Raw genomic sequence first — 56,308 nt, forward strand, 5'->3', positions numbered from 1 at the left:
GCTCGAAGCATTTTCCCGGACTGTGGATTTTGAAGTCTTCCGCCCTGACCTGGAGAAGGCTCTGGCGTATTCTGACGGCAGCAAAGGCGGACGACCGCCATTTGATCCTGTGCTGATGTTCAAAATTCTGGTGATCCAGACGCTCAACAATTTGTCTGATGAGCGGACGGAATATCTGATCAACGATCGCCTCTCCTTTATGCGTTTCCTTGGTCTGGGACTTTCAGATCGGGTGCCGGATGCCAAAACGGTCTGGCTGTTTCGCGAGCGTCTGACCCAGGCGGGTGCGATCGATGGGCTGTTCAACCGCTTTGACGCAACCCTGCGTAACGCTGGTTATTTGCCGATGTCAGGCCAGATCCTGGATGCCACGCTGGTAGCGGCTCCGAAGCTGCGGAACACCAATGCAGAGAAAGCGGATCTGCGAGCAGGCCGTATTCCTGAAGACTGGCAGGACAAACCCGCAAAGCTGTCGCACAAGGATCGTCATGCGCGCTGGACACTGAAGTTCACGAAGGCGAAGCGGCAGGATGATGGAACCATGCCATCCAGCGATCTCGCCATCCCGTTCTTTGGCTATAAACCGCATGTTTCCATCGATCGGAAATACCGGTTCATCCGGAAATGGAAAACAACGCATGCCGCTGCCAGTGATGGCGCGCGATTGAGAGAGGGGCTTCTGGATAAAACCAATACGGCCTCAAGTGTCTGGGCCGACACGGCCTATCGCTCAAAAGCCAACGAAGACTTCATGGAAAAGCAGGGCTTTGTCTCCAAGGTTCATCGCAAAAAGCCGCATCTCAAGCCTATGCCCCGGCATATCCAGAAATCAAATGCTGGAAAGTCGGTCATCCGGTCACGTGTCGAGCATGTCTTTGCCGATCAGAAGTCACAGACGGGGCTGTTTGTCCGGACTGTCGGTATTAGTCGAGCCACCATGAGGATCGGGCTCGCCAATATCGTCTACAATATGCGCCGCCTCCTCTTCCTCGAAAGATTGAACGCGAGCGCATAGCCATCCAGCGAGAGACAACTCCCAATCTGCTCAAAACGCAGACTGGACGCCATCGTAAAAACCGTCAATCAAATCGCCAAAACCCAGAAATTACCGGCCAAGCACATCAATCAGGGGTTCTTCGATCCCTCCAGGTTCTGTCTTATGCGGAACTGCAGCAAAGGCGGTTGTCCCCCGTTCCGTCTCACCCGCAGAGTGAAAGTGACCATCCAGGATCATCAATGCTGGCTCGTTGAACCCAAAATCAGCGCATAAGAGCTTCAATCAACGACTCTTTGAGTCTTCCAGTTGTACTTTGGAAGAAAAAGGCAATTAGGCACGGCCTTCCAGGGGGGGTAAAAATCTCTCAAATACGTCAGTAGGAAATGGAAGCGTCGCAACTGGATTGAGACCATGATCGGAAGTTTCAAGAACTGGAGACGTCTTGCAATTCGCATCTGACAGATTCCTAACCGTTTTCTGCTCAATCATCTACTTAGTTGCAGAAAGCATATTATGTCTGTGAAGTCTGAATTTAAAAAAACTTTTAAAAAGGGTAGTGTATTGATTGTTTTTTTAAATGTTATTCCACGGAAATTGATAAATAAAATCTCCGTGGAGTCCGTTGTTTGGTTTAATTCCAAATGTGTGCGTAAATTCCAGTGGCTTCAATGCAGACGTGGGTAACGCAAATAAAATATATAAATAAAAATATTGATGATAAATTTGAGTATAATTTTTTTTGCTTTGGAAGGAGTAATGTGGTGCCTATTATTATTAATGCGGCACTTAAAAAGAAATAACGACCTTGCAATCCGCTAACGGTATTTTCTCCCAGGTGGGTGAACCCTACATAAAAGGCGAGAAGAACAAATAAAGAGTACAGGAACCCTATACTAATAAGGATCATTGCCGGACGACGGCCATGAAAAGAACGCTGATCGACCAGCGCTAACACAATGATTAGAGATGCGGCTAAAAGCCCTGTTCCTTCTCCGACCTTAAAGAATAGAGGTTCTGGTCCGCCACCAAAGCGGCCCCATGCATCTTCCCACCACCAGTGTGAACCAACACGATAGGTTTTGCCGATTTCATGTATGAATGCTCCGGGATGAGATAGCATCGTATGGATCTGGACTTTTGGGTCTCCTCCTGTGTTCCAATAGTGTGCAGGATCAAAAGGATATATTCCGTTCCAAACTATTGCGGAGAAAATACTTAGTCCTACGACTGTAGAGCAAAAATAAATATATTTTTTGGGTGTTGCAAAGCTATCTTTTGGTACTATGAGGCACCCAAGGCTGAGAAGGCTGCATGTTAATTTGAAAAGACCAAGTGGAATAGAAAGTATGATAATAGCTCGAAGCCAGACCTGTCTCTGTTCCAAAGGGATTATTCGGGTTCTCAGACAGCATGCCAGAAACAGAAGTGCACCTAGATTGGTGACGGGATCTGCGCTGTAAGTAGTTGCCAAGTGTAACGCTGTCGGTGTTGACATTAGGGCTAGAACGGAAAGACGCCCTGTGGGAAGTATTGATATAACAATAGAAAGAATAAAAATATATCCGAAAAGATTTCCAAGGCGTCCGGCGTAGTATCTAGTATCAACATTGCTATGAAAAATATTCGCTATTACCATTCCGGTGGCAGACGGAATGTACATTAATGGCGAGTAGGATGCTGTAGAAGGAAACTGTACAACTTCACGTTTTTTGTGATCATTATTTAAATTTGAGGCAATTTGATTTGCTGTATTTACGTTAGAAGGTTGATGGCGGTCTCTGTTTGCGTTGAAGTAACGTACCCATGTCAGGATATTTCCGTCGAGGCCGCCTCCGAACATATGACTAGGATAGCGTTGTGCAAATAGGTCACCTTGTGCAACCTGCTGTGCACGATAGAAGTGGAATTCTTCATCAATTCCACTTACGGGCGTGACTCGGTATATTAGAAAAAGACATATTATAGAAATGCAAAAAATATATAAAATTTCTATCGGTCGAAGTGACTTTTTTATAAAAGATATCATTGAATATACTTTCGTTATATTTCTGTAGAGTGCAAGGTAACAATTTTGATCGCATAAGACAGATAAGCGAGCCGCTTCATTTCTTGACGGCCATGCTTGATGCCGTTCATGACAATGCCACAAAGCACGCAAAGTGCAGACAACAGAACCAAACCAGTTGCAAGAACCGCAGATGGTAGGCGAGGAACCAAGCCTGTTTGAGCGTAATCAATAACAACGGGGGCGCCAACCAGAAGGCCAATCAGGAAGAACAGAAGGCCAGACGAGAAAAAGAAAAGAATGGGCTTTTCTCTTTGAACGAGGGTGAGGATCGTAAAGAGAATACGAAAGCCGTCCTGGTAGGTATTCAGTTTGGATGTGGAGCCCACTGGTCGCTCGACATAAACTGTCGGTTCTTCGGAAATCGGCATGTCCAGTTCAAGAGCGTGGACACTGAACTCGGTTTCGATTTCAAAACCCGAAGACATAACTGGGAAGGATTTTACGAAACGGCGGGAGAAGACACGATAGCCGGAAAGTAAATCTGTGGTCCGTCTTCCGAAGATCGACATAACCAGACCTGTCAGCATTTTGTTGCCGAGAACATGCCCAGGACGATAGGCGGCAGTGCGGTCTGTTACACGGACGCCGTTTACCATATCCAGTCCTTCGCTGGACGCTTTTGCAACCATGCGGGGAGCTGCCGCTGCCTCATAGGTGGCATCGCCGTCCACCAGAACATAATAATCTGCCTCAATATCAGAGAACATGCGTCTTACGACATGCCCTTTTCCCTGCATCGTTTCTGAGCGCACCGTTGCGCCTGCTCTTTGGGCGGCTTCGACTGTATTGTCCGATGAGTTATTATCGTAGACGTAGATTTCCGCCTGCGGCAGGGATGCTTTGAATTCTGATACAACCTGAGTGATTGCTACTTCTTCGTTATAACACGGGATCAGAACAGCAATTTTCAAATCACTCATAATGATGTCCTTATGGGATGAGGCAGGAAAGTATGTATTGATGAAGAGGGTGCGTCTGATCGACCATCTAGCAAAGAGATACTCTGCATAAGCGAAAGCGGAAAATTCAGAAAGATATGCCGTGTAAGGAAAAGATGAAAGCAAGCACAGGGTTTCGGTATTCAGGATGCGTACAAGACATTAATTTCCAAAAAATTCGTTCTCAGAGCATTTTGCGTGCCAGCTATTGAGCGTTGATGAAATTTGCGAGGACGGCAGGATAAAGCCGATGTTCCTGTTCCAAAACCCTGCTTGCCAGACGATCGGGCGTATCATCGGACTGCACTGTGATCTTGGCCCGTCCAAGAATAGGCCCTTCATCAACGCCAGGCGTTACAAGATGAACTGTGCAGCCGTGTTCTTTTACACCCGCAGCTATGGCCGCTTCATGGGTATGTAGGCCGGGGAAGGCGGGGAGGAGGCTAGGGTGAATGTTCAGCATCCGACCCTCCCACATATTCACCAAAAATGGTGTCAGAACGCGCATATATCCCGCAAGACACACAATCTTGGCACCTGAAGCACGGATGGCGGCATCGACCTTGTGTTCATGCGCCTCCCGATCTTTGCCGAATAACTTATGGTCAATTGCAATCGTCTGAAGGCCCGCTGCTCGCGCGATTTCAAGGCCCGCTGCATCTGGCCGATTGCTAAGAACCAGCGCGATGCGGGCGGGATAATCGGGCCGTTCGCAAGCTTCGATCAGGGCACGCATGTTACTGCCACGGCCGCTGATCAGAATGGCAATCGGCGTTTTCTGAATCATGAAAAGGAAACCGGTGCTGTCACGGCATAGTTTTTATCCGAGCGAACAACTTCGCCAATCAGGAAGGCACTCTCTCCACGGGCTTCGAGTTCCGTCAGAACGCGTTCTGGTTCGGACGTGACAAGAACCATACCAATGCCACAGTTGAAGACGCGTAGCATTTCATCGGCCGCGACGTTGCCTACCTTGGCCATCCAGCGGAACACGGCTGGGACAGTCCAGGACGCGCCATCAATGCGAACACCCAGGCCTTCTGGCAGGACGCGCGGCAGGTTCCCCGGGAGCCCCCCACCCGTAATATGGGCGCATCCATGCAGCAGACCCTTGGCGTGAAGGTCCAGAACGGTGCGGACGTAGAGGCGTGTCGGTGTCAGCAGGGCTTCTGCGAGTGTATGTCCTTCTGCAAAAGGTGCTGGAGCATTCCAGCCCAGGCCAGAGCGTCGAACGATTTCCCGAACCAGTGAGAAGCCGTTGGAATGAACACCGGAAGAAGGGAGGCCAATCAGTGCATCACCTTCGCGGATACCTGCGGGAAGGAGGCTATCGCGTTCTGCGGCGCCCACACTGAAGCCCGCCAGATCGTAATGTCCTGGAGCATACATGCCCGGCATTTCTGCGGTTTCACCGCCGACCAGCGCACAGCCGGACTCTGCACATCCGTGTGCGATACCTTTCACGACGGTAGCAGCGTCTTCAACAGACAGCTTGCCGGTCGCGAGATAATCGAGAAAGAAGAGGGGCGTTGCGCCCTGCACGACCAGATCGTTCACGCACATGGCGACAAGGTCCACACCGACCTCATCATGCTTCCCGGCCTCGATCGCCACCATCAGCTTGGTGCCGACCCCATCTGTACAACTCACGAGGACCGGGTCCGTGAAACCAGCCGCTTTCAGATCAAACAATGCCCCGAAACCACCAAGACCGCCCATCGTTCCAGGGCGGTTCGTTGCCTTGGCAGCCGGCTTGATCGCATCGACCAAAGCGTCGCCTGCGGCAATGTCCACGCCAGCCTGTGCATAGCTGGCGCCCTGAGGGGTGTCGGGCTGATCGGTCATCGTGAAAGCTTCCCGCTGGTTGACGTGACGCCGTTCTAGAGCATCCTGCGCACGGGCGGAACGCTATTTGAGAGCGGAACGACATGGAAAAAGGGTTTGCATGACAAAACAGGACGGACAGACCGGGCCTTTTGGAGGGGATGGAGGTCTTCAGATGGCCTTTCCTCTGCGCAGACCTGTGGCTTTCACAGCTGATCGTTTCATTACGAGTCCGTCCAATGCCGCTGCAAGAGCATGGCTGTCTCGCAAAGCTTGGCCGGATGGTCGGCTATGGCTCTGGGGGCCTGCCGGGACGGGGAAGACGCATCTTCTATCCGTCTGGGCTCAGGAATATGACGCTACCGTTCTGGATGCGCGTCTGTTTTCGCATTCTTCTTCTGGTGGACGTATCCGTGTGCAGGGCAATCTTGCGATTGATAATGCCGATTCGCCTGGGGACGAGGCTACACTGCTTCATCTTCTCAACGATGCCTTGGCGCAGGGTGATCGCGTTCTGATGGTAGGACGTCTACCTCCGTCACGCAGCCATTTCGCTCTTGCGGATCTGGCCAGTCGTCTCCGCGCCACTGCGACGACGGCGACTGGTGAGCCGGAGGATGACCTGCGCGCCACACTGCTGCTCTCGCTTCTGGCGCATCGGCAGCTTGTGGTGTCGCAATCTGTGACGGATTGGCTGTGGCGACATCTTCCGCGCACGGGAAGTGCTCTTGTCTCTGCTGTTGAGCGTCTCGATGACGCGGCGCTGGCGCGGGGGACGGCTATCACACGGGCATTGGCACGAGAAATGCTTCCCGATCTTCTGATGTCAGAGCATTCTGGCGAGTGACACAAAACCGACGTTTGACACGCTTCTTCCGAGTCCCGATCCTGATGGGGATTTTGGTTCAAGCTTCCCGGAAGAGACCATCGTGACGACTGAAGACAAGAAACCGGCTCCCCGCCGCCGCACATCCCGCCAGCCGCGTGAGGGCAGCATGACTGCGGCTGTAAGTCGTGCCAGGCGGAGGCGGATGGTCGTCCCGACAGCCAAGGACTATGCGGATATGCCAACGTCTCCTGAGCGGTTTATCAATCGTGAACTGTCCTGGCTCGATTTCAACCAGCGTGTCATTGAAGAAGCGGAAAGCCCGCGAAATCCTTTGCTGGAACGGGTTCGCTTCCTGTCTATCAGTGCCAGTAATCTTGATGAATTTTATTCCGTCCGTGTTGCGGGTCTGGTCGGGCAGGTTCGGGAAGGGATGGTCGTGCGCAGCCCCGATGGGGCTACACCCGCGCAACAACTTACTGCGGTGCGGCAAAAAGCGCGCTTTCTTCTGGAAGAGCAGCAGCGGGTCTGGCGCCAGCTTGAAGCTGAACTGAAAGAGGCCGGGATCTCTATCCTGCCAACGGAAGGTCTCGATGAGGCTGATCTCGCGCAGCTTGCCACGCTGTTTCAGGAGCGTGTCTTTCCGGTTCTGACGCCACTCGCCGTTGATCCGTCTCATCCATTGCCGTTCATTCCCAATATGGGGCTGGCGCTCGTCATGCGCCTGAAAGACCCGGCAACGGCAAAGCATGTCATGGATGGCCTGATCCTGTTGCCAGCACAGGTTCCGCGCTTCCTGCGTCTGCCTTCAAAGGTCGGCGCGAGTGGGGATGCATCCGGTGAGATCCGCTTTGTATTGCTGGAAGATCTGGTCCAGCTTTTTGCGGATCGCCTTTTTCCTGGTCTGTCCATCGGTGCGGCAGGGGTTCTGCGGATCATCCGTGATACGGATGTGGAATTCGAAGACGAAGCGGAAGATCTGGTTCGCTCTTACGAGACGGCCTTGAAGCAGCGTCGTCGTGGGGTTGGTATTCATCTGGCACTCGACCATAAACTGCCAGAAACACTTGGTCGCGAGATGGGTGAAGAACTGGGCGTCGGCGATGAGGACGTTGTTGTTCTTCCCAGCTTCGTAGGCGTTGTCGATCTCAAGCAACTTATTGTCGATGATCGTCCGGATCTTGTGTTCCCGCCCTACACGCCGCGCTTTCCGGAACGCATTCTGGATTATGACGGGGATTGCTTCGCAGCGATCCGCGCCAAGGATATCGTGGTCCATCATCCGTTTGAGAGTTTCGACGTCGTGGTGCAGTTCCTGCGTCAGGCTGCGCTGGACCCGAATGTTCTGGCCATCAAGCAGACCCTGTATCGCACCTCCCGCGACAGCCCCATCGTTCAGGCCCTGATTGAGGCGGCTGAAGCTGGCAAGTCTGTCACGGCCATGGTCGAACTGCGCGCACGGTTTGACGAAGAAGCCAATATTCGTCTGTCCCGCGCTCTGGAAGCGGCAGGCGTGCAAGTCGTGTTCGGTTTTGCGCATTTAAAAACGCATGCGAAACTCAGCCTTGTGGTCCGCCGCGAAGGCGGAACGCTGAGGTCCTATGCTCACTTCGGAACGGGCAATTACCATCCGATCACAGCGCGGATTTACACGGATCTGTCCTTCTTTACCTGTGACCCAAAGCTGGCGTCCGACTCAGCCAAGCTGTTCAATTATATGACCGGCTATGCCACGCCGGAGAAAATGGATGCCCTCGCATTCTCTCCGATCACGATCCGGCCAACGATTGAGCAACTGATCCGGGATGAAATCGCGCATGCCAAGGCGGGTCGTCCGGCCCGCATCTGGTTGAAGATGAACAGCCTCGTCGATGCGGAACTTATTGATCTGCTTTACGAAGCCTCACAGGCTGGCGTGAAGATCGTCGGGATCATCCGTGGGATCTGCTGTCTCCGTCCGGGCGTTCCTGGGCTTTCGGAAAACATCGACATCAAATCCATCGTCGGGCGTTTTCTGGAGCACGCACGGGTGTTTGCCTTCGGAAATGGCCATCGCATGCCGTCTCACAAGGCAAAAGTTTTCATTTCTTCGGCGGACTGGATGGTGCGGAACATGGATTGGAGGGTAGAAGCAATGGTGCCCATTACCAATCCAACCGTTCATGCCCAGATTCTCGGCCAGATCATGACGATGAACATCAAGGACAACCTCCAAAGCTGGACGCTGTTGAAAGACGGTCGCTGGCATCGGGTGTCTCCGGGTGCGCATCCATTCTCTGCCCATGAATACTTCATGAACAATCCATCCCTGTCCGGCCGGGGTTCGGCCGCGCGGGAGAAAGCTCTTCCGGAGGCCCATCGCCCACGCGAGCGGCCTGACCGGATTCTGGAAGACTGAACCACATGTCATTATCTGCACAGCGTTCCGCCATCGTTGATCTCGGGTCCAATTCAGTCAGGCTCGTGGTTTTTGAAGGCGTTGCGCGCAACCCGCTCCCCATCTTCAATGAGAAAGTTACGCTCAAGCTGGGGCGCGGTCTGGATGCAACGGGACGCCTGAATGACGAAGGCGTAACGCTGGCGATGGACGTGCTGGGACGTTTCCATACGGTAGCCCGTGCCATGGGAGCGGAGCCTTTTGAGGTTCTGGCCACCGCGGCGGTGCGGGATGCGTCCAATGGTCCGGATTTCGTATCGGCCATCCGTGCACGGATGCCGGGTGTGCCCATTCGTGTTCTGGAAGGGACTGAAGAGGCGGATTATGCCGCCCGGGGCGTGCTGTGCGGACTGCCGGAAGCGAACGGTCTCGTAGCGGATATCGGCGGTGGCTCGCTCGAACTGATCCATGTTGCCGATGGTCAGTATTACGAAGCCCTGACGACTAAATTAGGTGTGATCCGTCTTCAGGATCGGGCCAAAGGTAGTATTGAAAGCGCAGCGGAGATTGCATCTGAATTGCTTCGGGAGGTTAACTGGCTTCCGGGCATGACGGGTCGTCCGCTGTATCTGGTGGGTGGGGCTTTCCGTGCGCTGGCTCGGTTGCAGATTGCCCGTACGCAGTATCCGCTCAATCTGGTTCATCTTTTCACGCTGTCCGAAGGAGAAGCGCGGGAGATGTCGGATTGGGTGATCGGGGCTTCCAAGCGAACTCTTGAAAAACTTCCGAATGCACCTCGTAAACGTCTTGGGGATGCGCCTTTCGCCGCCGTTGTTCTGAAATGCCTGATGGAGCGCGTGCGTCCGTCCAAGGTTGTCTTCAGTGTCGATGGTCTGCGGGAAGGCTGGTACATGAAGCATGTGGCCTCGTCCGTTGCTGGCGATGACCCGATGACGGCTTTGGCTGAGGAGATGGCCGGGCGTCTTGCGCGCAGTGTTACACTGTCCAATGCCCTGACTGGATGGACAGCACCGCTGTTCCGCGACGAAACACCATGGCAGCGCCGTTTGCGCCAGCTTGCCTGTACGCTGTCGGATATCGGATCTTACGATCATCCTGAGTATCGTGCCGAACAGACTTATCAGCGCGTGATGCATTGCCATGGGGTTGGATTTGAACATGCGGCCCGCGCCTTTATCGGACTGACTCTTGCGGTTCGTTATGAAGTGGCGATGGATGCGTCCCTGATCGAACCTTCTCGCCAGCTTCTGTCCCGTTCGGAAATCGACCGGGCTGTGAGGCTGGGTCTGGCTCTCCGTCTGGCCTATACACTCTGCGCCGGGACGACTGTGCTGTTGGAGGAATGTCGCCTGCTGGTGGAAGACCAGCAGCTTGTCCTGATTTTGGGGGCACGCAGCGTGCGCGCTGCGGGCAGTGCAGTCCGCCGACGTTTTGAAAGACTGGCAGCAGTCATGCAGTTAGAGTGTCAGGTAAGGGAAGAATGAGTTTGAGGATGAAGTTTGGCGCTGGAGCCGCTCTGGGTCTGATGGCAGCCGTTACGATCAGCGGCGGGCTGGTGGCCTGTGGAAAGGTGCCGGGGCATGACCGTAACAAGCTTTGGGAACTGGTAGGTAGTCGATGCGCCAAGGATGCAGAGCATCACCCGTGCGCAGTTTATGACCCTCAGGACGGTTATGCTTTGCTCAAGGACCTGTACGGTCACGGCCAGTATCTTCTGATCCCGACAAAGAAGGTTCCTGGGATTGAGGACGCATCGCTGCTTCAGCCGGAAACACCAAACTACTTCGCAGAAGCCTGGGCCGAACGGCAGCGTGTTCCGGCAGGATATGGTTTTCCAGTCCCGGATGAGCATTTGTCTCTCGCCATCAACTCCCGTGATGGCCGGACGCAGGACCAGCTCCACATTCATATTGATTGCCTGACGCCTTACGTTCGCGCTGAAATCGACAAGAACATGATCGGTGAAGCCTGGACGCCTGTTTCGCTCTATGGCCATCCGTATCGCGCACGGCTGGTACAGACACTTGATCCGTCGCCGTTCCGTCTTGTGGGCGATGCGGGAGATATGGCCGATCACACGATTGTGGTGACGCCGGGACATCACGGTGGTTTCGTTATTCTGGATGACGTCGCTCACGCTCTGGATCTGGCTTCAGGTGAGGAAGTTCAAGACCATAAGTGCAAAATCGATGACCCGAAGCACAAGGCCATGCATATGGACGGCATGGAGCCCGGCATGCACATGAACGGGATGATGTAACACTTCATCTTGTTCTGATGCTCCGGGGCTGGCATGGTTCGATGATCCTCGAACCACCTGTTATTTCCGGAGATTGCCCGTGAACTGGCCTTTGCTGGCTCTGGCCGTGGGCGCATTCGCCATCGGTACAACCGAATTTACCCCGATGGGCCTTCTGCCTGTTATCGCGCAGGGCCTACAGGTTACCGTACCGAAGGCGGGTGGCCTTGTGACGGCCTATGCCGTGGGCGTCATGGTTGGCGCCCCCTTCATTACGCTTCTTCTGGCAAGACTGCGCCGTAAATCTGCCCTGACATTGCTCATGGGGATTTATGTGGCCGGCAACCTGCTCTCTGCGGTGGCTGGAAGCTACGAACTCCTGTTTGCTTCCCGCGTACTCACCAGTCTGGCCCATGGGGCCTTCTTCGGCCTCGGAGCTGTTGAAGCGTCTGCCGTTGTCGCGCCGGAGCGTCGGGCCAGTGCAGTGGCTACCATGTTCATGGGTCTGACGATTGCCAATATCATTGGCGTCCCGGCGGCGACCTGGCTTGGCATGAATTTCGGATGGCACATGGCTTTTGGGGTGACCGCTATTCTCGGTCTTCTGACAATGGTTGCCGTACAATGGGCGCTTCCAGCGCGTGAGGCAGGGCCCGTTCCAGACGTTGCCAGTGAACTCAAGGCTCTTCTGCGTATCAATGTGCTGTTGGCTCTGACAACAACGGCGATCGGGGCAGGGGCCATGTTTGTGCTTTACACCTATATCGCGCCAATCCTTCAGCACATCACGCATGCCAGCCCTCTGGTGATTACGATTGCTCTGATGTTGACGGGCGTGGGCTTCTCGATCGGTAATGCGATTGGCGGTCGAAGTGCAGATCGCTCGCTGGATGGAAGCCTTCTGATGTTCTTCCCCATTCTGGGAGCCGTCATGCTGCTCTTTCCCTGGGCTGCTCAGACGGTGCCGGGCGCGCTGATTGCCACGCTTGTCTGGGGTGCGGCGACGTTCGCATTAATGCCCGCTCTTCAGATGCGTGTCATGCAGGCTGCTCATGATGCACCTGCTCTGGCCTCTTCGGTAAATATCGGTGCCTTCAATCTTGGAAACGCGATTGGTGCCGCTTTTGGCGGAATCGCGCTCTCCATGGGCTTGGGTTATGCGGGTGTTTCCGTTATCGGAACAGCTCTGGCTCTCGTGGGGGTCGGTCTTGTTCTCTTTTCGCGAAAGGTGGCTCCGCCATGACCCGTTCCTTTCTGCTCGCCACCGGGCTTCTTTTCAGTGCGGCTCTGACGCCACTTGCCGCTTACGCCGAGCAGCCTGCAAATGTCGGTGATGCCATTATGGCGGCCAGCGCCTATCATGACAGCGGCGATTACCAGCATGATTTTGATACGGTGATTGCTCAAGCCCGTCATTGGGTCTTCGAGCGTGCGCCTAAGGTGCACAAGCCTGCGATCGTTCTTGATATTGACGAAACGACCCTGTCCAACTGGGATGAAATCCGGGCGGATAATTTCGGCTATATTGCCAATGGCCCTTGCGATGCGCTGCCCAAAGGGCCATGTGGCGCCATTGCCTGGGAAAAGAGCGGCCGTGCGCCAGCTTTTGCCTCGACGCTGGCTTTGATTAATGAAGCCGAGAAGAACCATGTTGCGGTCTTCTTCATCACGGGCCGTCATGAAGACGAACGTGAGGCGACCGCTCGCAATCTTCATCTGGCTGGGATCAAGCACTGGGACGGACTGGATCTACGTCCCATGATCTCACATGGCTACGCCGCGCATTACAAGGCTCCGGCCCGTGCGGCGATTGAGGCTAAGGGTTACACTATTATCGCCAGCATCGGAGATCAGCCTTCCGATCTCGCTGATGGTCATGCCGAGAAGGGCTTCCTTCTGCCCAACCCGTTCTATCGCGTGCCGTAAGGCAAGCTTGTTTCTGATATGAAAAAGGCGCTCAGATGAATGACCTGAGCGCCTTTTTTGTGGCTTTAAAACGACTTCAGTAGTCGTTCCAGATAATCCAGCTCACTTTGAGGCCGGGTACGGTCCGACGCCCGGCGGCGAAGTTCGCGTTCAATGTCTCTGGCCCGATCCCGCGCATTCCGATCCGGGATGTGCGCGTCGGAATCCTTGCCGTTCTGACCTTCGCCCAGTTTCCGGCCCAGCGGGTCCTGATCCTTGCGGTCTTCATCCCCATCATCGTCATCACCGGCGTCGGGCTGGTCTCCGCCATCGCCCTGCTGCCCGGCTGCACCATGTTGTTGCTGGCCGGAACCGCCGCTTCCCATGGACGGAATGAAGCTCAGACTTCCGCCTTTGCCCTGACCCGAGCCGCCAGATTTCTGGTTCTGCCGCATCTGTTTTCCGGCTTCGGACAGATCGGCCAGCACTTTTTGCTCCGCCGTCGCAGCTTCATCATCATGACGGTCTGCCAGAGCTTTTCGGGCGTCCTGCATGTCCGCCTTGGCCTTGTCGAACGCCGTTGCAGGTTTACCGGTAAGATCCTTGACGCGACGGCCAAGAATATTGTCGATGCGTTCCAGAGCGCGTTGGAAGGCATGGTCCGTACGGCGCTCGGGAGACTGGGACGCAACAGTGGCTGGGTCGGTCGGAGCAGCGGGTTTGGCTGGGGTGGCCTGTTCCATATCGGGCGGAGGCTGCATCCCCAACTGACGCATAAGGTCGGCCGTAGACATCTGGCTGATATCCTCATGACCGTCCTGCTGATCGGGGGGGAGAGCGGCCTTGCGAGCAGCGGACAGGCGGGCCTGTGCGTGATCCAGAAGCATCGTTTCCCGATGGACCAGATCATGCAGGGCGGCGCGCTGGGCGCGGGCTTCTTCCTGCGCCTTCATCTGGGCGGCAAGGGCTTTCAGATCTTCCGGCGTGGCCTGACGCATATGTTCGGCCATATCTTCCATCTGCTGGAGCTTGCGGAGGGCTTCGTCACCATGCCCCTGGGAGGCATCGTTCTGAAGGCGCTGCATCTGGTCGGACCATGGGTCAGCCGAACTGGTACCGGACTGAGGCATCATGATGCCGCTTTGCGCCGCCTTCTGGAACAGGAGTTGCATTCGGCGATTCAAGGCGTCCTTGAGATCTTTCGTCCGGCGCTGAAGTTCTTCCTGTTCGGCAAGGGAATGTCCCTTTTCGCCCAGTTCCCGCATGTGATCGAGCTGTTGCTGGACGCTCTGTTGGGCCGCGCGCACGGCTGCAGCGGCGTCTGCAATCTCGGGACCATCCCGCCGCAGGTCATCCAGATACAGAGCGAGTGCCCAGAGTTGCCCCGGAACCTGTTCGGCTGAACCTTCCGGCGCATCGTGCTGGAGGGATGCGATATCGAGACCCAGCGGGGCCAGAACCGGGTGAACGGTTGTGGTTTGGGTCAGGAGTTTCAGTTCGTCTGCGGCCTGCTGAGGGCGTTCCTGCCCAAGCATCAGGCGACGACGCAGAGACACGATGGCGCGCGCCAGCGGGTCCGTGAACTTGCGTGCGCCCAGATGGAAACGAATGGGATCGCTCAGGCTCTCACGGCCCGAAACGCTCGTGGCATGTAGCCGTCCTTCAACGTCCATTCCTGCAAACGGGTCGGACGACAGGTCTGGTCGTGCCTCACCTTTGGCATCCTTGGGATGACCATCCAGAGGAATGGGAACGCGAAGCATCCGGCCCTTCGAAATTCCCGGCAGTCTGATTTCAGCGTCCAGAGACGCGACGCCATAAGACTGCTTCACATGCCACGGAAGGCTGGTCCGCCAGTCATCCTTCTGTGGCGCTGGCTTTCCGTCCCATGACACCACGGGCGGAAGGTCAGGCTCGACAGTCACACGCCAGAACCCAAGCGTCCGGCCTCGGGAGGAGAGTGTGATGGTGCCTGTCTGCTGAAGCGTTGCCTTCTCGCTCCAGCTTTTCTCATCGAGCCGGTCATGGCTGAGAGATGTGGCTCCACGGAGAACAGGGCGTCCATTGGCGCCTGTAATCGTCGCGTTCAGGATGGCGCCTTGCGGCACCGTTACCGGTTTTGCCTGCTGCGTCTGGGAGAGGAAAACGGGAGCCCCGGGCGCATAGGATGGACGATCGATCCATGCCTGAACCGATGGCAGGGGAACGCTGTCATCATCCACGCCGGGCACAAAGCCTGAATGCAGGCGGGAAAGGGAGTGAGGCCCGCTCAGCGCTACAGCCGCGGCAAGCGCAACCGTGACAGAGGCAAGACCCAGCTTCTCACCGGTCGTTGTCTCCGGTTTCGGAAACCCGACCTTCAAAGGACCAAGAGATGCGACAACGCGGTGAACATGCTGTGCCCAAATGGCGGCCTGCTCCCCATTGCCTGCATAAGCCGGACGGTCGGCAAGCGTTAGAAGCGGCTGATACGCCAGATGGGAGTCACGCTCAATCCGGCGATCAACCTGCGCTTCCGTAGGCTGTGGGATGGATCGCAGCCCCTTGACGCCGAGCCAGAGTGCCGTTCCCAGAACGAGCAGTTCAAAGAGGGTATGAAGCCAGTCCGGCAAAGACTGGGGAATACGGGCCAGACTGGCCAGACCATAAAATGCCGCAAGAAGCAGCGACCAGCGCAGGGCTGGCCAGGCACGTTCCCACCACAGAACGCGCCTGGCGCGACGGCGAAGGGAAACGAGGCGGGCTGTTGCGGCAATCGGATCAGCCATGGGCGGGCAGGAGCCAGTCCGGAACGGTTTCTGCAGCGATCAGGTCTTCGACGGTCTGGCGCTGGCGGATAATTTCCCAGCGACCATTATCGACCAGAACCTGAGCGGCAAATGGCCGGGAATTATAGGTCGAACTCATGACGGATCCGTAGGCTCCCGTATCCAGAAGGGCAACAAGATCTCCGCGCTTGAGAGACGCAGGCAGGATGCGATCCTTCGCGAAGATATCACTGCTTTCGCAGACAGGCCCCACCACATCCCACGGCTTGAGTGCGTCACTGAACGCGGCCGGGGCGACGGGAAGGATTCCATGCCAGGAATCATAAAGCGCCGGACGGGCCAGATCGTTCATGGCGGCATCAATCACGACGAAATCCGGATTGCCTGCTTTGGTTTCTATCACGCGGGACAGAAGAATCCCTGTCGGCGCGGAAAGCCAGCGGCCCGGCTCGATGCTGAGCGCGACATCAAGATCACCTAGGGTTTCAGCAATGACGCCAGCCAGCATTTCCGGGGGAGGGGCGACTTCATCCTTGTAGCGGATACCCAAACCACCACCGCAGTCGATGGTTTCGACCGTGTGACCGGCAGCGCGAATTTCACGAACCATATCCGCAAGGCGGCTATAGCCTTGGCGGAAAGGTTCAGCCGTTAGCATCTGGCTGCCAAGATGTACCGCCAGACCGATAAGCTGCACATGATCGAGCGTGGCGGCTTCGGCATAGAGTTCGACGGCGCGACGATGTTCGATGCCGAATTTGTCGCCAGCGCGGCCGGTGCTGATCTTGTCATGCGTCTGTGCATCGACGTCCGGGTTCACGCGCAGGGCCGCACGGGCCACCTTGCCGCAGGCACGGGCGATCTCGTTCAGGCGATGGAGTTCTTCCACGCTCTCCACATTGATCTGACGAATTTCGCGTTCCACGGCTGCACGAAGTTCCAGATCTGATTTACCAACACCGGAAAAGACAATTCCATCGGGGGCGATGCCGGCGTGTAGTGCACGGGTCATTTCGCCGCCACTGACGATGTCCACGCCGTAGCCGCAGTCCCGCAGAATGGTCAGGGTTGCCTGATGATCCTGCGATTTCATGGCAAAGTGGAAGTGAACCGGCAGGTTGCGTGCTTCGAACGCGGCTTTGAGAGCATTGGCACGACGGCGCAGCGTACCAGCCCCCGTGATCCAGCAGGGCGTACCAGCAACAGCAGCGATGACATGCAGGGGCACGCCTTCAAAAAGAAGACCGTCGCGCGCATTGACCTCCAGAGGAGGGCGGCTTGTCAGAAGGTCATTGAAGGAGGGGGCGGAAGAGGGAGCGTTCATGATGGTTCTACCGTATCGTGGACGCTTGGATGTTCCAAGCCGTTCACACAGGCGCTAATGTCGGAATTATGATGGAAGAACTGATCTCCCGGGCCCTTGATGCCCGTTCCCGTGCTTACGCGCCATATTCCCGCTTTCAGGTGGGGGCGGCTCTGCGATGTGATGGTGTCGTCTATTCGGGCTGTAATGTAGAGAATGCAGCTTATCCGTTGGGAACCTGCGCAGAAGGCGGGGCCATTTCCGCAATGGTTCTTGGCGGCGGTACACGTATTGAGGAAATTGTGATTGTTGGTGGTGGCGACCAGCCGTGTACACCGTGTGGAGGGTGCCGACAGAAACTTCGTGAGTTCGGTCAGCCAGATCTGAAGGTGCATATGATTTCTACAAAAGGTGAGATTCTCTTGACCCGGACACTTGCCGAGTTGCTGCCTGACGCGTTCGGGCCGGACAATCTGGGATGAAACTCCGCTCCTGCCTGCTGGTCGGTGTTCTGGAACTTTTCGGGCTGTGTTGGGCGGCTGGCGCTTTTGCGCAAGTGTCGCCAACGCTTCCGGGGCTGGGAGACGGCGCGCGGCGGAAGTTGATAGACGTCAATCAGGCACCATGGCGGATTCTGGCGCGTGTGCAGACAGAGTTGGGCGGCCGCTGTACAGGGTTTGCCGTTGCTCCGACTGTTGTGATGACAGCGGCCCATTGCCTTTGGCTGCCTGCAACGCATCATTATATTCAGCCCCAGGACATTCATGTTCTCATGGGATACGCCCGTGGCGGGTACCGACAGCACGCACAGGTCAAGCGTTTCGTCATTCCGGCGGGTTATGATCCAGCGAATGAGGCGGCGACAGGCAGCAATGACCGGGCCACGCTGCTTATGGATCATCCGGTCGCTGTTGCCTCCGATCTCCTTCCGGCTGTGGCGGTCAAAGATGGCATGAGTGCCATGCTGGTCGGGTATCCACAGGACAGAAGTGAAGTACCGTTCGGGGATGTGGAATGTAATATCAACGGCGTCACAGTGAGCGGCCTTGTGCATCACGATTGTGAGGCAACCAAAGGTGTGAGTGGCGCGCCCCTGTTGGTCCGCATATCCGACGGCTCGTGGGGAATAGGCGGTCTGGCCGTGGGGGCAGATGTCGGTCCCGGGGGGCTTGCTGCCCCTCTTGTTCGGTAGAGCCGAAAGAAGAATTTTCATAATTCTGCAAACATCCTCCAGATCGGACGTTTGAAAGCCTGGGAAACACCTTTTTGGTTTTTCCAACCAATATTTGGTCCAGGAGGGCGCTTCTTTATGTATGTCATGTCAGGGAAAGGAACGGCGTCAGTCGGGCAGTCTCACGGCATGCATGCTGGAGGCAATTATCTGACTGAGCGGAAAAATGTTCTTGTTGTCGAGGATCAGGCTCTGCTGAGATTTCTCGCCGCAGATATGCTTGAGGATGCAGGCTACAACCCGATTCTTGCTGCCACTGGCGATGAAGCGATGGATATTCTGCTGAAGGGCGAAACCGTCGATCTGGTTTTTTCTGACGTGAATATGCCCGGACGGATCAATGGCCTTGATCTGGCAGAGACTGTCGTGCAGCGCTGGCCAAATATTGGAGTTGTTCTGACATCAGGTGCGTTTCTGAAAGGGCAGAGGATCCTTCCGGAAAAAACGGCCTTTCTCCCCAAGCCGTACGAATGGGAAGACGTCTATCGCGTTCTGGAAGAATTGACGCACTGATTTTCAGGAAAAGCTGTGTGGTGCACCCGAAAGGACTTGAACCTCTAACCCCCAGATTCGTAGTCTGGTGCTCTATCCAGTTGAGCTACGGGTGCTTACACAATGTAGTCTCTCGGTAAAACCGAAAGTAAGATGGTGCACCCGAAAGGACTTGAACCTCTAACCCCCAGATTCGTAGTCTGGTGCTCTATCCAGTTGAGCTACGGGTGCGTCTTGAGGCGGGGTTTTACAGGCGGTTTCTGAACCTGACAACCCCCCTCTGAAAATAATTTCTACTTTCTTGTCATGGTGATGTGAGCGCGGCATGCGGCGGAGCCGAATGTCCCACCAATGGCTTGACCTACCGGATATCCGTTGAAAACGAGCGGGCTTGGATGGCCGCTGGTGTCCTTGCTCATAAGTTCTGCATGATAATGGTGCGTGCCGGGCTGATAGACGCCGGTCAGGACCTGTGATCCGTCAGCAGGCGTGAAAACAATGGTCTTGCCGCGGATTTCGAACGTTGATGTCCGTTCGGTCGGGCAGGTGCCCTGATCGGTCACGAGAGCACCAACCCAACGTCCTGTGGGGTCTTTCCCCGGATCAGGAGCAGCGCAGGCGGCGAGAAATGCCAGTGTTGAGAAAGAAAAAAGAGCAATCGGGCGCATGTTGTGCCTGTCCTGTGATGCAGAATGGATGACGCAGACGACACAACACCTTATAGGAGAGCATCAAAAGGCACCATGAACACGGAACGCGAGGCCATCACATTGACCCAGCAGGACGCCAGCACCGTCGCGAAACTCGACGAAACGCTCCACGAAGACCGCATCCTCATTCTGGATTTCGGCAGCCAGGTAACGCAGCTTATCGCCCGCCGCGTGCGCGAGAGCGGTGTTTACTGCGAAATCTGGCCTTTCACGGCGACAGATGAAAAAATCCGCGAGTTCAATCCGCGCGGTATCATCCTGTCGGGCAGCCCTGCCAGCGTCCACGATGAGAACGCTCCTGCGATTCCGGAAATCGTGTTCTCCCTGAACCGTCCGGTTCTCGGGATCTGCTACGGTCAGCAGGCCATGTGCCAGAAGCTGGGCGGAAAGGTCGAAACGCACGAGCACCGTGAATTCGGTCGCGCTTATATCGACATCGCAGAAGACTGCGCCCTGTTCCGGGGCGTATGGGCGCGCGGCAAGCGCGAACAGGTCTGGATGAGCCATGGCGATCGCGTCACGCAGCTTCCGCCGGGCTTCCGTGCTGTTGCCTATTCGGAAGGTGCCCCCTTCGCGATTATCGCTGATGAAGGTCGTCGCCTGTATGGCGTGCAGTTCCATCCGGAAGTCGTGCATACGCCGCATGGTGCCGCGCTAATCCGTAACTTCACGCACAATGTTGCGGGTTGCAGCGGAACATGGACGATGGCTGGCTTCCGTGAGCTGGAAATCGCCCGTATCCGCAAGCAGGTCGGGAATGGTCGCGTCATCTGCGGTCTGTCTGGCGGTGTAGACAGTTCCGTGGCTGCAAAGCTGATTCATGATGCCATCGGCGACCAGCTTACCTGTATTTTCGTCGATCCGGGTATCCTGCGCGCCGGCGAAGCCGATGAAGTCGTCAAGACGTTCCGTGGTCGTTTTAACATTCGTCTGGTTCATCGCGACGCCTCAGACCTGTTCCTTGGGGAACTGGCTGGCGTCAAGGACCCGGAAGTCAAGCGCAAGACGATTGGTCGTCTGTTCATCGAAGTCTTCGAAGAAGAAGCTGCAAAGCTTGGTGGCGCGCAGTTCCTTGCACAGGGCACGCTCTATCCGGACGTGATTGAAAGCGTCAGCTTTACGGGTGGGCCGTCCGTCACCATCAAATCCCATCACAACGTCGGTGGTCTTCCCGAGCGCATGAACATGCAGCTTGTCGAGCCGCTGCGGGAACTGTTCAAGGATGAAGTCCGCGAACTGGGCCGCGAACTCGGTATTCCTGAAAATATCGTTGGCCGTCATCCATTCCCGGGACCGGGATTGGCGATTCGTATTCCGGGTGACATTGACCGTGAGAAGCTGGATCTCCTGCGGAAAGTCGATGCAATCTATCTGGAAGAAATCCGCAATGCTGGCCTGTATGACGCCATTTGGCAGGCCTTTGCGGTCCTGCTTCCGGTGCGTACCGTCGGCGTTATGGGCGATGGCCGGACCTACGATCAGGCTTGTGCTTTGCGCGCCGTGACCAGCACGGACGGCATGACGGCCGAAGTCTATCCGTTCGACTTCGCGTTCCTGAACCGTGTCGCTGGCCGTATCGTCAACGAAGTCCGTGGTATCAACCGAGTGACTTACGACATCACGTCCAAGCCGCCGGGAACGATCGAGTGGGAATAAGGGCTAAGCCCTGACCAAGAAAAGGCCTGCCCTGGAAAGGACAGGCCTTTTTTTATGGCTTAGTGATTGCCGTGATGTTTGTGGCCGGTCAGCTCTGTTGTGAGCTGGGCGCGGGCTTCACCATCCGGGAATTTTTCGGTGTGCAGGTTGATGTAGCTCTTGCCTGCCAGAACGTCTTTCACCTGATCGGCCGTCAGGTTCAGCGTGCCAGTCATGCGCGTCTGGTAGGGACCATTGATTGGTGCGAGGACGCCTGCATCTTCGCCTTCTGCGGCCGGTCCATGCAGATGGATTGCGGTGACGGGGCCTGTCAGGCCATTGTCTTCAAAGCGATAGGTGAGGGTGTTCTTGGTCGTGTCCAGCATGGCGGATGCTGATCCCTTGATCGGGGACGTTGCACCGTGTTCGCCCTTGAACGGACCGAAAAGATGGATCGTTTCAGCCGAAGCCGGAAGAGCCGTGACAGACAGGCCAAGGGCCAGAGCAGCAGTCAGAAAACTTTTACGCATGGAATGTGATCCTTGCTGAGTTGGAGACACTGAACGCGGACTTACGTCTCCAGTTCAGTGTTCCAGTACAGATAATCACGCCAGCTTTCATGGAGATAGTGGGGCGGGAAGGTCCTCCCGTTTTCCTGAAGGAGGCGGCTGCTTGGCTGATCCGGTTTCCGGTGAGGGTACATGCCGATTTCGCTGGGAAGCCGGGAACCCTTGAGGAGATTGCAGGGGCTGCAGGCTGTCACCACGTTCTGCCAGGTTGTCTTGCCCCCCTTGGCGCGGGGAATGACGTGATCGAATGTCAGTTCATGCGTTGGCAATCGGTCATGGCAGTACTGACACGAAAAATTGTCCCGCAGGAACACATTAAAGCGCGTGAAAGCAGGTTTGCGGGCTGAGGGAATATAGTCCTTCAAGGCAATGACGCTGGGGAGGCGCATTGTCATGCTTGGGGAATGAACGACGCCGTCTTCATATTCAGACAGAACGGAAACCCGATCGAGAAAGACAGCCTTCACGGCTTCCTGCCATGACCATAGCGAGAGCGGAAAATACGACAGCGGACGGAAATCCGCATTCAGAACAAGAGCCGGAAAATGCTGACTACTGACAGGCACCACGCGCATCCCTTTTTGAGAGGACGGCACATGCGGGAACTTCGGCGTAGAAAACAGTAAGACAAACGCCGATAAACATGCGTCGTCGGCTTCTTTGAAACGACTATTTCAGTAAACTCCCCAGACTGCAAGAAAACCCTGATGACAGCTTGATGACGCTTCCGCCTGTAACCCGCTTTGCTCCAAGCCCGACCGGATACCTGCATCTCGGGCACGTCGTGTCCGCGCTCCATGCGCGGCAAACGGCCGGGCCGTCGGGACGCTTTCTGGTACGCATTGAGGACATTGATACGACACGCTGCACACCTGATCTGACAGAGAGTCTTCGGCAGGATCTTCAGTGGCTTGGTTTGTGGCCAACTGAACCGGTCCGTCAGCAGTCGCAGCACATCGATGCCTATAAGGCTGTTCTGAATCATCTCCGGCAGCGCAAGTTACTTTATCCCTGCTTTTGCACCCGATCCGAAATCGCCGCTGCGACCTCCGGTCGGCAGGCTCCCGACGGAAGCACTGTTTATCCGGGAACGTGCAGGACAGGCGCGTCAGAAAATGGACGGAGTCCGGTTTGGCGGCTCGACATGGAGCGGGCCCTGAATGAAATCCACGGTGTGCCGTCCTGGTATGAAGTCGGGCAGGGACGGATTGCGGGGCGCGCTGAAGAATTTGGCGATATCGTTCTGGGGCGCAGAGACACAGGTGTGTCTTACCATCTGTGCGTGACCCATGATGACGCCCTACAAGGCGTAACCTGCGTCACAAGAGGACAGGACCTTTACGCTGCCACATCCGTTCATCGTGTGATTCAGGCTCTGATGAAATGGCCTGAACCTGCTTACAGGCATCATGCCCTCATTCTGGATGATGAGGGAAAAAAGCTCTCCAAACGTGACGGCGCAGAGGGGGTGCGTGTCCTCCGCTCGCTGGGTTGGTCTGCAGAGAATGTGCTGCAGCACCCACTGGTGGTTAAAGCGCTGGGGGATAGCTGATCGTAGCCGCTCGCCGGGAGCGGCCATACCCCTGTTATGTCTGAGATTGAAAAAGCGGCGTAGCGTTTCAAAGTTGAGAATATCCCCGCGCATGCGGGGAACATTCGGCCGTCTGCTATGTCCTAGGGATCACCAGCGGTTCATCCCCGCACATGCGGGGAACACCATAGTGCCGATCTGGCCTGCTCGTTAGGTATCGGTTCATCCCCGCTTACGCGGGGAACACCCACCGCCCGCTGTATTCTCAGACAGATGGTACGGTTCATCCCCGCTTACGCGGGGAACACAATGCGGTTTACTCCGACGATACGCCCCCAAACGGTTCATCCCCGCTTACGCGGGGAACACGAGTAATGTTTCGCCGCTCTGTAATGGCAGAACGGTTCATCCCCGCTTACGCGGGGAACACATGACCTCAATCGAGAAAATGCTTTCGTTCGTCGGTTCATCCCCGCTTACGCGGGGAACACGATGCGCCAACGGACGCGAAGAAGAAAGCTGCCGGTTCATCCCCGCTTACGCGGGGAACACATCAATCCGAGATGAAGGACGCATCCTTATTTCGGTTCATCCCCGCTTACGCGGGGAACACTCTTCCTGACAACATATTGATACAGAAAGAGAATTTCCATTCCTGAAAATCTACCGATTTTTACAGGCTGTTTTTCACGCGTTCACAGATCCCTGCAAACGTCAATTATTCAGGCGGATAACTGCGCGGATAGGTGATGTCTGAAGCCGGACCGGGGGCGTGAGGAGCCCCTTTCTTTCCGCACGCGCTCAGGCCGGTGCCAAGTGCTACGAGGGTCAGGCCAACAAGCAGAAAACGTCTCATGCAGCGTCTCCAAGTTTTTCCAGCCAGACCTGAGCCTGCTGACGCACGTTGGATGGAGCGGTTCCGCCCAGACTGGTGCGGGACGCCAAGGAAGATTCAACCGTTAGAACATCGAAAATGCCGGCGTTGATGCCCGGTTCCACGGCCTGCATGTCTTCAAGAGACAGGTCCGCCAGATCACAACCACGCTGTTCCGCCAGACCTACAAGACGCCCCGTGACGTGATGGGCCGTCCGGAATGGAACGCGCAGTTCCCGAACCAGCCAATCCGCCAGATCGGTTGCAGTCGAGAAGCCCATACCGGCAACTTCGCGCATCCGCGTTTCATTCGGCTTCAGATCGCGGATCATCCCGTCCATGGCAGCGAGGGACAGCGTCATGGCCTCCGTCGCATCAAAGACAGGTTCCTTGTCTTCCTGCGTATCCTTGGCATAGGCCAGCGGAAGCCCCTTCATGACCGTCAGCAGGCCGGTGAAGTTGCCCATGATGCGGCCGATCTTCGCACGGACCAACTCAGCAGCATCCGGGTTGCGCTTCTGCGGCATGATGGATGAGCCGGTTGTGAATGCATCGGATAGCGTGACGAAGCCGAACGGAGCTGACGCCCACATGACGATTTCTTCCGCCAGACGGGAGAGATGCATGGCCTGCAAGGAGAGCGCGGACAGGAACTCCAGTGCGAAGTCCCGGTCAGACACAGCGTCAAGGGAGTTTGCTGTTGGGCGGTCAAAATCCAGCGCCGCTGCCGTCATGGCGCGGTCGATCGGGAAGGACGTTCCAGCCAGAGCAGCAGACCCCAGCGGGCACTCATTCAGGCGTGCCCGCGCATCGCGCAGACGGCCCCGGTCACGGGACAGCATTTCAACGTAAGCCAGAAGATGATGACCAAACGTCACAGGCTGAGCGACCTGAAGATGCGTGAAGCCGGGCATCGGCGTGGCGTGGTACTCAAGGGCGCGTTTTGCCAGAGCCCGCATGAGGGACGCGGTTTGCTCCTGAAGCCCGTCAATCGCATCACGGACCCACAGGCGGAAGTCTGTCGCCACCTGATCGTTGCGTGAGCGTGCTGTGTGCAGGCGCTTGCCAGCTTCACCAATCCGCTCGGACAGGCGGGCCTCGATGTTCATGTGAATGTCTTCGAGGGCCGGGGAGAATTCGAAACGTCCGTCGCCGATTTCCTGCGCGATATCACCCAGACCCTGCCGGATTTCTGCCAGTTCGGTTTCCGTCAGCAGGCCAACCTTCTGGAGCATGGCGGCATGGGCGAGAGAGCCGCGGATATCCTGGCGCCAGAGAACTTTGTCAAAGCCAATGGAGGCGTTGATTTCGCTCATGATGGCGGCCGGTCCGGAGGCAAAACGACCACCCCATTGCGGGTTGGCAGCCGTGCCTTCAAAGCTCGAGGCAGCATCGGTTTCTTTTTCGACAGGAACGTTTTTCATGATGACCGTAACAGGGTGAAACAGAAGCAGGTCGACCGGCGAACCCTTCTTTCAGGAGGCCCAAGCCTAGCTGCCGTGGCCAGCCTGCGCAATTCCGCACATGCTGAAGATCGTCCAAAACCGATTGTTCCTAGTGTCATGTCTTAGCATAGCAGCGGACGCGATGGCTGTTTTTGCCAAAACCCCAATCTGACCCATATCGATCCATGGATCGTAGATCGGCACGACTTCCGAGCGTGGCTGGGCGTGAGTGAACTCAGTTTCCCCAGCACATTCTGATTGATTCTCAGGGCTGTCTGCCAGCGTTTATTGAAGAGGAAATGGATTGGGGAGCCCCGGACGCGATCACGCAGTTCAGAAAAATGATTGCGGCTCTGAAAAAGTGATGGTGTTGTGGGAATGGGAACAGAAAAGAGAGTGTTTTAATGACAATCCCGATTGGACGGCGTGGATTTATCGCGGGTGTTGGCTGTGTCAGCATTGCTGCGGCCCTGTCAGGGGCAGCGTGGGCGGAACAGCAGGAAAATCTTCGGTCTGTGAAGAGCCTGAAGGCTGGCAAGGCGCAGCTTGATCCAGTCACTCTGCAGTTATCCGGTCCGTCTGGCGCAAATACAAGCCTCGAAGCTCAGCGCGGTAAGCCATTTCTTTTGCATGTGTGGGCAACCTGGTGTGGCCCTTGCAAGCAGGAGCTTCCAAAGCTGGACGCTTTCATGGCGTCCCTTGGAACGGACTGTCCGATCATCCCTGTCGCTGTTGCCAGCGCGACACCTGAAAAGGTTGCAGCCTTTCTGGATGCGGCGGGTCTGAAGCATATTCCTGCGTGGACTGTGGACAAAGCAGCCTACAAAGCATGGCTCAAGACATCCGATGTTGCCATTCCTGTGACGTATCTGATCGATGGATCAGGCCGTCTTCGGGCCTCGGCCGAGGGCGGGGTCAATTGGTCTGCACCGAATGCTGCCCAGCAGCTTCACGATATTTTTGCCGAACTCTGAAATTTTATTCCACTGACGATATCAGGATCTAACGGATGGCTTTTTCATTAACCCGTCGTGCGGCTCTCACCGGGGCTGCAGGGCTTCTTGCGACATCCCGCGCATTCAGTGCGCCTGCCGAAGACAAGGGTATTTCTTTTGTCCCGAACTCTTTTGGTGTTCTCGCCAAACCGCGTGTTCTGCCAGCCCTGTCTGTCAAGAACGAGCAGAATCAGGACGTTCCTCTGTCACACTGGTTCGGCAAACCCTTCGTGCTGCATTTCTGGGCAACGTGGTGCCCGCCCTGCATCCGTGAACTGCCGTCCGTGAATGCGACAGCCAAGGCGCTGGGTGCAGAGGGGCCGCAGATCGTGACAGTGGCTGTGCGTGGAAGCACCATCCCCAAGGTCCGTGCTTTCTATGACGCCCATCAGATTGATGCGCTGCCTCTGCTGGTGGACCCGATGTCTTCCGTCATGATGGAAACGGCGGATCAGGACGCTCTGGTGGCGTCTGTCAAACAGGTTCGGCCGGCGGATCTCAAGGATCTGACACCAAGCGTCATGTCTCTGCATGGTGTGCCACGCTCCCTGCTGCTGAACGCCAGGGGAGAGGTCGTGGCCGAAGCAATCGGGAATATGGACTGGTCTGCGGATGCGGTCCGCCATACTCTGTCTGCTCTCGCAGGTTAACAACACTAAAGAGCCAATGTCCCTTCCTCTGCTGGGTGCCGATGATCCGGCACCATTCCTTCTGTTTCCCGAAACGCGGCCCTCGCCATTCGTTCTGGTCAGTGACCATGCAGGCAAAGCCGTTCCCCGAACGCTTGGATTTCTGGGGGTGGAAGAGGCGGAATGGCAGAGGCATATCGCCTGGGATATTGGCATTCTCGGGGTCGGGCGGGCTTTGCATGAGAGGCTGGGCTCAACTCTGATTGAGCAGGTCTATTCCCGTCTCGTCATCGATTGTAATCGCGCGCCCGGCCATCCGACGTCCATGCCGCATGTCAGTGACGGAACGCCTGTTCCGGGCAACAGTGCCGCTCCGCTTCAGTGTCGTGCCCGACGCGAACGCGAAATCCTGCACCCCTATCATGATGCGATCGCTGAAGCATTGCTGGAGCGGGAAGGACGCCCGACGGCTCTTATTGCCCTGCACAGCTTCACGCCGGAAATGGCAGGTGTAAAGCGGCCATGGCAGATCGGAATCCTGCATCATAAAGATAGTCGTCTGGCGCAGGCGATGATCGAAATGCTTCGTGCAGAGGGAGACCTCTGTGTGGGCGACAATGAACCCTATGTCCTGACGGACAGCAACGAATACACCGTCCCCCGTCACGCAGAAGCGAACGGCCTGCCATATCTGGAAATTGAACTCCGGCAGGATCTTATCGCTGATGAGGCGGGACAACGGGAATGGGCAGCGCGCCTTGCGCGGCTTCTGCCTCAGGTCTGGGAGAGACTGGCTGCATGATTGACGGACATACCAAACTTGCTGGCGTCATGGGCTGGCCGGTCGAGCACTCACGCTCCCCGCTGCTGCACAATCACTGGTGTCGTGTGCATGGCGTCAATGGCGCATATGTCCCGCTGCCAACGCGTCCTGAGCATTTTAATGTTGCCCTGAAAGGTCTGGCTGCTGCCGGATTCCAGGGCGTTAATGTCACGATTCCGCACAAGGAAGCGGCCATGCGCGCCTGTGACCGCCTGACGGATACGGCCAGGCGGGCGGGTGCGGTGAACACCGTTCGTTTTGAAAATGGCCAGATCATCGGGGATTGCACGGACGGAACGGGCTTCTGCGATAATCTGACGGCCCATGACGTCACATTGTCAGGTCGTGCACTGATCCTTGGTGCAGGGGGAGCCGCCCGCGCAGTTGCTGCGGCGCTGCTGGATCGTGGATGCGAGGTTATCGTGGCAAACCGCACGATGGAACGGGCCGAAGCCATGGTTGCAGCCCTGAAGGGCGGGGAAGCGGTGGAGTGGTATGACTGGCCAAATCTGCTGTCGGGGTGTTCCCTGTTGGTCAACGCAACGTCCCTTGGCATGAACAACAAAGCGGATATCGACTGGAAACCGCTACTGCGTCAGGCCGGGGCCAATCTGTGCGTGACGGATATTGTTTATACCCCACGCGATACCCCGCTGCTGATAGCTGCCCAGAAGGAAGGTCTGCGCACTGTTGATGGGTTGGGAATGCTCATCCATCAGGCACGGGCCGGTTTCCGTTCCTGGTTCGGTGTTGACGCGGAAGTGGATGAGGCGACGTTCAATCTTTTGGCTGCCAGCCTGCGCTGAGTCATGAAGATCATTGGCCTCACGGGCGGGATGGCAGCGGGGAAGAGTACGGTTGCCGCCCTGTTCCGCCGGGCTGGTGTGCCGGTTTTTGACGCCGATGCGACCGTGCGCGGGCTACAGGCGCCGGGCGGGAAGGCTCTCCCCGAAATTGCACGCCTTTTTCCCGGTACCGTCACGGAGGGGCAGCTTGATCGCCAGGCCCTGCGTCAGGCGGTTGTTGGCGATAAACTGGCGCTGAAACGGCTGGAATCCGTTATGCACCCGCTGGTTCGCGCTGAACGAGCACGTTTCCTGCGGCAATGCCGGGCGCGCAAAGAGCCGTTCTGCATGCTGGATATTCCGCTTTTGATGGAAATTCGGGAGGACCAAAACTGCGATGTCGTGGTGGTGGTGCAGGCCCCGATGACGACGCGTCTGAGCCGCATCCGACAGCGCGGACGCGGACAAACACGAATGACTGAGGAGCAGGCGCGGTCCCTGCTGGCCCGGCAGATGCCAGACCATGAACGCAGACGCCGAGCGCACATCGTGATACGAACCGGGCTTTCCCGCGGATCTGCTGCCCGGCAGGTTCGCGCTCTTCTGCACCGTCTGCGCGAGGCCCCATGAAACGCTCAATCCTGTTCGATACGGAAACCACAGGCTTTGACCCAGAGCAGGGCGATCGCATCATCGAAATTGCGGCTATCGAACTGATCGATGATCTGCCGACCACCAATCATTATCATGTTATGGTGCATCCGGAGCGCGACATTCCGGCTGAAGCGACAAAGGTGCATGGTTTTCGGATCGAGGATCTGGAGGGCGCGCCGAAGTTCGCCGAAATCGCGGATGGATTTCTGGAGTTCATCGCGGATTCTCCGATGATCGCCCATAACGCACGCTTCGACTTCAAATTCGTGAATGCCGAACTTGAGAAGTGTGGTCGCGCCCCGTTGGATTATGCCAGTCGGGCGGTCGATACCGTCGAAATGGCGCGCAAGAAGTATCCGGGGATGCCCGCCAGCCTAGATGCGCTGTGCCGTCGCTTCAACATCGACCTGTCCCAGCGTGGAACCCATAACGCGCTGCTGGACTGTAAACTTCTGGCCGAAGTGTATGTCGAACTGATGGGTGGCCGTCAGCGCGGACTTGGACTGGCTGGTCCATCGCGGAACAAAAATCTCGCAGGGGCAGAAGACTTCCTGGCCAATCGTACACCCCGGAAAATGGCGCCTCCCACTGCGGAAGAACTGGCCGCCCATGCGGCTTTCGTAGACGGCCTCAAGGAGCCGGTGTGGCGTCGCGACTAATGAAAATTCTGTTCATTACGTCCAACCGGCTGGGCGATGCTGTTATTTCGACAGGGGTTCTGGGAGCATTGCAGGCGCGTTATCCTGCCGCGCTTTTCACAGTTGTCTGCGGCCCGGTCGCGGCGGGGTTGTTCGAGCCTGATCCCCGGTGTGAGCGCGTCATTACACTGGAAAAGCGTCGGCATGATCGCCACTGGCTGGATCTCTGGCAGCAATGCGTGAGAACCCGATGGTTCATGGTGGTTGACCTTCGTGGCTCGCTGCTGAGTCTTACGTTGCGAACGCGCCATCGATTGATTGTTCGGGGTGGGCGTCGGGACGGGCGCAAGGTCGAGCAGCTTGGTCGGGCACTCGGACGTCGTCAGATGCCTATGCCGCGTGTCTGTGTGTCCGACCATCAGGAGGCAATGGCGCGTACGCTTCTCCCGAGCGGACAATGGCTCGCTCTGGGGCCAACTGCAAACTGGGATGGCAAGATCTGGCCGCCGGAGCGGTTTGTTGCTTTAGCTGAAGGTCTGCGTGCGCAGGGACTACGGCCGGTAGTCTTTTATGGGCCGGGAGAGGCGGAAAAAGAACGTGCACGGCCGGTTCTGGAAGCTCTGCCGGATGCGCTCGACCTTGGTGGAAATCGGGAGCTTGGCGAAGTTGCAGCCCTGCTGCGGCGGTGTGCGCTCTTTATTGGGAATGACTCTGGGCTCATGCATCTCGCAGCGGCAGCGGGAACACCCACGCTTGGCCTGTTCGGACCGTCCCGCATGTCAGAATATGCGCCATCTGGAGAAAACGCCTTTGCTGTTGCGGCTCCGGGACCAGAGGGAGAGGCACCTCTGATGGGGCTTCCCGCTTCGAAAGTCCTTGAAGTTGCACGAGCGATTCTGGACGGAAAAGCCGAAGCCTTCCGAACCTGACCTTGAAGCGCCGCGCTGCATGGCCGATAGAGAAGTCATGAGCGTTTCTTCCCAGCCGTCGCCTGTGGCACCGTCTTCTCCTTCGGGGCGAAAAGCCAGAGTGGCACATGTCATGGCCGGGTCTGCGCGAGGGGGGGCAGAACTGTTCTTCGAGCGCCTCTCCATGGCCCAGACGGCGGATCAGCGCCCCGTTCGGGCCTTGATCCGGCACGATGCCGGGCGTGAAGCACGCCTGCGGGCCGCGAATGTGGAGACGCAGACGTTCCGTTTCGGCGGCATGCTGGATGTGGGCACAAAGCCGCGTCTTCAGAAAAGTTTACGCGAGTTTCAGCCGGATGTGGTCGTCGCCTGGATGAGCCGTGCGGCCCGGAAACTGCCGTCTGGCCCATGGCGGACGGCGGGGCGTCTTGGTGGATATTATGATCTGTCCAATTACCAGCGTTGCGAGCATCTGATCGGCAATACGCGCGGTCTGGCGGACTGGATGAAAAAGCAGGGCTGGCCAGCAGACCGTGTGCATTACGTCCCGAATTTTGCGACGGATTTTTCGACTGTTCCTGCGGTCCGCCCGGAATTTCTGCCACCAGAAGCGCCTTTTGTACTGGCTCTTGGGCGGTTGCATGAAAACAAGGCTTTTGACGTTCTGATCCGGGCCATGACGCCTCTTCCGGGCGTGCATCTTGTGATCGGTGGAGAAGGGCCGGAACGCACCGCGCTGGAGGATTTGATCCGGAAGGAAGGGCTTTCGGATCGTGTGCACCTGCCGGGCTGGGTGGCCGATAGTGGCCCCTGGCTGAGAGCCTGTGACGTCATGGTCTGTCCCTCCCGGATCGAGCCGCTTGGAAATGTGGTGATCGAGGGACTGTCTGCTGGTGCCCCGGTCGTCGGAAGTGCCATTCAGGGGCCGCAGGAAATTCTTGCGGGAACAGAAGATGGTCTTCTTGCTCCTGTTGAAGACGCCGAAGCTTTTGCCAGTCAGATTGGAGCTATTCTTGAGGATGCAGCGCTGGCAAGACGTTTGCGGCAGAACGGTCGTGCCCGGTTCGAGCGCGAATTTGCCGAGAGCGTTGTCATGGCCAAATGGTCCGAGTTTCTGGATGGGGGACTGTCCTGATGTGCGGGATTGCGGGACTGTCCTGCCTTCCGGGTCATACGCCGGATCAAGCTGCGCTGGAGCGCATGTCCGCGGCTATTTTCCATCGCGGGCCAGACGGTGAGGGACGTCTCGATTTCGCAGGAGCAGCACTCAGGCACCGGCGACTGTCTATCGTCGATATTGCAGGGGGGACGCAGCCTTTTTGCGTAGGGCATGCAGCTCTGATCGCTAATGGCGAGATCTATAATGATCCCGATATTCGTGCGGGCTTTCCAGCCAATTATTTCAAGACTGGTAGTGATTGCGAGCCGCCGCTCTCTCTCTGGCTGCGGGACGGCACGGGCTACACGCATGATCTTCGCGGCATGTATGCGATTGCAGCGGTGGAAAATGAACAGGGCCAGCATGAAATGGTGCTGTCCCGCGATCCTTTTGGGATCAAACCGCTCTACATCGCGGAGTATGAAGGCGGCATAGCGTTTGCTTCTGAGGCACAGGCGCTTCTGGCCGGAGGTTTCGGTATTCGTCGCGCACGCGGGAAAGCACGGGATGAACTGCTGCAACTCCAGTTTACGACGGGCCAGAAAACGATCTTTCCGGGTATTCGACGTCTGCTTCCAGGCGAGACCCTGCGCATCGTGGACGGTCGCATCGTGGAGTCCCGCCGCAGGCATGTTCTCAAGGAAGCCGCAACGCCAGTTCCAGCCGATCTGACGGACGATCAGGCTCTTCGTCGATTGGATACTGCCCTGCTGGATAGTGTTCACGCCCATTTACGGGCTGACGTACCCCTCGGGTTGTTTCTGTCAGGCGGGATAGACAGTTCCACGATTCTTGCGGCTGCTCATAAGCTGGGCCTGCCACACCCCAAAACCTGGACCGCCCGTTTTGATAGCGGAAAGGCGGATGAAGCCAATGATGCTGCGGCTCTGGCAGCCTCGGTCGGGGCCGATCACCATGTCCTGACCGTGACGGAAGCCATGGTCTGGCAGCATCTTCCTGCCATCGTGGCGTGCATGGACGACCCGGCTGCGGATTACGCTATCATTCCAACGTGGTTCCTCGCGCAGGAGGCTCGCAGGGACGTCACGGTAATTCTGAGTGGGGAAGGCGGGGATGAGCTGTTCGCCGGATATGGCCGTTATCGCCGTGCACTGAAACCCTGGTGGCGGGGCGGAAGAGCTCCTTGGCGTTCAGGGACATTCGGCCGCTGTCTTCCGGGGCGGGGACGGCAATGGCGGTCAGGACTGGCTGCCATGGAATTGTCGCAGAGCCTGACGGGGCTTCCTGCTGTGCAGGCCCTCGATATTGCCGAATGGTTGCCGAACGATCTTCTGCTCAAGCTGGACCGCTGCCTGATGGCGCATTCCGCCGAAGGTCGCACTCCTTTGCTGGACCCGGTCGTGGCTGAGGCTGTCTGGTCCTTGCCTGATCGGTTCAAGGTCCGTGATGGGTATGGCAAGTGGCTTCTGCGGCGCTGGCTTCAGGAGGCTTTGCCCCAGGCTCGCCCGTTTGCACCCAAACAGGGTTTCACCGTTCCTGTCGGGCCTTGGATTGAGGGGCAGTCAAAACGACTGGCTCCGCTCGTAGCGCAGCATGCCTGCATTCAGGCCATTATGCCTGCGCATCGGGTCGAACGTCTTTTCTCCACAGCAACGCAGCGCGGACATGCCCGACAAACCTGGACGCTGCTGTTCTATGCGCTGTGGCACCGTCATCATATCGAAAACATCCCAGTGGATGGGGATGTTTTCGAAACGCTCTCCCGCGTTAACTGAACGCGGCTTTCACCAGACTCAATGAGGACAGACCATGCATTACGATCTGATTATCCGGAATGGCCGCTGTGTATTTCCATGGGGTGAGGCCGAGGCTGATCTGGGTGTTCGGGATGGTCGCATCGCTTCTCTGTCCGTTTCGAAAGACGATGACGCCGACCGTGTGATTGACGCGACCGGGCTGCATGTTCTGCCCGGCCTGATCGACAGTCATGTGCATCTGCGCGATCCGGGAAATGCGGCTGTCGAGACCCTGGAAACCGGAACACGCGCGGCGGCTCTTGGTGGCGTTACGACTGTGTTTGATATGCCCAACACGTCCCCAAGTGTCACCGATAAGGCGATGCTGGACTGGAAGCGCGAGCACATCAGCAAGGTCGCCCATGTGGACGTCGGTATGTATATCGGTGCGACCCGTGAGAACACGCCAGATCTTGCCATGTTGGAGCAGCAGCCGGGCGTCTGTGCAATCAAGGTCTTCGCAGGGTCTTCGACCGGCAATCTGATGATTGAAGACGATGAGGGCATCGAAGCGGTCATGCGCTCCGGTCATCGTCGCGTCTGCTTTCATTCTGAAGACGAATACCGTCTTCAGGAACGGAAGCCCATGTTCCATGAAGGGCAGCCCTACGCCACACATAGCATCTGGCGGGATGTGGAATGTGCATTCCTCGGTACCCGTCGTATTATGGCGATTGCCCGCAAGACGGGTCGTCCGGCCCATATTCTTCATACGTCCACGGCGGAAGAACTGGAGTATCTGGCAGGCTTCCGGGATGTTTCGACGGTTGAAGTTCTGGTCAATCACCTCACGCAGGTCGGCCCGGAGTGTTACGAGAAGCTGGGTGGTCTCGCCGTCATGAACCCGCCGCTTCGAGATCAGTATCATTACGAAGCAAGCTGGAAGGCCATTCAGGATGGTCGCGTAGATGTCGTCTCGTCCGACCATGCGCCGCATCCGCTTGAGGCCAAGAAACGTCCGTGGCCGAACTGCCCCGCCGGTCTGACGGGCGTTCAGACGATCGTGCCGGTTATGCTCGATCATGTGAATGCGGGTCGCCTGAGCCTGTCCCGCCTTGTCGATCTGATGGCTGCTGGTCCGGCGCGTGTTTACGGACTTCAAACAAAGGGCCGGATGGCTGTCGGTTTCGACGCGGATTTCACACTGGTGGACATGAAGGCGCAGCGCGAAATCACGAATAACTGGATCGCGTCTCCGGCCGGCTGGACGCCTTTTGACGGCACGCAGGTGACGGGTTGGCCGATGGCAACCATCGTGCGCGGAACAGTCGTCATGCAGGACGATGAGGTGATTGGAAACGCAACGGGACGTTTTGCCAAATTTGCGCCTTGATCGAGGCGTAGGGCGCGCGACGCTTCGACCAAGAAAGGGAGCTTTATGATTCGTCCCGTTGCCGCGCTGTGCGGCCTGTCTCTTCTGTCCGTGCTTGCTGCTGGAACAGCTACGGCTGCCGACTCCGGCTGGAGTGCACCCAAATGTGGTGCCGAGCCGACGGCACCCACGGTCAAGGCCGGGACGGTCGCCCAGTACAACGAGAGCGTGGACCGCGTAACGGCTTACGAAAAAGAGGCCCGGGCCTATAACGCCTGTGTCTCAGGGCAGGCCAATCGCGAAGAGACTGCCATCAGTCAGGAAGCCAGCGCCAGGATTTCGCATATCCATACGGCGAGTGCGGCTGTGCAGTCCCGCATTGCAGGGTCATTCCAGAAGCTGTCCACGGAACTGACGGCTGCTGGCCGTAAGCTCGGGCACCACTAAAAAACGTTACTGCCCCATACGTGTCTGATTTTGCAGAGGGGTAAGGCTCGTCGGGCCTTCATAGGTCTGGCGGGCCACATTGGGCATCAGGTCCGGCCTGGCCCAGCAATCCGTCCCTTCAAAGCTGGTCGTGCAGTAAGGCTGGGGCGGGGGCGGCCCAACCGGACGGGAGCAGAAACTCTCGTCGTCATAGAGATAGGCTGTGTTGCAGTCCTTGCCGGTGAGGGCAGAGGCAATGCGGTCCGGGGCACATCCGCCGAGAGCGCAAAGCATCAGGGCTGATGGCAGCAGCAGGGCTGGTTTCTTCATGCCGGAGAGGATCATCTGGCAGGGGTTAAAGAAGCCCTAAAACGGCGATGAGTTTCTTTCGGTAACAGCTTCTCAAGCGAAGCGTTTGCCGCAAACGTGCGGCACCTGTATGGTTCCGCCAGAACTTTACAAAACCGATCCAACAGGGGACCAGGTGGCGGACGATTTCATCACAGAGGTGAACGAGGAAATTCGGCTTCAGCGCTTACGGGCAGCTGCACGTCGATGGGGTGCTGTCGTGGCGGGTGTCGTCGTCGTAGGCGCGATCGGCGGTGGCGTCTGGGAATGGCAAACTCATGCCCGCAAAGCGGCGCAGGGGGCGGCTTCTGCCCGATATTTCACGGCACTCGAAACGCTGGCTGATCCCAAGCATGACAAGTCTGTCACGCAGCAGGCTGAAGCAACTTTTCAGGATCTGGCCGATCATGGCCCGGCGGGAGTTCGCTCCTATGCCGCGCTGCGTCTGGCTGATCTGAAGATGCAGGATCACGATACGACCTCTGCGCTGAAAGCCTGGAACAGCGTTGCGTCCGATTCTGCTGCCGAACCTGCACTGAAGGATCTGGCGCGGTACATGGTCCTGAATGCCCAGACCAACACGGCAGACCCGAAGACGCTGCGTCCCGGCTATGAAGGTCTTGCCCAGAATGGTGGGGCCTGGGGGGCGTTGGCGCAGGAAGGTCTTGTTGGGTTGGATCTGCGTTCTGGCGCAACTGCCGAACAGCAGAAAGAAGCCCAGCGTTTGCTGACGCAGATCAGCGGGAATGCTGATGCGCCTGAAGGGGTTCGTGCCCGTGCACAGGCTCTGCTTGAAACCTTTGGAGACGCTGGTTGATGCGCCGCCCTGACCGATCTTCCCCGACCGTGAACCGTCGTTCCCTGTTACAGGTCGCCTGTTCCGGTGCTGCCCTGACCGCACTGGGCGGATGCAGCCTGTTCAATGATGATGAAAAGCCAATGCTGGCTGGCCATCGTGTTGACGTTCTCTCCACCGGGGCTGGCCTGACCGTTGATCCTGAAGATCATACGCCGATCAGCCTCTCAACCCCGCAGGCTGTAACGGAATGGCTTCAGCCGGATCGCACGCCGGATCATGTTTCGGTTAATGCGATTGGTAGTGGCCTTGATCTCAAATGGAGCCGTTCGATCGGCGCCGAGGTCAATCCGACGAGCTTCCTGTCCATGGTGGCCATCTTGCCGAACAGTCGTGGTGCAATTCAGTCGCCGCCAGTGATTGGAAATGGTCGTATCTTCACGACGGACGCACAGGGTGTCGTGAAAGCATGGACCTGGCCGGGTATGAAGCAACTCTGGTCACACCAGCCGGCACCCGCCAAGTCCCGCTCCACCAATATTGGTGGTGGTGTCGCATTGGAAGGTGACACGCTTTACATCGTTGATGGTGTAGCGCAGGCGCTGGCAGTCGATGCTGCAACCGGCAAAATAAAATGGACTGTCGATCTTGGAACGCCGGGCCGTTCTGCTCCAACCATCGCAGACGGGCTGGTCGTTTTCGGAACGATTGACGAGCGTCTGTTTGCACTTGAAGCCGCGACGGGCCGTCAGGTCTGGACGTACCAGGCAACCGGTGCGGACACTGTCGTCTTCGGTCAGGCCGCGCCTGCGATTGTGGACGGTGTGGTTCTGGCAGGCTTTGGCAGCGGCGATCTTGTTGCCCTGCGTGCGGCTTCCGGTGAGATGGTATGGAGTGACAGTCTTGGCGGTGCCAACGGCATGGGCGCCATGCTGGATTTCTCGTGCATCCGTGGCGCCCCCGTTATCAAGGACGGTACAGCTTACGCCATTTCCATGTCCCGCGTTCTCGTGGCTGTGGACATGCGGTCTGGTCGTCGCCTCTGGGAACGTGAAGTCAGCGGCCAGACACCGCTGACAATCTGTGGCGACTGGATGTTTGTCCTGTCCACGGATCAGCAGCTTGCCTGTCTGGACCGCTTGTCTGGTCATGTGCGCTGGATTACACAGCTTCGTCGCTTCCGCCGTCAGGAAGTTCAGAAGGATGCCGTCCAATGGGTCGGTCCTCTTCTGGTAAACGGCAAGCTGCTCTGTTTCTCCACTCTGCCGCAGGAAGGCATGGTGGTTGTTGATGCCGTAACAGGCAAAATTGAATCGACCCGTAAAACCACGGCGCCATGCCAGGTTCAGCCAATCGTCTGTGACGGTCTGGTGCTGACACTGTCCCAGGATGCTGTTCTGCGGGCCTATGGCTGAACGAATGACCTCTGAGAACCTGCCCATCGTTGTTATCGCTGGGCGCCCGAATGTCGGGAAATCCACTCTTTTCAACCGGCTCGTCGGGCGCCGTCAGGCGCTTGTCTCGGATGAGCCTGGTGTAACGCGCGACCGCAAGGAGGGCGAGGCCCTCATGCGCGGTCGCCGTATCCGCATCATCGATACGGCCGGTCTTGAAGAAGCGGCGCCGGATACGCTGTTCGGGCGTATGCGGGCCTCTTCCGAATCCGCTGTTTCCATGGCGGATCTGGTTCTGTTCTGCATTGATGCCCGTGCAGGCATCACGCCCACGGATGCCCATTTCGCCAACTGGCTGCGTCGTCAGAACCGCCCGGTCATGCTGATTGCCAACAAGGCAGAAGGCAAAGCCGGAACTGATGCAGCTTTGGAAGCCTATTCGCTGGGTCTGGGTACGCCACTGGCTCTTTCGGCCGAGCATGGCGAAGGCATCAGCGATCTCATGGGTGAGATCGTGGACCGCCTGCCACACGCGCCGCGCCAGGTTCGCCATCGTCGTCGTGACGAAGAGCCTGAAGAGGGCGAAGAGCAGGAAGAGCGTCCGGCTGGACCGCTGCATCTTGCGATTGTCGGTCGCCCGAATGCGGGTAAATCAACGCTTCTGAATTGCCTTCTGGGCGAAGAGCGCATGATTACTGGCCCAGAAGCTGGCCTGACCCGTGACTCCATTTCGGTCGAACTGTTCGATGAGGTTGGACCAATCCGCCTTGTTGATACGGCCGGAATGCGGAAACGCGCACGCGTCGAGCAGCCCCTGGAGCGCATGTCTGTCTCTGCGTCCATTGAGGCGCTGAAAATGGCGGAAGTGGTTGTCCTGACCCTTGATGCCACACTCGGCGTTCATGAGCAGGATCTTCAGATTGCCCGTCTGATCGAAAAAGAAGGGCGTGCCTGTGTTCTCGCTTTGAACAAATGGGACGCTGTTGAAGATCGTGTTGCGACCCGCAAGGCTATTTCTGACCGGATCGAGACATCCCTGGCGCAGGTTCGCGGGATTCCTGTGGTGACGTTCTCTGCACTGACAGGAGCGGGTGTTCATCGTCTGCTTCCCGCCGTCCGCAAGGCTTATGAAGTCTGGAACTCGCGTGTCACGACGGGCGAACTCAATCGCTGGTTCGAGGAAATGCTGGACCGGCATCAGCCGCCACTGGTGGATGGTCGTCGTCTCAAGCTGCGCTACATGACGCAGGTCAAGGCACGTCCGCCAACCTTCCTGCTGTTTGGGACCCGCGCTGAAATGCTGCCGGATGCGTACAAGCGCTATCTGGTCAATGGCCTTCGCGAGACGTTCCATATGCCGGGTGTGCCAATTCGTATCCAGTTGCGTGGCACGAAAAACCCTTACGCAGATAAGTGATGCTCTTTTCTGTTCCGGTATGCATCGTACGCATACCGGAACAGAAAATCTAAACTGGACTATAAAACTCCCTCTTTTCGTATATCTATCCCTCTCCAAACGTTGGTGTTGGTTTGTGTTCGGTCCTAGAAAGACCGTCAGGTATGAGCCAGACCTGAGTTAAGGATGAGGAACAGGAATTATGGTCGGGATTGCTGCGGTCCGCAGTGAGGACGTTTCAGGGGAGCCTCAACGCAGCACGGCACGCGCTACGGCACTGGGGATCATGGCGGCGCTTGCTGGCCTGATGTTCGGTCTCGATACTGGTGTGGTTGCAGGCGCTCTGCCCTTTATCGCTACAGATTTTCAGGCCAGTGACGCCCTGCAAGGGTGGATTGTATCGTCCATGATGGCAGGGGCCGCATTTGGTTCTCTGATTGCTGGACGTATCTCCACGCGATACGGGCGTACTGGAGCCATGCTTGTCGCCGCAATTTTATTTCTTCTCGGGACGCTGCTGTGCGCCCTGGCACCGTCTGCTTTGATCCTGATTATCGGACGCGTCTTTCTGGGGCTGGCCGTAGGTCTCGCAGCATTTGCTGCGCCGCTCTATATTTCTGAAATCACTGTCGAATCCGCTCGCGGGTCCATGATTTCCTTTTACCAGTTGATGGTCACGCTCGGCATTTTCCTTGCCTTCGTGTCTGACAGTCTTCTGGCGAGCGGTCAGCACTGGCGTTGGATGCTCGGAATCATGGCGGTTCCTGCAACGCTGTTTCTGGGCATTGTGTTGATCCTCCCGCACAGCCCGCGCTGGTTGATGATGCAAGGGCGCAAGGACCATGCGCGCCGTGTTCTCAACAGCCTGCGTTCCGACGAAGAAGTGGCAGAGGCTGAACTGGCCGACATTCAGGCGCGTTTGCACAAAAGCAGCGATGCCGGGTTCGGCCTGTTTCGTAGCAATCCCAATTTCCGTCGCTCTGTCTATCTGGGCATGCTTCTTCAGGTCATGCAGCAGCTAACCGGGATCAATGCCCTGCTGTATTATGCGCCGCGCGTTTTTCAGGCGGCCCATTTTGGTGTCAACGCGTCCATCTGGGCTACGACACTTGTCGGTCTGACGAACATGATCCTAACGGGTGTGGCGATTGCCTGCGTGGACAAATGGGGCCGTCGTCCGCTTCTCATCCTGAGCTGCGTCATTGCGGGATTGGCGTTGCTGGGTGTGGGCATCCTGTTGGCGGTCGGCGCTTCGAGCTTTGAGGCTCAGATTGCTCTGTGCGGGTTTGTTCTATTGTTCGTGGCTGGATTCGCAATCGGTGAGGGGCCGCTTGTCTGGACCCTGTGCTCCGAAGTTCAGCCCACGCGCGGACGTGATTTCGGAATTGGCTGCTCCACTGTCACAAACTGGGGGGCAAACTGGGCGATTTCCAAGACTTTCCCGATGGTCATGGTCGCTATGGGCGCTGCATCAACATTTATTATGTTTGCCGCTTTCAATGGACTTTTCGTGCTTGTCACGCTCATGATGGTTCCGGAAACGAAAGGTGTCTCTCTTGAGACGATTGAGACCAATCTTTTTGCCGGTAAAAAACTGAGGGATCTGGGGCGTTAATCGTGATGAAAGTCGCTGCCGCTGGCGAGAAAGATCTCGACTGCGACCACCAACGACACGCTGGGCTTTACGGAGCCCAGCGTGTCAAAGCCATGTCAGCCGTTCTGCTTGGACTGCTGCTTTCCGTTCTGGATTACGCCATTGCGAACGTGGCGCTTCCTTCCATCGCCCATGATCTGAATGCCCCGTCTTCGCGGGCGATCTGGGTGGTGAATGCCTATCAGTTGGCCAACCTGTCCTGTCTCTTGCCTCTGGCGTCTTTCGGGTCGCGGGTAGGCTTTGCCCGTATGAGCCAGATTGGCATTTTCCTGTTTCTCATCACGTCTGTCGGCTGCGCCCTGTCCCAGAACCTGCTGGAACTGACGCTGGCCCGGGCCCTCCAGGGGGTTGGGGGGGCGTGCATCATGAGCGTGAATATCGCGCTCGTACGGTTCATTTATCCTCATGCAGAGCTTGGTAAGGGCATTGCCCTGAATGGTCTGTTTGTGGGTATTGGAGTGGCTCTAGGGCCAACGATTGGTTCGATTGTTCTTTCGGTCGCGACCTGGCCATGGATTTTCTGGATCAATCTACCTCTGGCCTTGGCGGCTCTCGCCATGGCGCATTTTGCTCTGCCACAAACGCCCCGAAGCGAAACGCAGGCTGATATTCCCGGCTCCATCCTGACCGTGGCTTCTTTTGCGTTGCTTGGCATCGGTCTCGATGGATTGATGCACGGCGACTTCCTGCCGGGATCGCTGCTGACTGGCGCTGGTCTGATCTGCTGGTGGCTTCTGCTCCGGTATCAGAAGGGGCGTCGGGAGCCGATTGTTCCTGTGGATCTTCTGGCGCGGCGGCCATTTCTGCTGGCCTGCCTGGTGGGATTTCTCGGCTTTGTGGCCTCAAACCTCTATATTGTCGCCATGCCTTTCACCTTGGCGTCAGCCTTTCATCGTGGCGATTCCACAATTGGGCTTCTGATTGCGCCATGGGCTGTTGGAGTGGCTGTGATGTCATTCGTGGTCGGGAAAGTGGCTGACCGTTTTCCTGCATCCGTGCTGTCTTCTTTGGGATTGCTGCTGACAGCTTTTGGCTTTCTGCTGCTCTGGCTGTTGCCACTGGATGCGAGCAATGCTGCGATTGCGTGGCGGACCCTTCTGGCCGGCTGTGGTTTTGGTCTGTTCCAACCTCCCAATAACCGGGCCATCATGGTGTCGGCCCCTGCTGGCCGGGAAGGTGGGGCCAGTGGCATGCTCTCAGTCGCACGCCTTGGGGGACAGACGACGGGTGCCTTGCTCGTGGCTGCCCTTTTCACAATCTTCCCCCATCCAGCCTTTATCTGCCTTGGCGGTGCGATGATCGCGGCGTTAACAGGGTCCGCTCTTAGCCTTGGGCGGAAATACCTCGCAGACTGAAGAGTGTTGTTGTGCGCTGGTCGGTACTTTCCAGCTCCTGAGTGGTCTGGACGTTCTGTTGAGCCAGAATGTCTAGATCCAGTTTGGGAGCGTAATGGCGTCCGGGATCGCAGAGCCAGACTTCGCAGTGCTGGGCACAGTCCAGCAGCCATGGCATGATGCGTGCGGCCATGGCCTCATTGTAACAGACGTCTCCGATGACCAAGAGATCGCAGTCAGGCTTTGAGCCTACCAGATCTCCAGCAAGAAGCGTCACCGTGACACTATTCAGTGTGGCGTTCAGGGCAGTGGCTTCCAGCGCCATTTGATCGATATCGTTGGCTTCTACAGCAGATGCCCCGGCCATTACCGCAGCAATGGCGGCTAGACCGCATCCGCATGCGACGTCCAGAACACGCTTGCCCTGAACCCGCTCAGGGTTGTCCAGAATATAGCGTGCGATAAGCTGGCTGCCCGGCCACGCAAAGGCCCAGAAGGGCGGCTCAATGCCATGCGCTTCAAGAAACGCTTCGCTGGCCTGCCAGATAGGAGTGATATCTGTTGCCAGATGCAGGGCGATTTCCGGCACAAGTCCGGCCCTTTCGACTGCCGTGTGGTCGCGGATGAATGCCGCTGGGTCCTGCAGTCTGACGGGCATGGTGTTCAAAGTCTTCCGCAGATGAAGGCAAGAGCCAGAAGGAAACCGATCGGGACGTTTTGTTTGAACTGGCGCAGGCAGTTCGGTGCGTCGTAGGGGTTAAGCGTACGGGCCTGCTGAAGAAGAAGCAGGCCTGCCACTGCAAAGAACACCCAGAAGCCAAAGTGCAGATGGGCGTGAATGGCGACCAGCCCCAGAGCCAGCAGCATCAGGCTATAGCAGGTGGCGATAAAGGGTTTGGCACGCTTTTCCATAAGGCGGGACGTGGAGCGCACGCCGATGCGTGCATCATCATCCATGTCCTGAAAACCATAGATGGTATCAAAGCCAAGCTGCCAGAGAATGACGGCGCCATAGAGCAGGGCTCCGTTCCCATCCAGGCGCCCACCTGCCGCAGCGTAGCCCATGGGGGCCCCGAAACCGAACGTGAAGCCCATGACAAGCTGAGGCCACCAGGTAACACGCTTCGCGGCGGGATACAGGGCCACAAGAATCAGCGCGAAAGGGGCCAGAATCCAGCAGGCCACGGGTAGGCACAGCAAAACACACAGGCCACAGAAGAGCAGGGCAGCGAGCAGCTTGAGTCCCTGTTTCAGGGAAAGCGCACCACTGGCTAGGGGGCGACCAGCGGTTCGGGCAACTTTGGCATCAATATCGCGATCCCAGATGTCGTTTACGACACATCCGGCAGACCGCATGACAAGGGAGCCGAACGCGAAGAGTGCCGTGTAGAAGATGCGAAGCTCAAGCGGAGCGTCTGGCGCAAGGAAAAGCCCCCACACGCCGGGAAGGAACAGCAACCACGTTCCGACCGGCCGATCCAGCCGGGCCAGAAGCGCGTAGGACCGCCATGGCTCAGGCAGGCGGCCGGTCCAGCCTGTCAGGCTGATATCGGTGTGGGGGCTGGTTTTGTTCATCAAAGCCCCTGATGCGTGGCGGAGGCGCTTCCGTCAATGGCTGTAGCGCGCTATCGGAAAAGGATGAGCCGATCTGATCCCCGTCTTTATCTTGAAGTTCTGGATGTCACCTTCACGGAAGGGCTGGAACTTCCGCTCCCTGCTGGTCAGGCCCATTACCTGGGCAATGTTATGCGACAGGCTGTTGGAGACGCTGTTCGTGTTTTCAATGCGACGGACGGGGAGTGGGCTGCGACGCTCCAGACCCTTCGCAAAGACCGTGGGACAATTGTCCTTGGGGCAATGGAGCGTCCTCCGCAGCCAACGGACGGTGTGGAGCTTCTGTTCGCGCCGTTGAAGCGGGACGCGACAGAACTTGTGATCCGCATGGGTACGGAACTGGGTGTGACCGCCTTCCGACCCGTCATTACGGAACGAACCAATACCCATCGTCTGAATCTGGACCGTCTTGCCCTGATTGCGTCCGAGGCTGCTGAACAATGCGAGCGTCTGGATATTCCAATGATTCACCCGCCTGAACCGTTGAAAACCGTTCTCTCCACCTGGCCAGATGACAAGCCGCTTTTTGCGGCGCTGGAGCGTCGGCCTGGCGAAGACGGTCCGTTGAAAGCGGCGGCGCTGCTGATTGGGCCGGAAGGCGGATTTTCTGATACTGAGGTTCTGTTGCTTCAGCGTCATTCTGCTGTCCATGCTTTGACGCTGGGGCCGCTTGTGCTGCGGGCCGAGACTGCTGTTTGTGCTGGCCTGTCCCGTCTGGCGCTCAGACGTGGCGCGTGAGGGTGACAGGATCGTCTGACCTGCTACAAGTTCAATCAATATCGAACAACGATTTTAAACCGAGGCAAAACCGCCATGTCCAATCCCGGCACGTCCAATAGCGCAACGATCGAGAATCGGGCGCAGCTCGTCGAGGTTCTGGAGCGTGGCTCCAAGCCGCAGTCTGAGTGGAAGATTGGCACCGAGCATGAAAAGTTCGGGTTTGTGCTGCCGGGACAGGATGACGGGCGTGAGCTGCTGTCGGCTCCTCCCTACGAACCTAAGGGTATTGGTGCTCTTCTTCAGAAGCTGGAAGGACCGGACTGGGCGCCGATTCATGATGGAGAGGCGCTGATTGGTCTGGCTGGTCAGAACAGCCAGAAAGGTCGCTCGATTTCCCTGGAGCCTGCGGGGCAGTTTGAACTTTCGGGTGCGCCAGTTGTCTCGCTTCAGGAAACGCAGGCTGAAATGCAGGAGCATTTTGACCTGATTCGTGGTCCGGCTTCCGAGCTTGGAATTGGCTTCCTTCCGTTTGGGTTCCAGCCGCTCTGGGGCCGGGATGCCATGCCGTGGATGCCCAAAAGCCGCTACGCCATCATGCGGAATTACATGCCGAAGGTCGGGAGCCTCGGTCTGGACATGATGACGCGGACCTGCACCGTACAGGTTAATCTGGACTTTGGCAGCGAAGCGGATATGGCCCGCAAGATGCGTGTGTCTCTGGCGCTTCAGCCTTTGGCAACGGCGCTGTTTGCCAATTCACCTTTCGTGGAAGGCAAGGCCAACGGGTTCATGTCCAACCGTGCCCGCATCTGGACGGACACTGATAACCAGCGTGCGGGTCAGCCTTCCCTGTTCTTCGCAGAAGATTTCAGCTTCGAAAAGTATGTCGATTGGGCGCTGGACGTTCCGATGTACTTCGTCGCCCGTGATGGAAAGAATATCGACGTGAGTGGTTGTTCCTTCCTTCGTTGGCTGAATGGCGAGGCACAGCCCGGTCTGGAAGGTCTGACCCCGACCATCGGCGATTTTGAAGACCATCTGACGACCGTATTTCCGGATGTGCGGCTCAAGCAGTTCCTGGAAATGCGTGGCGCGGATGCCGGTAAGCCGGAGATGATGGTTGCGCAGTCCGCACTCTGGGTTGGTCTTCTGTATGATCCGGCCACGCTGGAAGCGGCTGAAAAGCTGGTTCTGGAACAGCCCTGGGAGGTTTATCAGCAGCTTCGTGCCGATGTACCCGCAAAGGGAATGCAGGCTGAATTCCCGGGTGGTCTGAAAGCTCTGGCCAAGCGGGTTCTGACACTGGCAGAGCAGGGACTTCGGGCGCGTGTTCGTAATGAGGCTCACTTCCTTGATCCGCTGCATCTGATTGCAGAAGGTGGCCCGAATCAGGCCGAATACTGGTTGGCCCTTTATGAGGGCGCATGGGGCGGCAGCGTGAAGCCGCTGTTCCGCGAAGCTTCAATCTGAAGCTGAACATTCCGGTTTTTATCGGGAGGCGCTATGAATCGGGAAAGCGGGTGCTTTTTGCAACCCGCTCCCCGATCGGTAGTTCCAGAGGGATGATGAACCGTCTTTTCTTTCGCGCGGCTGTAGCCAGCGCTTTCATGTCCGTTGCTGCTCTCCCGTTTCCTGCTCTGGCGCAGGCTGTTCCGGCGCAGCTTCGTCCTGTGGATCAGGGATGGGTCGCCCGTATTCAGGATACGCTGGGTCAGATTACGGTCCTTCAGGCCCGCTTTCAGCAGATTGCTCCCGATGGCAAAACCGTTGGTGGAACGGCGACGCTGGATCGTCCGGGGCGGATGCGTTTCGATTATGATAGCCCAAGCCCGCTTCTGCTGGTCGCGAATGACGGGAAGGTCGTGTTTCAGGATCGCAGCGTCGGACAGGTCACGGTCATTCCGCTGGACCGCACCCCCCTGGGCCTTCTGCTTCGTCCTGACCTGAAACTGTCTGGGGACGTGACTGTTACGGGATTCGAGCGCAAAAGCGGTCAGATCCACCTTCAGGTTGAGAAAACCGATAACCCAGGTGAGGGGAACCTGACCCTCGTATTTTCGGAGGCGCCTTTGGCTCTTCTGGGATGGGAAGTCGTAGATGCGCAGGGGCGAACGACCCGCATTGCTCTGTCGGATGTAAAGACAGGTGGAAGCGTGTCCCAGTCTTTGTTCACGCTTCCAAAATCCGAAGACTGAGGACTTAGTTCTTCATCTCTTTTGAGAGTTCCAGCGCACGGGCATAAACCGTGCGCTTTGGAAGTTTCACAATCCCGGCGACAAGCGTTGCAGCGTCCTTGACCGAATGGCTTTCCAAAGCCTGTCGTAGATGCGTATCCAGATCATCCGCGCCACTGTCATCTTCTGCTGATGGGCCAATCAGAAGCGTGATTTCTCCGCGGGGTGCTGTTGTTTGGAAATGAGCCAGCACTTCTGTGAGCGTTCCGCGCACCATTTCCTCAAAACGCTTCGTCAGTTCGCGACCAACGGCGGCCTCGCGATCGGGCCCGAACACCTCAATCAGATCTTCCAGTGTTTCAACCAGACGATGCGGTGCCTCATACCAGATCAGCGTAGAGCGTACGCCAGCCTGTTCGGCTGCGCGGAGCGTTGCAAAGCCGGTCTTGCGGGCTTCGCTGCGTGGCGCCGGAAAGCCGAGAAACATGAAGGGTAGGGGGGGCAGGCCAGACAGCGTCAGAGCAGTGATGACCGCGTTCGGGCCAGGAATGGCCGTAACGGGAATACCAGCGGCAATGGCTGCTCGCACCAGACGGTAGCCGGGGTCTGAGACCAGTGGGGTGCCCGCGTCTGACACGACGGCGTATCGTGCGCCTGCAGAAAGTTTTTCAATGAGAAACGGGGTGCGATCCTGTTCGTTGTGATCGTGCAGCGTTCTGGTGGGCGTGGAGATGTTGCGGGACATCAGCAATTTTGCCGTAACCCGCGTATCTTCACATAAAATCGCCTCAACGCTCTGTAAGGTCTCTATCGCGCGTTCGCTGATATCGGCCAGGTTGCCGATTGGCGTCGCAACCAATATCAGTTGTCCCCCCACTTTCGGGCCATGCTCCGATGGCGGGGCGGCCGTTAATATTTCAGCCGTATCGCTCAAGGGAGTTTCAGCGGAACATGACTTTTCGGACATCTGCATCCTCGGTGATGAACTCAAGGCCCTATTCTGGACCGATGAGCCGTCTGCGCAAGGGTGTAAGCACTGGCCTCGCCGCTGGAACCTTCCTGACGCTGACCGCCTGCTCCGGCGGAGGCTCTTCGCTGATCCCGGGTGTGGGCGGTATTCCTGGCTCTAGTCAGGCGCCGGGCGCGCATGACGTTGGCCTGATTCTGCCGTTGACGGGGCGATACGGAGCGATTGGTGGTCGTATGCGAGACGCCGCCAAGCTTGCTCTTTCTGCCCAAGGGTCTCCAACGCTGGATATTCATGACAGCAACGCCGCAGGAGGTGCCGCACAGGCAGCGCATGATGCGCTTTCCCGTGGTGATGCGATGATTTTGGGGCCGTTGACCGCTACGGAAACGGCCGCTGTTGCGCCACTGGCTGTGGAAGCAGGCAAGCCTGTCCTGGCGTTCACAAGCGATTCGACACAGGCGCGTCCGGGCGTCTGGGTCATGGGTCTGACACCGGAGCAGCAGGTTCGCCGCATGGTGGACGCCGCGCGGGCGACGGGTCGCAAAACATTTGCTGCTTTCCTGCCTGACAATGCGCTTGGTCACGCCATGGCAGAGGGGCTTCAGCGTGCCTGTCGCGATGACGGTCTGAACGAGCCGAAGATCGTTTTCCACGCAATGGATGCCCAGAGCATTGATGATGGCCTGAAGGGCTTGTCGGATATCGCGAACCGTCAGCCTCCTGCTCCTGCGCCGACAGTACCACCCGGTCCGTCTGCTGTTGACCCGACCGCAGAAGCTGCTCCCGATTCGGCTACTGCTGCCACTCCGGCTCAGGCAACACCTTCGCAGCCTGTTGCAGCCTCTCCTGTTCCGCCGCCGCCGTTTGACGCGCTGGTTCTGGCCGACACCGGTATGGAACTGGGGCATATCATTACTGCTCTGCGCGATGATCACATTGACGCCAGTCAGGTTCAGATCATGGGGCCGGCGCTCTGGAAGGCGTTTGATGGCAAGCTGAGTGCGTTGCATGGTGCCTGGTACGCTGCGCCGGACGCCAAGGATCGCAACGGATATGTCGGGCAATATAAGGCCGTCTACAAGCAGGCACCGTCCCCGGTCACGGACTTTGCCTATGATGCGGCCGCTCTGGCTGGAAGTCTGATGAAGCAGGGTGGCCCTACGACGGTAGCCTTGACACGGGCGGATGGTTATATGGGGGTGGACGGTCTGTTCCGGTTGCGTCCGGACGGGCATGTAACGCGCGCGTTGGCTATCTATCAGATCCAGCGTGGCGGCGGCGCCCGGATTATTGTTCCAGCATCGCGGGATATCGCGGCCCGACCGAGCTAAGAAAGCGTCTTATTTCTTAAAGGAAGAAACACGCGTCTGCGGCGACCAGCGCGTGTTTTTTTATGCCTGATTTTGGCCAAGATGCCGGGAACAGCAGAAAGAGGCGGTTTGATGCCTCAAAGCGCTGTCAGGCGGCGTATGTTTCTGCCAGCGGCAGGACGGGGCGAATGGTGTGCAGAGCCAGCTCGAAGCTGGCGTAGCTACCGAGTTCGTGATTTCGCAGATGGTCGATCAGAACCCAGCGCATGCCTTGTGGACGCAGCATGTAGGCAGGGTCGGGATTCTCACGGACCCAGACAAGAACATGCTCGATCGGGGTCGTTCCATCAAAATTGGTAACGCCAGAGTCGACCGGAGTGATCTCTGCATCGAACAGACCCATCCGCATGCCAGCTTCGAGCCACCGGGACAGATATTCGCGGTGACGAGGAAGTACACCCTGTCTCAGGGTAATGACATTCCCACCCATGGAAACGGAGGAAAGGTCAAGAAGGGGAGTTGCCTGCGCCATCAGGTAAGTCCTCATCAAAGCGGGGCGGAAGAGCCCGGTGATTGCGATGAGGTCAGGCTAAAATCCAAACGGGGCCTTTCACAATCTTAAATGACGCAAAAACCCCGTCTGGCGACATAAACTTTCCCCACTGTGGCAAATCTGCCATGCGAAAAACGCATAGCTCAACATGTTGTTGTCATATTCCGATACAGGTCCTTGCTCCAGCGCCGGTGAAGCCAGAGCCAGGACCCAGGGCGTTCCTCAATCCATTCCTGAAGCCGGTCGTTGAGGCGCTGGGTCAGAGCCCGAATGTCAGCCTGTCGATTCTGTGTCGGCTGGAAATCAATGGGTTCGTCTACAACAAGCACGAGTCTCGCCGGACCATCTCGGCGGACATGACCCGTTACGATCAGGGCGTTATGTCGCAGCGCAAACACTGCCGTAGCCGAGGCTGTCATTGCGGCGCGGCCAAAGAGCTGAGCCTCGATGCCATCGTTCATTTTCTGGTCGCCCAGGACGCCGAGATGGCCACCTTTTGAGAGATGCCTGAGGGCTGCACGTGCGCCTTTGGAGCCTTTTGGAAACATGGGAACGTCTGCTCCCATGGCTTCCCGTCGAAGGGCATGGATGATGGAATCCACTGTGGGATTGCTTGCCGCGCGGTAGAAAGACGCGAATGGCATGCCGAAACGGGCCACGACCGGCGGCATCAGTTCCCAGTTCCCAATATGGCCGGAAAAGAAAATGATCGGTCGTCCCGTGGCTTTGGCAGCTTCGAGATGTTCCGCCCCTTCAACCTGCCATCCCGGACCAGAGGGCGTGTTCTGCTTCAGGTGTCCAACATGGGGAAACTCTGAAACGGTCCTCCCCAGATTGTCCCAGCAGTCCCGAACGGTTTTGCGGCGTTCGTCGCGGGTCATCTGTGGCATGGCCAGCTGCAGATTCTGGTCTGCTACTTTGGAAACTGGCAAAAGTGGACCGATTGTTCGCGCTACCGATCCACCGAGGGTAGAGGCCACGGAAGGTGGCAGAATGCGGAGCCCGCCCAGCAGGATGCGCACGATCAGGGCTTCTGCCCGGTATGAAAGAGAGGTCATGACAGGGGAAAAAGCAGATCCAGAATATGGTCGGGTGCCTTGGGGTCTGCCCAGAGCAGCTCGACATTGACGACCGTGACCTGCGCCCGAAAGGCAGGAGGAAGTTTGACCGCATCCTTGGCTGTGGTCACCAAAGTGGTGCCGGATTCCCGGCGCAGCATTTCAAGGCGCTGAATATCATTGTTGGAATAGGTGTGATGGTCCGGGAAGGGCAGGGAGCGTACGGGAGTTACGCCGGCATCCTGCAACATGGAAAAGAACTTTTCCGGGCGGCCAATGCCCGCGAAGGCCACCACGCGACGCCCCTGAAGGCCCCGGATTTCTGGTCCGGGAACAAGTCGGGCCTGCGTTTTGAACAGGAATGGGGGAAGGGTCAGCAGAAGGTTATGACGGTCGTCACCAATGATGACCACAACCTGTGCCCGCTTTAGCCCGTCCATGATCGGTTCACGCAATGGGCCAGCCGGCATGACCTGCGCATTTCCGAAGCCGACTGCGCCGTCCACAACCAGAATCGAAACGTCCTTGTGCAGACTCGCATTCTGGAAGCCATCGTCCATCACGATGCAGTCGGCTCCTTGACCAATGGCCAGGCGTGCAGTCTGGCCCCGATCGGGCCCGATCCATGTCGGTGCGGCACGGGCGAGAAGGAGGGGCTCATCGCCCACATCCCTGGCGCTGGCCCGGCCGGGATTGACTTCCAGTGGTCCACGTTCGCGTCCGCCATGACCACGGCTGAGAATATGAGGATGATGTCCACGCTCAATAAGGCGCTGGACCAGATCGAGGGTCAGGGGAGTCTTTCCTGTTCCGCCGACTGTTATGTTGCCGCAGCACAGGACAGGAACAGGGGCCTGAAATCCGGATTTTTTGAGACGGCGGCGTGTCAGGCGAGTCGCAATGGTTCCGAACGGACGCAGCAGAAACGCGGCAGGCCCTATCCGGGGAACGGACCAGAATCGCGGAGCCTGCAGCTTCATCGTTCAAGTGTCTCCAGAATACGAGGGCTCAGCTTCGACACTACGGAGCGCTGAAGTTCCCCCGTCGAAGCTGTGGCGTGCGCTGTGGTCATCCACTCTGCCAGAGTAGCGACATCCCTGACGATGTGAAGATAATCCTGAAGCAGGATCATGGCTTCACGCCAGTTGGTCATCAACGGGCCAGTTGCGGTTGGGATCCCCAGACGCAAAGGTTCGAACGGATTATGTCCGCCGCCTTTGCCAGCCAGAGAATTGCCGATGAAGCAACTGTCTGCCAGTCGGTAGAACAGCCCCAGTTCTCCGAGCGTATCCGCAATCCAGACGGAGGTTGTGGCGTCTGGGTCCTGACCTTGAGACCGCCGACGGTTTAGCCCGAACTGTTGTGCCAGTTCTTCGCCTCGGGAAGGATGACGGGGGATGAGAATGGTCAGCAGATCAGGTGTCTTCTGCCGCGCGATCGCTGCGGCTTCCAGAACCAGGTCTTCTTCGCCGGGGTGCGTGGAGGCCGCCACAAACACCGGACGATCACCGATGAGGGCTTGCAGGCGCTTCAGTTCCTGCTCGTCGCAGAACAGAGGGGCGGCATCCTGTTTGAGATCCCCGTCTTCGTAAACCGGACTGGCATCAAGACTGCGAAAATGTGTGGCGTCTTCAGCCCCGCGAGCCGCGACCCAACTCAGGCGTGAAAACATCCGGCGCGCCAAAGGTCCTGCCTTGGCCCAGCGATGTGCGGAACGATCCGACAATCGGCCATTGACGACCATTGTGGGAATGTTCTGGCGGCAACAGGCTGTAATGATCCCGGGCCAGAGTTCGCTTTCTACAAAAACGGCGCCATTGGGCTTCCAGCGTTTGAGGAAGCGACCGAACCAGCGCGGCACATCATGAGGGATGAAACGATGGAGAACACGTTTGCCAAACTCCGGATGTGCCGCGACGATTTCCGCTCCCGTGACTGTGGCCGTTGTGAACAGAATTTTCAGGTCAGGCTGTCGTGCAAGCAGATCGTCCATCAGCGGGCGGGCACACAGCGTTTCTCCAACGCTGGCGGCATGGATCCAGAGAAGTTTCCCATTTGGTCGAACACCACCACCCAAGCCCATGCGTTCCCGCAATCTGTCTGGTAGTTCACGCCCTCGGTGGACGCGAAAACGAAGCATGATGGTGAGGGACGGGGCCAGAAGTGTTCCGATGATGGCCCAGAGCCGATCCATGACGGAAAAATTCTGTCGCCGTACGGTGCTTTCTGCCTGCTGAGAAACCGTTTCCAGGGCTTTCTTCAAGGTTTCTGCATCAGGTTGGAAAAGTGGTGCCCCGGCAACCAGTGATCCTCTGCCAAAAGGCAGCGGAAACAGCATTCTGTCCCATGAGGGCAGATGGATGCCGTTACAGGCGAGACCCATAGGGATAACGGCGCATTTTGCCAGACGGGAGAGCGCCACTGCGCCGGGCTGGACATCTTCGGCAGGGCCGCGGGGACCATCCGGCGTAATGGCGACGAAAGCACCATCCTTCAGTTCCCGGAGCGCGGTACGCATGACAGCGGCGCCACCTTTATCTTTGCCTTTTCTGGAAGACGATCCGTGGATGCCAATAATTCCCCATGGACGGACGGCGTCGGCAATTAGCAGGCCATCCGCATTTCGGGAAATGAGCACCCTGAGTCGCAGGCGAGGTTCATGAGCGGTTGCCCAGAACCAGAGCGCCGGAGCCAGGGTCAGGGAACGGTGCCAGAAAGCGACCACCAATCCCTGATCTGGCTGTAGCAGAAGATCCCTGGAGTCCTGTGAGCCGCTTACCTGCCAGCGTGTGGAACGCAGGCTGGCACCCAGCCAGATACGGATCATGCGCGCAGGCGATATCATGGGCAGTCGGGTAGCATGGTCCGGGCTGGCTCGCAAAACTCTGTGACAGACTGTCAGGTTGCCTGATGGTGAACCTGAAGTCCCGTGAACGTTACGCGGGCTGCGTCCGAATGGCTGGGCCTATGGAAACCCTGTTCGCCTGCGATGGCTTCAAACCACAGGGCCTGTGTTGTTGCGGCAGAGGGAAGCGAGAAGTGGTTTGTCGTTCCGTTAACGGAGATCAGCAGTAAACCATTAGGTGTTGTGTGTATGGCGTATCGGACGGTCTGTTGCGGATAGACGGTGCCAGCGACTACTTTCTGGGTGGATGTTCCGTTGTTCACAATGGCCAGGACCCTGTCGCCTTCGACTCTGAGTTCGGCAATGACACCCTGCTGGGACGTCAGACGACCAATGGTGATACGGCCGTTCTTTGGGATGCGGTCGATGTGCAGGGCGGCTTCCAGATCGGAAGAAGTCTGCTGGAAGTACCAAGCTGAATTTTCGCGCAGAAGGGTCTCGGGAGCAATTGTGCCCCGGACTGGCGGCTGAAGACCATCAGTATGAAGTGTTATGCCGCCGGTTTGCGGGTTGCGGCTATAAAACGGGCTGCTGTAGCCCGAGATCAGCGTGGTGGAAGGAACAAGATGCAGGCTTAGTTGGCCCGACGGTTCCTGAAGAGTGAATGAGGAGATATCCGCTGAAAGGCGGTTATCCATGGCCTGAGCAGATGCGCCTGTAACAGCGGCAAGACAGAAAAGCGGAGCGGCTAGGCGGGAAAGCATGGAACGTCCTTTCCGGAAGGCTGTGTGAAACGTCGGATGACAACTTCAACGCGGAACACCCGGAAAGGACGCATGATCTGATGTCAGCGACTCATGAGAACAGTCAGCTTCATGTTCTCAAGAATATGACGCGTGACGCCGCCAAGGATCATCTGGCGCAGGCGTGAGTGGGAGTAAGCGCCCATACTGAGCATGTCAGCGCCAAAATTTTCAGCGCCTTTGAGCAGACCCGCACCGACGTCCTTGTTGATAGGGTCGCAAGCCTGTGTTGTAGCGGAAATGCCGTGCATCCGCAGATAACGAACCACATCGTCGCCCGTCGGACCGCGGCGCTGATATTCCTGACAGGTCAGAACCTGCACGGCTTCTGCTGTGTGCGCCCATGGCAGGATGCAACGCAGGGCGAGGGACGCCTCAGACGTACCATTCCAGGCAATGGCAATACGGCGGCCAACGGTCTTGGGAACGATCGGCGGCGCAATGACAAGCGGGCGACCACTATCAAAGAGAATGGCGTGCAGCGTCTCGGATGCCCGAGGGTCTGTAGCGGAAATGAGATTCGGCACGAGCGTCATGTCCGCCAGGCGTGAACGCCATGTCAGCGCGTCATGCTCCGTCCCGTCCAGGACTTCGAGGCTGGCACTGACACCCTCCCCAAGGGTCATGCCGATTTTGGAGGCTTCGACGCGGCGGATGCCGTTCTGGTGCACGAAAGTATCGAAGCTGTGGCGAATCTTGATGGCGCGACGATGTGCTTCTGTAGCTGCCGCGTCGATCATTTCCGTGACCATGCCGGCAGAAATACCTTCGCCGGCCAGTGTCGCCACTTCGGTCGGATCTGATCCGACAACGACAGCAGAAAGATGCGCGTTGAAACGATGTGCAAAGTCCAGAGCGACCGACATGACGGAGTCAAGGTCGTCGGCCCCGGTGAGGGGGAGAAGGATATTCTTGATTTCGATAAGCATAACGTAAGGCTCCCCACCTAATGGAAAAGGATGTTCTGTCTCTTTACGGATAAAGACGCGTGACGTTCCATCCGGATCCATCACGAGTCCATAATGCACGGTCATGGAGGCGGAAAGGGCGGTCCTGCCAGAACTCGATGGCGTCTGGACTGACGCGGAAACCTGTCCAGTTGCTCGGGCGCGGAATCGGGCCATCGCCATATTTTTCTTCCGCTGCCTTCAGACGCTCTTCAAACGTACTGCGGTCATCCAAGGAGCGGGACTGGTCAGAGGCAATGGCCCCAAGGCGGGACATGGGCGAGCGGCTGGCGAAATACGCATCTGCCTCTTCTTCACTGACCTGCGTAACCGGGCCTTCGATCCGGATCTGCCGACGCAGGGATTTCCAGTGGAACAGCAGGGCGACATGAGGATTTGCCAGCAGATCGCCACCCTTGCGGCTCTCCACATTCGTGTAAAAAACAAATCCGCGTTCATCCGCCCCCTTGAGAAGCAGCATCCGGACGGATGGTCGGCCGTCGGGCGTTGACGTCGCAACAGCCATGGCATTGGGGTCATTGGGCTCGGACGC

54 protein-coding genes, 2 tRNA genes and 1 CRISPR repeat array (1 of these 57 cut by a window edge) are annotated in these 56,308 nt (G+C 57.5%); of the genes, 32 read left to right on the forward strand and 24 right to left on the reverse strand.

Annotation, left to right across the window (positions count from 1 at the left end; all coding sequences use genetic code 11):
• The coding region (locus GJA01_RS10860; RefSeq protein WP_099282367.1) for an IS5 family transposase at window positions 1–1,015 on the forward strand (1,015 nt) is incomplete at its 5' end.
• A 613-nt stretch (window positions 1,016–1,628) separates the two neighbouring features.
• On the opposite strand, the gene GJA01_RS10865 is transcribed toward GJA01_RS10860, so the two are convergent.
• From GJA01_RS10865 to purM, 4 genes are all read right to left on the reverse strand, one after another.
• Window positions 1,629–3,023, reverse strand: a complete 1,395-nt coding sequence (locus GJA01_RS10865; RefSeq protein WP_082785249.1) for a DUF2142 domain-containing protein — start codon at window positions 3,021–3,023, stop codon at window positions 1,629–1,631.
• Window positions 3,024–3,037: 14 nt separating this feature from the next.
• A complete protein-coding gene (locus tag GJA01_RS10870; RefSeq protein WP_062503596.1) occupies window positions 3,038–3,985 on the reverse strand; it encodes a glycosyltransferase family 2 protein in 948 nt (315 codons plus the stop codon).
• Between the two features lie 223 nt (window positions 3,986–4,208).
• On the reverse strand, window positions 4,209–4,790 hold the full coding sequence (gene purN / locus GJA01_RS10875) for a phosphoribosylglycinamide formyltransferase (protein ID WP_062503531.1): 582 nt from the start codon (window positions 4,788–4,790) through the stop codon (window positions 4,209–4,211).
• Window positions 4,787–5,848, reverse strand: coding sequence for a phosphoribosylformylglycinamidine cyclo-ligase (gene purM / locus GJA01_RS10880; RefSeq protein ID WP_062503532.1), 1,062 nt, complete (start codon window positions 5,846–5,848; stop codon window positions 4,787–4,789). Before purM ends, purN begins: the two co-directional genes overlap by 4 nt.
• Before the next feature lie 154 nt (window positions 5,849–6,002).
• Between purM and GJA01_RS10885 the strand changes: the two genes are divergently transcribed.
• The 6 genes from GJA01_RS10885 (at window position 6,003) to GJA01_RS10910 (ending at window position 13,216) form a co-directional block, all read left to right on the forward strand.
• A complete protein-coding gene (locus GJA01_RS10885) occupies window positions 6,003–6,674 on the forward strand; it encodes a DnaA/Hda family protein (protein ID WP_226993238.1) in 672 nt (223 codons plus the stop codon).
• A gap of 148 nt (window positions 6,675–6,822) precedes the next feature.
• Window positions 6,823–9,051 carry an RNA degradosome polyphosphate kinase gene (locus GJA01_RS10890; RefSeq protein ID WP_373317480.1) on the forward strand — a complete coding sequence of 743 codons (2,229 nt, stop codon included), beginning with the start codon at window positions 6,823–6,825 and terminating at the stop codon, window positions 9,049–9,051.
• 5 nt (window positions 9,052–9,056) lie between these two features.
• Window positions 9,057–10,535: a Ppx/GppA family phosphatase gene (locus GJA01_RS10895; protein ID WP_023945328.1), complete on the forward strand. Its 1,479-nt coding sequence runs from the start codon at window positions 9,057–9,059 to the stop codon at window positions 10,533–10,535.
• A gap of 8 nt (window positions 10,536–10,543) precedes the next feature.
• Window positions 10,544–11,311, forward strand: coding sequence for a CDP-diacylglycerol diphosphatase (locus tag GJA01_RS10900; protein WP_062024891.1), 768 nt, complete (start codon window positions 10,544–10,546; stop codon window positions 11,309–11,311).
• 79 nt (window positions 11,312–11,390) lie between these two features.
• Entirely contained in the window at window positions 11,391–12,533 is a 1,143-nt protein-coding gene (locus tag GJA01_RS10905; RefSeq protein WP_061931673.1) for an MFS transporter, read from the forward strand.
• Window positions 12,530–13,216, forward strand: a complete 687-nt coding sequence (locus GJA01_RS10910) for an HAD family acid phosphatase (RefSeq protein ID WP_062017661.1) — start codon at window positions 12,530–12,532, stop codon at window positions 13,214–13,216. Before GJA01_RS10905 ends, GJA01_RS10910 begins: the two co-directional genes overlap by 4 nt.
• Window positions 13,217–13,281: 65 nt before the next feature.
• Here GJA01_RS10910 and GJA01_RS10915 read toward each other — a convergent pair whose 3' ends face one another.
• Complete coding sequence (locus GJA01_RS10915) at window positions 13,282–15,963, reverse strand: DUF4175 domain-containing protein (protein WP_062503536.1); 2,682 nt, start codon at window positions 15,961–15,963, stop codon at window positions 13,282–13,284.
• Window positions 15,956–17,287, reverse strand: coding sequence for a diaminopimelate decarboxylase (lysA, locus tag GJA01_RS10920; protein WP_062503538.1), 1,332 nt, complete (start codon window positions 17,285–17,287; stop codon window positions 15,956–15,958). Before lysA ends, GJA01_RS10915 begins: the two co-directional genes overlap by 8 nt.
• A gap of 68 nt (window positions 17,288–17,355) precedes the next feature.
• Between lysA and GJA01_RS10925 the strand changes: the two genes are divergently transcribed.
• The 3 genes from GJA01_RS10925 (at window position 17,356) to GJA01_RS10935 (ending at window position 19,010) form a co-directional block, all read left to right on the forward strand.
• Window positions 17,356–17,748, forward strand: coding sequence for a cytidine deaminase (locus GJA01_RS10925; RefSeq protein ID WP_026017513.1), 393 nt, complete (start codon window positions 17,356–17,358; stop codon window positions 17,746–17,748).
• Window positions 17,745–18,458 (forward strand): trypsin-like serine peptidase, encoded by a 714-nt coding sequence (locus GJA01_RS10930; protein ID WP_062503540.1) that lies wholly within the window; start codon window positions 17,745–17,747, stop codon window positions 18,456–18,458. The genes GJA01_RS10925 and GJA01_RS10930 overlap by 4 nt, the downstream gene beginning before the upstream one ends.
• Window positions 18,459–18,575: 117 nt before the next feature.
• Window positions 18,576–19,010: a response regulator gene (locus GJA01_RS10935; protein ID WP_010502898.1), complete on the forward strand. Its 435-nt coding sequence runs from the start codon at window positions 18,576–18,578 to the stop codon at window positions 19,008–19,010.
• A gap of 18 nt (window positions 19,011–19,028) precedes the next feature.
• Here the strand turns inward: GJA01_RS10935 and GJA01_RS10940 are convergent.
• The 3 genes from GJA01_RS10940 to GJA01_RS10950 form a co-directional block, all read right to left on the reverse strand.
• A tRNA-Arg gene (locus tag GJA01_RS10940) sits at window positions 19,029–19,105 on the reverse strand.
• Window positions 19,106–19,143: 38 nt separating this feature from the next.
• Window positions 19,144–19,220, reverse strand: a tRNA-Arg gene (locus GJA01_RS10945).
• A gap of 62 nt (window positions 19,221–19,282) precedes the next feature.
• Window positions 19,283–19,657 carry a hypothetical protein gene (locus GJA01_RS10950; RefSeq protein ID WP_062503542.1) on the reverse strand — a complete coding sequence of 125 codons (375 nt, stop codon included), beginning with the start codon at window positions 19,655–19,657 and terminating at the stop codon, window positions 19,283–19,285.
• A gap of 75 nt (window positions 19,658–19,732) precedes the next feature.
• On the opposite strand from GJA01_RS10950, the gene guaA reads away from it, so the two are divergent.
• Entirely contained in the window at window positions 19,733–21,355 is a 1,623-nt protein-coding gene (guaA, locus tag GJA01_RS10955; RefSeq protein ID WP_172794463.1) for a glutamine-hydrolyzing GMP synthase, read from the forward strand.
• 59 nt (window positions 21,356–21,414) lie between these two features.
• Here guaA and GJA01_RS10960 read toward each other — a convergent pair whose 3' ends face one another.
• On the reverse strand, window positions 21,415–21,864 hold the full coding sequence (locus GJA01_RS10960; protein WP_010502359.1) for a CHRD domain-containing protein: 450 nt from the start codon (window positions 21,862–21,864) through the stop codon (window positions 21,415–21,417).
• Window positions 21,865–21,905: 41 nt separating this feature from the next.
• Window positions 21,906–22,478, reverse strand: a complete 573-nt coding sequence (locus tag GJA01_RS10965; RefSeq protein WP_010502360.1) for an HNH endonuclease — start codon at window positions 22,476–22,478, stop codon at window positions 21,906–21,908.
• A gap of 143 nt (window positions 22,479–22,621) precedes the next feature.
• On the opposite strand from GJA01_RS10965, the gene gluQRS reads away from it, so the two are divergent.
• On the forward strand, window positions 22,622–23,455 hold the full coding sequence (gene gluQRS / locus GJA01_RS10970; RefSeq protein ID WP_062503544.1) for a tRNA glutamyl-Q(34) synthetase GluQRS: 834 nt from the start codon (window positions 22,622–22,624) through the stop codon (window positions 23,453–23,455).
• A gap of 136 nt (window positions 23,456–23,591) precedes the next feature.
• Window positions 23,592–24,047: a CRISPR direct-repeat array (repeat unit 29 nt; unit sequence CGGTTCATCCCCGCTTACGCGGGGAACAC).
• Between the two features lie 105 nt (window positions 24,048–24,152).
• Here the strand turns inward: gluQRS and GJA01_RS15270 are convergent.
• Together GJA01_RS15270 and argH are read right to left on the reverse strand one after the other, a co-directional pair.
• Entirely contained in the window at window positions 24,153–24,290 is a 138-nt protein-coding gene (locus GJA01_RS15270; protein WP_010502363.1) for a hypothetical protein, read from the reverse strand.
• Entirely contained in the window at window positions 24,287–25,732 is a 1,446-nt protein-coding gene (argH, locus tag GJA01_RS10975) for an argininosuccinate lyase (RefSeq protein ID WP_062503546.1), read from the reverse strand. The genes GJA01_RS15270 and argH overlap by 4 nt, the downstream gene beginning before the upstream one ends.
• Before the next feature lie 425 nt (window positions 25,733–26,157).
• On the opposite strand from argH, the gene GJA01_RS10985 reads away from it, so the two are divergent.
• From GJA01_RS10985 to GJA01_RS11035, 11 genes are read left to right on the forward strand one after another with little or no spacing between them, the layout of a single operon-like run.
• Complete coding sequence (locus tag GJA01_RS10985) at window positions 26,158–26,727, forward strand: TlpA disulfide reductase family protein (protein ID WP_010502367.1); 570 nt, start codon at window positions 26,158–26,160, stop codon at window positions 26,725–26,727.
• A gap of 35 nt (window positions 26,728–26,762) precedes the next feature.
• The gene (locus GJA01_RS10990; RefSeq protein ID WP_062503548.1) at window positions 26,763–27,398 is read left to right on the forward strand and encodes a TlpA disulfide reductase family protein; all 636 of its coding nucleotides are present in this window, start codon (window positions 26,763–26,765) and stop codon (window positions 27,396–27,398) included.
• Window positions 27,399–27,414: 16 nt separating this feature from the next.
• The gene (locus GJA01_RS10995) at window positions 27,415–28,179 is read left to right on the forward strand and encodes an N-formylglutamate amidohydrolase (protein WP_062503550.1); all 765 of its coding nucleotides are present in this window, start codon (window positions 27,415–27,417) and stop codon (window positions 28,177–28,179) included.
• Window positions 28,176–29,006, forward strand: a complete 831-nt coding sequence (locus GJA01_RS11000; protein ID WP_062503552.1) for a shikimate dehydrogenase — start codon at window positions 28,176–28,178, stop codon at window positions 29,004–29,006. Before GJA01_RS10995 ends, GJA01_RS11000 begins: the two co-directional genes overlap by 4 nt.
• Window positions 29,007–29,009: 3 nt before the next feature.
• Window positions 29,010–29,615 (forward strand): dephospho-CoA kinase, encoded by a 606-nt coding sequence (gene coaE / locus GJA01_RS11005; protein ID WP_062503554.1) that lies wholly within the window; start codon window positions 29,010–29,012, stop codon window positions 29,613–29,615.
• Window positions 29,612–30,298: a DNA polymerase III subunit epsilon gene (gene dnaQ / locus GJA01_RS11010; RefSeq protein ID WP_062503556.1), complete on the forward strand. Its 687-nt coding sequence runs from the start codon at window positions 29,612–29,614 to the stop codon at window positions 30,296–30,298. The genes coaE and dnaQ overlap by 4 nt, the downstream gene beginning before the upstream one ends.
• Window positions 30,298–31,206 carry a glycosyltransferase family 9 protein gene (locus GJA01_RS11015; RefSeq protein WP_062503558.1) on the forward strand — a complete coding sequence of 303 codons (909 nt, stop codon included), beginning with the start codon at window positions 30,298–30,300 and terminating at the stop codon, window positions 31,204–31,206. The genes dnaQ and GJA01_RS11015 overlap by 1 nt, the downstream gene beginning before the upstream one ends.
• A gap of 37 nt (window positions 31,207–31,243) precedes the next feature.
• Window positions 31,244–32,320, forward strand: coding sequence for a glycosyltransferase (locus tag GJA01_RS11020; protein ID WP_062503560.1), 1,077 nt, complete (start codon window positions 31,244–31,246; stop codon window positions 32,318–32,320).
• On the forward strand, window positions 32,320–34,080 hold the full coding sequence (asnB, locus tag GJA01_RS11025; RefSeq protein ID WP_062503562.1) for an asparagine synthase (glutamine-hydrolyzing): 1,761 nt from the start codon (window positions 32,320–32,322) through the stop codon (window positions 34,078–34,080). Before GJA01_RS11020 ends, asnB begins: the two co-directional genes overlap by 1 nt.
• A 34-nt stretch (window positions 34,081–34,114) precedes the next feature.
• On the forward strand, window positions 34,115–35,434 hold the full coding sequence (locus tag GJA01_RS11030) for a dihydroorotase (protein ID WP_062503563.1): 1,320 nt from the start codon (window positions 34,115–34,117) through the stop codon (window positions 35,432–35,434).
• Window positions 35,435–35,479: 45 nt separating this feature from the next.
• On the forward strand, window positions 35,480–35,860 hold the full coding sequence (locus GJA01_RS11035) for a hypothetical protein (protein WP_010502385.1): 381 nt from the start codon (window positions 35,480–35,482) through the stop codon (window positions 35,858–35,860).
• Window positions 35,861–35,866: 6 nt separating this feature from the next.
• On the opposite strand, the gene GJA01_RS11040 is transcribed toward GJA01_RS11035, so the two are convergent.
• The gene (locus GJA01_RS11040; protein WP_010502387.1) at window positions 35,867–36,169 is read right to left on the reverse strand and encodes a hypothetical protein; all 303 of its coding nucleotides are present in this window, start codon (window positions 36,167–36,169) and stop codon (window positions 35,867–35,869) included.
• 154 nt (window positions 36,170–36,323) lie between these two features.
• Between GJA01_RS11040 and GJA01_RS11045 the strand changes: the two genes are divergently transcribed.
• From GJA01_RS11045 to GJA01_RS11065, 5 genes are all read left to right on the forward strand, one after another.
• Window positions 36,324–37,004 carry a tetratricopeptide repeat protein gene (locus tag GJA01_RS11045; protein ID WP_253783243.1) on the forward strand — a complete coding sequence of 227 codons (681 nt, stop codon included), beginning with the start codon at window positions 36,324–36,326 and terminating at the stop codon, window positions 37,002–37,004.
• On the forward strand, window positions 37,004–38,398 hold the full coding sequence (locus GJA01_RS11050) for a PQQ-binding-like beta-propeller repeat protein (protein ID WP_062503568.1): 1,395 nt from the start codon (window positions 37,004–37,006) through the stop codon (window positions 38,396–38,398). The genes GJA01_RS11045 and GJA01_RS11050 overlap by 1 nt, the downstream gene beginning before the upstream one ends.
• A gap of 4 nt (window positions 38,399–38,402) precedes the next feature.
• Entirely contained in the window at window positions 38,403–39,794 is a 1,392-nt protein-coding gene (gene der, locus GJA01_RS11055; protein ID WP_034881641.1) for a ribosome biogenesis GTPase Der, read from the forward strand.
• A 181-nt stretch (window positions 39,795–39,975) separates the two neighbouring features.
• Entirely contained in the window at window positions 39,976–41,388 is a 1,413-nt protein-coding gene (locus tag GJA01_RS11060; protein ID WP_010502395.1) for a sugar porter family MFS transporter, read from the forward strand.
• A gap of 5 nt (window positions 41,389–41,393) precedes the next feature.
• Window positions 41,394–42,782, forward strand: coding sequence for an MFS transporter (locus GJA01_RS11065; protein WP_172794466.1), 1,389 nt, complete (start codon window positions 41,394–41,396; stop codon window positions 42,780–42,782).
• Here the strand turns inward: GJA01_RS11065 and GJA01_RS11070 are convergent.
• Together GJA01_RS11070 and ubiA are read right to left on the reverse strand one after the other, a co-directional pair.
• A complete protein-coding gene (locus GJA01_RS11070) occupies window positions 42,751–43,419 on the reverse strand; it encodes a class I SAM-dependent methyltransferase (protein WP_062503572.1) in 669 nt (222 codons plus the stop codon). The two genes, GJA01_RS11065 and GJA01_RS11070, sit on opposite strands and share 32 nt — an antisense overlap.
• A 5-nt stretch (window positions 43,420–43,424) precedes the next feature.
• Window positions 43,425–44,336: a 4-hydroxybenzoate octaprenyltransferase gene (ubiA, locus tag GJA01_RS11075; RefSeq protein WP_062503574.1), complete on the reverse strand. Its 912-nt coding sequence runs from the start codon at window positions 44,334–44,336 to the stop codon at window positions 43,425–43,427.
• A 36-nt stretch (window positions 44,337–44,372) separates the two neighbouring features.
• On the opposite strand from ubiA, the gene GJA01_RS11080 reads away from it, so the two are divergent.
• The 3 genes from GJA01_RS11080 (at window position 44,373) to GJA01_RS11090 (ending at window position 47,290) form a co-directional block, all read left to right on the forward strand.
• Window positions 44,373–45,113 (forward strand): 16S rRNA (uracil(1498)-N(3))-methyltransferase, encoded by a 741-nt coding sequence (locus GJA01_RS11080; protein ID WP_062503576.1) that lies wholly within the window; start codon window positions 44,373–44,375, stop codon window positions 45,111–45,113.
• Window positions 45,114–45,188: 75 nt separating this feature from the next.
• The gene (locus GJA01_RS11085; RefSeq protein ID WP_062503577.1) at window positions 45,189–46,565 is read left to right on the forward strand and encodes a glutamate--cysteine ligase; all 1,377 of its coding nucleotides are present in this window, start codon (window positions 45,189–45,191) and stop codon (window positions 46,563–46,565) included.
• 92 nt (window positions 46,566–46,657) lie between these two features.
• Complete coding sequence (locus GJA01_RS11090; RefSeq protein WP_062503604.1) at window positions 46,658–47,290, forward strand: LolA family protein; 633 nt, start codon at window positions 46,658–46,660, stop codon at window positions 47,288–47,290.
• Between the two features lie 4 nt (window positions 47,291–47,294).
• On the opposite strand, the gene rsmI is transcribed toward GJA01_RS11090, so the two are convergent.
• The gene (gene rsmI / locus GJA01_RS11095; RefSeq protein WP_062016512.1) at window positions 47,295–48,128 is read right to left on the reverse strand and encodes a 16S rRNA (cytidine(1402)-2'-O)-methyltransferase; all 834 of its coding nucleotides are present in this window, start codon (window positions 48,126–48,128) and stop codon (window positions 47,295–47,297) included.
• Between the two features lie 149 nt (window positions 48,129–48,277).
• On the opposite strand from rsmI, the gene GJA01_RS11100 reads away from it, so the two are divergent.
• Complete coding sequence (locus tag GJA01_RS11100; RefSeq protein WP_062503579.1) at window positions 48,278–49,570, forward strand: penicillin-binding protein activator; 1,293 nt, start codon at window positions 48,278–48,280, stop codon at window positions 49,568–49,570.
• Between the two features lie 127 nt (window positions 49,571–49,697).
• Here GJA01_RS11100 and GJA01_RS11105 read toward each other — a convergent pair whose 3' ends face one another.
• The 7 genes from GJA01_RS11105 to pdxH all read right to left on the reverse strand — a co-directional run.
• Window positions 49,698–50,081 (reverse strand): hypothetical protein, encoded by a 384-nt coding sequence (locus GJA01_RS11105; RefSeq protein WP_172794464.1) that lies wholly within the window; start codon window positions 50,079–50,081, stop codon window positions 49,698–49,700.
• 164 nt (window positions 50,082–50,245) lie between these two features.
• Window positions 50,246–51,160: a lysophospholipid acyltransferase family protein gene (locus GJA01_RS11110; protein WP_062503583.1), complete on the reverse strand. Its 915-nt coding sequence runs from the start codon at window positions 51,158–51,160 to the stop codon at window positions 50,246–50,248.
• Window positions 51,157–52,140 carry a tetraacyldisaccharide 4'-kinase gene (gene lpxK / locus GJA01_RS11115; protein WP_062503584.1) on the reverse strand — a complete coding sequence of 328 codons (984 nt, stop codon included), beginning with the start codon at window positions 52,138–52,140 and terminating at the stop codon, window positions 51,157–51,159. Before lpxK ends, GJA01_RS11110 begins: the two co-directional genes overlap by 4 nt.
• Complete coding sequence (locus tag GJA01_RS11120) at window positions 52,137–53,987, reverse strand: glycosyltransferase N-terminal domain-containing protein (protein ID WP_253783247.1); 1,851 nt, start codon at window positions 53,985–53,987, stop codon at window positions 52,137–52,139. Before GJA01_RS11120 ends, lpxK begins: the two co-directional genes overlap by 4 nt.
• A gap of 71 nt (window positions 53,988–54,058) precedes the next feature.
• Window positions 54,059–54,769 (reverse strand): polysaccharide lyase family 7 protein, encoded by a 711-nt coding sequence (locus tag GJA01_RS11125; RefSeq protein ID WP_062503588.1) that lies wholly within the window; start codon window positions 54,767–54,769, stop codon window positions 54,059–54,061.
• A gap of 83 nt (window positions 54,770–54,852) precedes the next feature.
• Window positions 54,853–55,737 (reverse strand): universal stress protein, encoded by an 885-nt coding sequence (locus GJA01_RS11130; protein ID WP_062503590.1) that lies wholly within the window; start codon window positions 55,735–55,737, stop codon window positions 54,853–54,855.
• A 43-nt stretch (window positions 55,738–55,780) separates the two neighbouring features.
• Window positions 55,781–56,308, reverse strand: the 3' portion of a protein-coding gene (gene pdxH, locus GJA01_RS11135) for a pyridoxamine 5'-phosphate oxidase (RefSeq protein ID WP_172794465.1). It continues 75 nt past the right edge of the window; the window shows 528 of its 603 coding nt (coding positions 76–603); its start codon lies off the right edge, out of view; it ends in the stop codon at window positions 55,781–55,783.

Origin of the sequence: Gluconobacter japonicus, from assembly GCF_002723975.1 — a bacterium.
GTDB classification, from domain to species: Bacteria; Pseudomonadota; Alphaproteobacteria; order Acetobacterales; family Acetobacteraceae; genus Gluconobacter; species Gluconobacter japonicus.

Bases quoted from the DNA above. Each gene is read 5' to 3' on its own strand.
- GJA01_RS10995 (WP_062503550.1), top strand. From the start codon at position 27,415: ATGTCCCTTCCTCTGCTGGGTGCCGATGATCCGGCACCATTCCTTCTG.
- GJA01_RS11060 (WP_010502395.1), top strand. From the start codon at position 39,976: ATGGTCGGGATTGCTGCGGTCCGCAGTGAGGACGTTTCAGGGGAGCCT.
- GJA01_RS10950 (WP_062503542.1), bottom strand. From the start codon at position 19,657: ATGCGCCCGATTGCTCTTTTTTCTTTCTCAACACTGGCATTTCTCGCC.
- GJA01_RS10965 (WP_010502360.1), bottom strand. From the start codon at position 22,478: ATGCGCGTGGTGCCTGTCAGTAGTCAGCATTTTCCGGCTCTTGTTCTG.
- GJA01_RS11040 (WP_010502387.1), bottom strand. From the start codon at position 36,169: ATGAAGAAACCAGCCCTGCTGCTGCCATCAGCCCTGATGCTTTGCGCT.
- GJA01_RS11110 (WP_062503583.1), bottom strand. From the start codon at position 51,160: ATGACCTCTCTTTCATACCGGGCAGAAGCCCTGATCGTGCGCATCCTG.
- lysA (WP_062503538.1), bottom strand. From the start codon at position 17,287: ATGAACGCTCCCTCTTCCGCCCCCTCCTTCAATGACCTTCTGACAAGC.
- GJA01_RS10990 (WP_062503548.1), top strand. From the start codon at position 26,763: ATGGCTTTTTCATTAACCCGTCGTGCGGCTCTCACCGGGGCTGCAGGG.
- GJA01_RS11030 (WP_062503563.1), top strand. From the start codon at position 34,115: ATGCATTACGATCTGATTATCCGGAATGGCCGCTGTGTATTTCCATGG.
- GJA01_RS10870 (WP_062503596.1), bottom strand. From the start codon at position 3,985: ATGAGTGATTTGAAAATTGCTGTTCTGATCCCGTGTTATAACGAAGAA.
- GJA01_RS11020 (WP_062503560.1), top strand. From the start codon at position 31,244: ATGAGCGTTTCTTCCCAGCCGTCGCCTGTGGCACCGTCTTCTCCTTCG.
- GJA01_RS10925 (WP_026017513.1), top strand. From the start codon at position 17,356: ATGATGGAAGAACTGATCTCCCGGGCCCTTGATGCCCGTTCCCGTGCT.
- GJA01_RS11015 (WP_062503558.1), top strand. From the start codon at position 30,298: ATGAAAATTCTGTTCATTACGTCCAACCGGCTGGGCGATGCTGTTATT.
- ubiA (WP_062503574.1), bottom strand. From the start codon at position 44,336: ATGAACAAAACCAGCCCCCACACCGATATCAGCCTGACAGGCTGGACC.
- GJA01_RS10865 (WP_082785249.1), bottom strand. From the start codon at position 3,023: ATGATATCTTTTATAAAAAAGTCACTTCGACCGATAGAAATTTTATAT.
- GJA01_RS10885 (WP_226993238.1), top strand. From the start codon at position 6,003: ATGGCCTTTCCTCTGCGCAGACCTGTGGCTTTCACAGCTGATCGTTTC.
- GJA01_RS10960 (WP_010502359.1), bottom strand. From the start codon at position 21,864: ATGCGTAAAAGTTTTCTGACTGCTGCTCTGGCCCTTGGCCTGTCTGTC.
- GJA01_RS15270 (WP_010502363.1), bottom strand. From the start codon at position 24,290: ATGAGACGTTTTCTGCTTGTTGGCCTGACCCTCGTAGCACTTGGCACC.
- GJA01_RS10985 (WP_010502367.1), top strand. From the start codon at position 26,158: ATGACAATCCCGATTGGACGGCGTGGATTTATCGCGGGTGTTGGCTGT.
- GJA01_RS11070 (WP_062503572.1), bottom strand. From the start codon at position 43,419: ATGCCCGTCAGACTGCAGGACCCAGCGGCATTCATCCGCGACCACACG.
- dnaQ (WP_062503556.1), top strand. From the start codon at position 29,612: ATGAAACGCTCAATCCTGTTCGATACGGAAACCACAGGCTTTGACCCA.
- coaE (WP_062503554.1), top strand. From the start codon at position 29,010: ATGAAGATCATTGGCCTCACGGGCGGGATGGCAGCGGGGAAGAGTACG.
- der (WP_034881641.1), top strand. From the start codon at position 38,403: ATGACCTCTGAGAACCTGCCCATCGTTGTTATCGCTGGGCGCCCGAAT.
- GJA01_RS11000 (WP_062503552.1), top strand. From the start codon at position 28,176: ATGATTGACGGACATACCAAACTTGCTGGCGTCATGGGCTGGCCGGTC.
- GJA01_RS10915 (WP_062503536.1), bottom strand. From the start codon at position 15,963: ATGGCTGATCCGATTGCCGCAACAGCCCGCCTCGTTTCCCTTCGCCGT.
- GJA01_RS10895 (WP_023945328.1), top strand. From the start codon at position 9,057: ATGTCATTATCTGCACAGCGTTCCGCCATCGTTGATCTCGGGTCCAAT.
- GJA01_RS11085 (WP_062503577.1), top strand. From the start codon at position 45,189: ATGTCCAATCCCGGCACGTCCAATAGCGCAACGATCGAGAATCGGGCG.
- GJA01_RS11035 (WP_010502385.1), top strand. From the start codon at position 35,480: ATGATTCGTCCCGTTGCCGCGCTGTGCGGCCTGTCTCTTCTGTCCGTG.
- GJA01_RS10900 (WP_062024891.1), top strand. From the start codon at position 10,544: ATGAAGTTTGGCGCTGGAGCCGCTCTGGGTCTGATGGCAGCCGTTACG.
- GJA01_RS11090 (WP_062503604.1), top strand. From the start codon at position 46,658: ATGATGAACCGTCTTTTCTTTCGCGCGGCTGTAGCCAGCGCTTTCATG.
- GJA01_RS11120 (WP_253783247.1), bottom strand. From the start codon at position 53,987: ATGATCCGTATCTGGCTGGGTGCCAGCCTGCGTTCCACACGCTGGCAG.
- purM (WP_062503532.1), bottom strand. From the start codon at position 5,848: ATGACCGATCAGCCCGACACCCCTCAGGGCGCCAGCTATGCACAGGCT.
- argH (WP_062503546.1), bottom strand. From the start codon at position 25,732: ATGAAAAACGTTCCTGTCGAAAAAGAAACCGATGCTGCCTCGAGCTTT.
- GJA01_RS11050 (WP_062503568.1), top strand. From the start codon at position 37,004: ATGCGCCGCCCTGACCGATCTTCCCCGACCGTGAACCGTCGTTCCCTG.
- guaA (WP_172794463.1), top strand. From the start codon at position 19,733: ATGAACACGGAACGCGAGGCCATCACATTGACCCAGCAGGACGCCAGC.
- lpxK (WP_062503584.1), bottom strand. From the start codon at position 52,140: ATGAAGCTGCAGGCTCCGCGATTCTGGTCCGTTCCCCGGATAGGGCCT.
- asnB (WP_062503562.1), top strand. From the start codon at position 32,320: ATGTGCGGGATTGCGGGACTGTCCTGCCTTCCGGGTCATACGCCGGAT.
- GJA01_RS11080 (WP_062503576.1), top strand. From the start codon at position 44,373: ATGGCTGTAGCGCGCTATCGGAAAAGGATGAGCCGATCTGATCCCCGT.
- GJA01_RS11130 (WP_062503590.1), bottom strand. From the start codon at position 55,737: ATGCTTATCGAAATCAAGAATATCCTTCTCCCCCTCACCGGGGCCGAC.
- GJA01_RS11105 (WP_172794464.1), bottom strand. From the start codon at position 50,081: ATGGCGCAGGCAACTCCCCTTCTTGACCTTTCCTCCGTTTCCATGGGT.
- GJA01_RS10910 (WP_062017661.1), top strand. From the start codon at position 12,530: ATGACCCGTTCCTTTCTGCTCGCCACCGGGCTTCTTTTCAGTGCGGCT.
- GJA01_RS11125 (WP_062503588.1), bottom strand. From the start codon at position 54,769: ATGCTTTCCCGCCTAGCCGCTCCGCTTTTCTGTCTTGCCGCTGTTACA.
- GJA01_RS10890 (WP_373317480.1), top strand. From the start codon at position 6,823: ATGACTGCGGCTGTAAGTCGTGCCAGGCGGAGGCGGATGGTCGTCCCG.
- GJA01_RS10935 (WP_010502898.1), top strand. From the start codon at position 18,576: ATGTATGTCATGTCAGGGAAAGGAACGGCGTCAGTCGGGCAGTCTCAC.
- GJA01_RS11100 (WP_062503579.1), top strand. From the start codon at position 48,278: ATGAGCCGTCTGCGCAAGGGTGTAAGCACTGGCCTCGCCGCTGGAACC.
- GJA01_RS10930 (WP_062503540.1), top strand. From the start codon at position 17,745: ATGAAACTCCGCTCCTGCCTGCTGGTCGGTGTTCTGGAACTTTTCGGG.
- gluQRS (WP_062503544.1), top strand. From the start codon at position 22,622: ATGACGCTTCCGCCTGTAACCCGCTTTGCTCCAAGCCCGACCGGATAC.
- GJA01_RS11065 (WP_172794466.1), top strand. From the start codon at position 41,394: ATGAAAGTCGCTGCCGCTGGCGAGAAAGATCTCGACTGCGACCACCAA.
- purN (WP_062503531.1), bottom strand. From the start codon at position 4,790: ATGATTCAGAAAACGCCGATTGCCATTCTGATCAGCGGCCGTGGCAGT.